Genomic DNA, 55,472 nt, shown 5'->3' with positions numbered 1-55,472 from the left:
ACTCGCCGAAACCGGGAGCGTCCGCGGCGGAACGTTCACCTTCTCGCGGAGCTTCTTCCTGTTCATCGGTCTGTTGCTGGTCGCGCCGCTGCTGGCGCCGGTGCTCTCCGTCGCGCGCCGCCACCGACGGACCGAATCCTCGGTCGCCTACGACCGCGCCCTTGCACTCTCGGCGTTCCTGTTCATCGGGTCGATATACCTCGCGCTGTTGACCTCCGCCCCGGCGGAGCTTCGCGAACCGACACAGAGCCCCGTCGTCGGCTTCTTCTACTCGCTGCCGCCGCTTGCGGGCCTGGCTCCGCCGCTGCTCGCGACGCTGGTGATATATCTGACCCATCGGCTGTTGAAGTAGCGCCGCCGGCCCACGGCCCCACTCCTACCAAGTGATACGTCACACTCGCTCCCGGGTCGAAACGGGCAAGAGCGCACGCGCCGAACGTGTCCCTATGACAGGCATTGAAGGGACGTTCCTGGTCACGAACGCCGACGATGCGTCGGCGACGCTTCGGAACGTCGCGGACTCGCAAGTGCTGACACTGTCGGACAACCCCGGCGTCGAGACCGGCGAGGTTGTGGAGGGAACAGTCGAACCGGAGCCGCCGATGGAGGTCACCTACACCGTCACCGAAGTCGCCGAGCGGCGAACAATTCCTGTGGAGACGGTCGACCTCGCGCCGACGGCGCAGACGACCGAAATCGCGGCCGAACAGGCCCCCGGCGAGCTAACCACGGTCGAGCGCGCCGGTGAGGGCGAGATTCACGTCCTGACGGTCCCGGAAGACGAGACGAGCGAGGCCGCGGCGGATGTCGTTGAGGACGAGGCCACCCTCTCCCGGGCGGCCAGGCTCGGCGTCGACCGCGTCGAGGTCCGGACGGCAGAGGGTGTCGTCAGCGTGCGGTACTTGCCGGACTGAGCGCTCGCGTTCCTTATTCGGTCGGGCCGGCGGCGCTCTGGACCTGCCAGCCGCCGGCGACCCCGCAGGCCTCGCGCTCGGTGTAGACGAACGCGGTGTCTTCGGTCACCGCGGAGCCGCCGTCGACGGATTCGACCCGAAGCGGGAAATCCAGCGTGTCGCCACAGCAGCCGACGCCGACGAACTCCGTCCACACGTCGCCCGGCGCGGCGTTGTCGTGTGTCTTCCGGAGGTACGCGCGGAACGGCGACCCGTCGATTTTGTCGCGACCCCAGCCGCTGAGATCCGCCGGATACGAGAGTTCGACCCTGATTGCGTGCTCGGACATGGGCGGATATACGTGATAGACTGCCATAGATGTACGGCACAACGGATGTCAGCGGCAGTGATTGAGAAGGCTTATTCGGGCCCGTCTCACATCGTTCGGTCATGTTCGAGTTCGAGGTCCCGGAAGTCGATTACACCCAGTACTCGAACCGTCAGTTGGTGGCGGTTCCGCTGGTAGTGCTCGGTCTGGCGCTCGCGGTGCTCGGTGGCTGGTATCTGGTCACCGGTGCGCCGGTGTCTCCGAGCATCGACTTCACGGGCGGTTCGGAACTCACCGTCGAGTCGTCCCTTTCACAGGCGGAGCTCAGGGCCACGTTCGACGAGCCTGTGGTTTCCGTCCAACAGGTCGAGGGTGAGAACCGCTATATCATCACGTTCGACTCGTCGAACCTGGAGCCCATCGAGGAAACCGCGCGGTCGAGCGACCAGATGGAGTTCCTCGGCAGCGGGACGACCTCGCCGATATTCGGCCAGGAGAATCAGCGGCTAGCGGTCGTCGGCATCGGTGTCGCCTTCCTCGGGATGAGTCTCCTCGTCTTTGCGATGTTCCGGACGATTGTGCCGAGTATCGCGGTCGTCCTCTCTGCGTTTTCCGACCTCGTTATCCCGCTTGCGGTGATGAATCTCCTAGGAATCAAGCTCTCTCTGGGGACCGTCGCCGCGTTGCTGATGCTGATCGGTTACAGCGTCGACTCCGATATCCTGTTAAACAACCACGTCCTCCGGCGGTCCGGTGGCTTCTACGAGTCGACGTACCGCGCGATGCGGACCGGTGTGACGATGACGCTGACATCGATGGCGGCGATGGCAGTGATGGCGATCTCGGCGACGCTGTTCGGTATTGAACTGATGGCTTCTATCGGGTTTGTTCTCGTTGTCGGACTGGCGGCTGATCTGATGAACACCTACATGCTCAACGTCACGCTGCTTCGCTGGTACAAGTACGAGGGGGTCAATCGATGAGCACACTCAAGGAAAACTGGCGCGTCGTCGCGCTGGTCGCGCTGTTACTACTCAGCGCTGTCGCGCTGTTCATCCCCGGCGTTCCGCCAGGAACGTCCAGCACCGAAGGAGCCGGGGCCGCCAACCAGTCGACGAACCTCCAGTACGGGATTCAGCTCAGCGGCGGGACACGCATCCAGGCCCCCATCGTCGGCACAACTGCCGAGGGCGTCGATGTCGCACCCGCGGACGAGGCCGATCTCGCCCAGTCCCTGGCGTCACGGCTGGGCGTTGACCCGATCGACGTACGCGTCTCGAACCAGACCGAGACCGTCGAGGTGTTCTCGAACGACGTCTCCGAGTCGGAGGTCGAGTCCGCGCTCGAATCCGAGGGGTACGAGCCGAGCGAGGTCCGGCCCGGGGTGACCCGAGAGACGCGCGAGAACATGGTATCGGTCATCGACGACAAACTACGCGAATCGGCGCTGACAGGGGGCTCCGTGCAGCAAGTCAGTTCGCCGGGCGGCCGGAGTTTCATCAGCGTCACGGCCCCGGACAGAGGGCGTGAGGAACTCATCGGCCTGCTCGAAGAGCGCGGTGTCGTCCGGGTGTACGCCGTCCACGACAACACCGAGAACGGGACCTACGTCCGCGAGGAAGTCCTCTCCCAGGGTGACTTCGCCGGCATCGGGTCGGCACAGCGAAGCGACACACAGGGAACGCACGTCCCGGTGACGGTCAAACAGAGCGTCGCCGAGCGCTACGCGAACGACATGGTCGATGCCGGCTTCGGGAGCGGGTCGACGTGCCGCCGCTCGGACTACGACCACGAGAACCTCCAGAACACACAGGCGGACTGTCTGGTGACGACGCTGAACGGCGAACCGGTGTTCGTCGGCGGCGTTGACCCGGGGCTAGGACAGTCCTACCGGAACGGTGAGTTCGTCAACAACCCGCAGTTCATCATGCAGACCAGCAACATGTCCGAGGCGACAGAGCTGGAACTTGCGCTGAAGGCCGGCCGGTTGCCAGCCCCGCTTGACTTCGACAGCGCGGAGAGCCAGACGCTCTCCTCCGCGCTCGCACAGGAATTCCAGCAGCGCTCCCTCCTGACGGGCATTCTCGCCGTGATCGCGGTGAGCCTGGTCGTGTATCTCCGGTACGGGCGTCCAGAGGTCGCCCTGCCGATGATCGTCACGGCGCTGTCGGAGGTGTTCATCCTCCTCGGGTTCGTCGCCTTCGTCCAGTATCCGCTGAATCTCTCGCATCTGGCCGGGTTCATCGCGGTCATCGGGACGGGGGTGGACGACCTCATCATCATCGCCGACGAAATCCTTCAGCAGGGGAAAGTCGAGACCGGGCGCGTGTTCCAGAGCCGATTCCGCAAGGCGTTCTGGGTCATCGGCGCGGCCGCGGCGACGACCATCGTCGCGATGAGTCCGCTGATGGTCCTCTCGCTGGGCGATCTTTCCGGGTTCGCCATCATCACCATCGTCGGTGTGCTGGTCGGTGTGCTGGTGACGCGCCCGGCCTACGGTGACATCCTCCGGAGCCTCGTGCTGGACGAGGACTGAGCGGTCCCTTCTCGCCTGTTCTGTCAGGGTGTTCCGCTGTGGACTATTTTCATGCTAGCGAATATCAAATTCTTTTAGATTGACTTATTATCAAGCAGGGCCCATTTACACATCCCGTCAGACGCGGGGAGTCATCGGACGACGGGTCTCAGACTGTCCGAGCAGGACGGAACGGGACGCGTTGGGGGCAACAACCGAGCGGTCCGTCACACGACTCCGAGGTGAACGCTCCGAAGGAGAACCGAAACAGCCCACCGCCGGCCCGGCCGGCCGGACCGGTGCGAAGGCCAACTACCGGATGTCACGTAAGTGGCGTTCGGGAACCCAGCATATCGACAAAACCCGGTGCAAGCCCGGGTAAAGCCTGAAAGGGCGAGGCCGGTTGAAGACCGGCTACAGTCGGCACAGTGCTGGAAGAGCCGTACGGGCTGTGGAAAACAGCTCCCGTCCGACTCCACACCGCCTCTGTCGGGCTTTTATCGCTCAAAAGTCTCCCAGCGTCGCCTGTTCTGCCGCCGCCAGCACGTCGTCACACGTCGACCACGACCGGCGGGCACACGCCGGTAACTCGCCGTGGCGGTCGACGTAGTCCGCCAGGAACGCCCGCGTCGTCGGGTCGCTGGGGTAGCCCGACCCCACGTCGCCGTACTCTTCAGCCAGCTCCGTGACGTGTGCGTCGCGGGCGACTTTCGCGACAATCGAGGCCGCACCGACCAGCGGGTCCGTCTCGTCGGCCCCGTGCTCCGCGGTCACGCTTACCTCGGCGTCGACCGAATCGGCGACCCGGCGACCGAACCGCGCCGCGTCGGTGTCGCTCGCGTCGACCGTACCCGGCAGCCCCTCACGGGCCACCGACGAGAGCGCCGCCGCCTGCGCGTCGACGGTCAGCGTGTTCATGTCCGTCCCGTCGGCGTCGATGCGTTCGACCGGAATCTCGGCGACACCGACGGTGTCGGCCGACTCGCGGATTTCGCCGGCCAGTCGCTCGCGTCGCTCCGGCTTGATCTCCTTCGAGTCGCCGACACCATCGGGCAGGGCCGCCGGGTCGGCCCGGACAGCGGCGGCGAACATCGACCCAAGAACCGGTCCTTTCCCGGCCTCGTCGACGCCGAATCGCATGGCTGGCACGTCGACGCCGGTGTAAAAACAGGTTCCGGTTGGACGGCAGTCCAGCGAGCTACTCTTTGAGGAACTCGTCTTTCGCGAACGGTTCGTCCTCGCCCTGCACGTCGATTACGTCGAGCGCCGTCACCACGGCGTCGGTGTCTAGCAGGCCGGCCAGGCTCGGCTCCGTGCGGCCCTCGTCGCTGGAAACGAGTTCCTTCACGTACAAGCCGCCCTCGCCGTGGATGCGGAGTTCGGCCTGACGGTCGTCGGTCAGTTCGCCCTCGGCGTCGTACACCGTCCGCGTCCGGGTGATGTCGGCCCGCCGGTGGGTGACCCGCTGGGGCGTCTCCTGCTCGATGGTCGTCCCGTCCAGTTCCGCCAGCGCGTCCTGCAGGGCGTCGGCGTCGACCGGCTCCCCGAACTCCACGTCCATCCGGTAGGTCTTCGAGGCGTCCAGTTCCTTGACGCGCTCGACCATCTCGTGGGTCGCCAGGTGGAGGTCCGTCACTTCGACCTTCCCGTCGGCGAAAGCGTTGATGTCGGCTTCGAGCTCGTCGGCATCCACGTCGCGCTTGCGGGGTTCCATCACCTCGATGACGAACGGGCGGCCCGAATCGAGCATCCGGGCGTCGACGTCCTCGCGGCCGGCGCCGTGGAACACGGCCTCCTCGCCGTCCATCGCCTCGCAGACGACAGGCGCGGACAGTTGCTCGACGCTCTCGTCGTAGCGGTAGCCGCTGCCGTCACAGCCGTCGCAGGGCTCGCCCTGCCACAGTCCGGTCCCGTTGCAGTCGTTGCAGGGCCACTTCGTCTGGGGAATATCGCGTTCGAGCTTGCGGTAGCGGCCGTAGACGAACGCGGAGTTGACGTGGGTCTCCACCTCATCTGTCGCGAGATCGAGCGTGAACTGGATCGCCGGGCGGCCGAACTCCACCTCCGCGCCGGTCAGGTCGCCGATCCGTTTCCCCACTTCACGGTTGAGCTCGGTCTTCAGTGCCTCGCCGGCGTCCGGTTCGAGGCCCACGTCCTCCCGGAGCAGTTCGTCGTTCTCTTCGAGCAGCGGCGGCACCTTCGTCCCGACCTGGTAGGTATCAAAGTCGTAGCCGCGGACGGCGCTTGCGGCCTGCTCGGCCCACCAGTCGAACCGGTCACACTCGCCCTCACAGACCCAGCAGTCCTCGCTTTCCTCGAAGGGGTCATCCTCTGCGAGCGCAACCGTCACCCGCAGGGCGTGGCCCCGTTCGGCGTTGGCCAGCCCGAAGCTCCGGTCGGCGAAGAGCCGGCCGAGACAGGAATCACACAGCGGCCCGGTCGCAAGCGCCGCACGGGCGTCCTCAAGTATGCTCATTGCCTGAGCCGACGCGGCGACCCCGTAACTGCGTTTCGACCTCTCGGTCACCCGAGTCAGTCGGCCCTGCGACCTTGCTTGCGCTCACTTGCCAGTCACGCCGCCGTCGTCTGTGGTTTTGCCCTTCGACTGCGCTTGGTCGAACAGTTCGCCCGGAATCTCCTCGGCCGAGATGGAGATGGACCGCTGGGGGAACGGAATTCCGATGTCCTCCGCCCGGAACCGCTTGTAGATCGCGCTGTTGAGTTCGTGCGTCGCACGGGCTGTCAGGGCCGGATTGCTGACCCAGCACAGCAGTTCGAAGTTCAGCGCTGAGTCGCCGAATTCCCGGAACCGGACCCTCGGATTCGGGCGGTCCTGAACGAGGTCCTCGGCTCCGGCTAGTTCCAGGAGAATCTCCTCGACCTGGTCGATATCCGTCCCGTAGGCGACGCCGATAGGGACGCGAATCCGGCGCTTGCGTCTCGGCGTCGACTCGTTGATGATGGCGGCGTTGTTGAGCTTCGAGTTCGGGACGGTGACGAGGATGTCGTCGCGGGTACGGATGACCGTCGAGCGCACGGAGATGTCCTCGACGCGGCCGCGTTCGCCGGTTTCGAGAACGACGAAATCGCCGACTGCGTACGTACCGTCGAGATACAGCGACAGCGACCCGAAGAAGTTCGCCAGCGTGTCCCGGGCCGCCAGCCCGACGATGATCCCCATAATCCCCGCCGAGGCCAGCAGCGGCGTCACGTCGATGTCCCATAGAATCAGCAGGAGCAGAACACCGCCGCCCGAGATGAGCGCGCTCCAGACGTTCTGGAGGATGGGGACCATCTGGCGGTCGATGTACGCCGAATCCGTCGCAAGGGCGGACGCCTGACGGCCGATACGCAGCAGCGTCACCATCCAGACGATGACGACCAGCGAGAGCGTCCCGGCTTCCAGCGAGACAGCAATGGCCGGGCGGATGTCGTAAATCTGTGCGCCGGCGTACGCGCCGCCGAGGCCGACCGTGACGTACACGGCAGTGTGAATCCCACGGAAGACGATGTCATCGACATCACCCTCGATGTGGGGCGTGACCTGTCTGAGTAGTCGGTCACCGAGAACACGGATGACCAACGCGAGCACGACCCCGCTACCGACGAGCACCAGAAACCCCTGCCAGGCCGGCAGTCCCGACAGCAGGTCTACCACCCCGCTTCCCAGTTGCATACCCCCGTTTGGACACCGGCGCTATATATACTGCCACGTCGACGGCTCGAACCGAACGGCCTTTGTCCCGCGGCGTCCGCTCCGTGGGTATGAACCCGATTCTCGTCGCCATTCTGCTGGGCTTGCTGCAGGGGGTGCTGGAGTGGATTCCGGTCTCCAGCGAGGGCGGCGTCGCCCTCGCCTCGACGGTGGCTACGGGCGTCTCGCCCGCCGCCGCGACCCGCCTCGCGCTCTTTCTCCACGCCGGGACGGCGGTCGCGGCGACGGCCTACTACCGCACTGAGGTCCGAACCATCCTGCACTCGATCCGGCAACTCTCGCGCCGCCCGTTCGCCGACGAGACGGCAGACCTTTCGTTTATTGTCATCGCCACACTGGCCACCGCCGTCACCGGTCTCCCCGCCTACATGGCCCTCGACGCGGCGGTTTCGGAGCTAGAGGGCGGGCTCTTCCTGGCGCTGGTCGGCGGCCTGCTCGTCGTCACCGGCCTGCTCCAGCGCTTTGCCGCGGCGCTGTCGCTGGGCGAGCGCGAGATTCCGAACTGGATCGACGCCGTGCTGGTGGGCGTACTGCAGGGGCTGGCTATCCTCCCCGGCGTCTCCAGGTCCGGGACGACGGTGAGTGCCCTGCTGCTCCGGGGCCACGAGGGCGAGTCGTCACTTCGGCTCTCGTTTCTGTTGTCGATTCCGGCCGCGCTCGCCGCGAACGCGTTGGTTCTCGTCGATGACGGCGTGCCGGCAATCGAGCCACTACCGGCCGTCGTCGCGCTCGCCGTGAGCGCCCTCGTCGGCTACCTCACTGTCGACGCGCTGGTCCGACTGGTCCGGCAGGTCCCGTTCTGGGCAGTCTGTACGGTGTTCGGTGGGTTCGGGGTCGTCGGCGGCTTGCTCGTCGCGTTGTAGCTCCCGGAAAAGCCGGGTTGGCTTACCCCTCGTACTCGACTTCGGTGCCACTGGCGACCGGCTGGAGAATATACTCGTCAGTGCGGCCGCGCTTGACCGGGGTGAAATCGGCCGTGAATACGGTCCGGGTGTCCGCGCGGATCTCGTACTCTTGGGTGAACTGCAGGGGCGCGTCGCCAGGCGTGTCAACCGTCGCGTCACCGCCTTCTGCGAGCGTTGCGTCGACGCCGGTCACGTCGAGCTGGAGATACTCGTAGGTGTCAACGTCGAGTTCGGTCTCGTCGACGAGAGTGGTGTTGCCGTCCTGTAGCTGGACCAGGTCGGCTTCCTGGGCTTCATCGAACTCGTGGTACTCGCGGGCGTCGCTCGTGTCCGCTGTCGCCGATTCTTCGGTCGCTGTGGCCTCCTCCGAGGCCGGCTTTACCCAGATCCCGGCCATCGTGATGACACACGATTCGAAATCGCCGATGTCGCCTGGCTGGTCGGTCACTCGCGTCGCGAGCGTGCCTGTTTCGGCGTCGCTCCCGGAACAGCCGGCGAGGCCGACCGTGCTCGCTGCCGCGAGTCCGCCGGCGGCTTTCAGATAGTCGCGTCGAGACGTCGTTCCTGACTGCTGTGGATCGCGCATACACTGTTCGACAGCCACCCTGGGGTAAAGGAGCCGGCAGATAGTCAGGCCGAGTTCAGCCGAATTTCGCCCGATTTGCCGGACGTGAACGGTTTCTAGCCCAACACAGACCGATGATATCGTCCGGGACTGGCCCGGCGACGATGGAACTTATTTATCCCTTGGCATCAAATCTGTAATATCAGCGGCTATGAGTGGTGACGAACGCAAGCTAGTCGACACGTCGGGGGACTTCCAGTACGTCGTCCGCGACGGCGACCCAGTGACTGACCCGCAGTGGCGCTCCTGTCGGCTCATCGTCACCAACAAGCGACTTATCCTGGCGACGAACGGTTCGAAACAGCCGATTCCCCACTCCAACATCACCCTTCCGTCGGACCCCGACGACTTAGTCCCCGACGGCGGTACCGGCGGCGCAACCGCGCTAGAGGTGGGCAACAACGTCCTCCTCGTTGACACGCCGAACATGGACGACTTCGAGACGGAGTACGTCCGCGCGACGCTGCAGGGCGAGGTCATCCTCGCGCGACAGCAGGCGGTCGTCGGCGGTGTGGTCCAGGAGGACGCCGAGTGGACCAAGGCACGGTTTCAACTGGACGACGACATCATCCGCCTCCAGTTCCCCGGCGGCAAGAGCATGGCCTTCGAAATCGAGGACGTCGGGACCATCGAAACTGGGACCAGTACCGTGATGGGCCAGGAGCGGGATGTCATCGAGGTCGAACATACCGACGACGAGGACCGCAGCGTCGAAACCCATATCTCGGGGATGGACCACCACACACGGGCGCTGAAGACGCTGTTCACCCGCGTTATCGAGGACCGCGAAGACGATTACGAACTCTCGGAGATGGAGAGTCAGGTGTTGATGGCGCTGTACTCCGGTGTCTCACCGTTCGAGATGTCCGATTTCGTCGGGACGACGCCCGACGAGGTCGAGGAAATTTACCAGAAACTGCTTGAGATCGGTGCGGTTGACGAGGTCCGCGTTCGGACCGAGGTCGCGTTGAACGCGCAGGGGCGGAATATGGCGAGTGAGGCGATGAGTGAGAAGTAGCGAGGGGCGCGAACGTAGCGAGCGGCCCTCGAATAGCGAGCGGGAAACGAAGTGGCCCGCGAGCAGCGATACGTCACGCGCTGCAGAAGGAACGGGGAACGTAGTGACTCGCGAGCAGCGAGCCACCTCATCTCAATCCTCAAAAAACGGTCGGGGACCGATTCTCACTCGGACCAGCAGGGCGGTACCGCCGAACGGCACGTCCGAAGCGACCCACAGCGGCGTTTTCTCGCCAGCGGTGCTCGGCCGGTACAGTGTGGCCCACGGAGTCCGGACTCCGGGGGTCGCTGGTCGTTCACTCACTCAGGTACTCGACGTCCTCGGCCTCCGTCACCGACACTCCGTCTGGTAGATCTGACTCCGGGACCGGCGTCAGGGTGAGGACTTCGTCCGCCTCAGTCTGGACCCACTCCTGTCCTGTCGCTTGGCTCCAGTCGTGTGGTTCCCAGAGCCCCGATTCGAAGCGCATCCAGATGTCGAGACCACTGTAGTACTCTCCCGTTGAACTTTGGTATATCATTGCTGACTCCACACCATCCGCTGCCGTCGAACAAGTCAATGGATCTACATTGTATTATTACTACCGGCGGGATCGAAATTCGCCGGCCCAGAGTATAGCGGGTGCCTGGATCGGCCGGGGAGGACAACGATTCGCGATAGTGTGAGTCAATCGCACGCGGTTGTACCGAACACACGGGAAATCTGTGTCCGATTCGAAAACCGAGACTGGCCTACTGCTGCTGTTGCATCGCCAGCTCGAGCGACCAGAAGAAGCCGTAGTACGCGACGACGCCGGCGGCGAGCGTCAGGTAGTAAGCCCACTGGGGAGCCGACAGCAGGTCGAAGATGACGCTCACGGCGGTCACCCAGGCGATAGCGAACACGAGGTCGACGAACATGCCTCGCTTGTGGTCGCGCACGTGGTCGCGGAGGGTGTCGACGACGCTCATCGGCGGCCTCGCGTCGTCCGTGGCGGTCGTGATCGGTTCAGTCCCATGCTAGTCACTCATCGATGTCTGTCTCGCCGTGGACGTCGACGACGAGCACCGGCAGTCGCGTCCGGCGTAGGACTTTCTCCGTGACGCTGCCGAGGATGACGCGCTTGAGGCCCGAGCGGCCGTGGGACCCCATCACGACGAGGTCGATGTCGTTGTCCTCGACGAACTTCCGTATCGCGCGGGCCGGCTCGCCGGCGGTGATGTGCTCTTCGACTTCGAGGCCGTGTTCGGCGGCGCAGTCGCGGACGTAGCCGGTGGCTTCGTCGGCGTCTTCGTTTATTTCGGTCATCTCCTCCAGGTTCCCCTGGCGGATGCGGTCGACCTGCTCCGTTCCCAGCGAGTAACTGGTGGCGTCGACGTCGACGACGTACAGCGCGTGGACCGTCGCGCCGTACTTCGAGGCGATGTCGACTGCCTGGTCGACCGCGTTTTCGGCGGTTTTGCTGCCGTCTGTCGGAACGAGGATGTTGTCGTACATGGGTTTAGTCGTCTGCGGGGGTGCCGCCGCTGGTGCTGTCACCGACGACGTCTGCGGCGGTTTCCTGTTGCCCCATCGGCTCGGGGCTGTGACACTGTCGAACCATCTTCTTCGTCTCCAGGGGCGGCTCGGGCGTCGCCAGCGAGACGGCGATGGTGACGACGAACACGACCGGCGTCCCGATCAGGGCAGCGCCGATGGGCGGGACGTACTGGGCGTATATCGGGACGAGTGCCCCGCTCTCGCCAGCGGCTGCGCCGAGCGCACCGATGTAGTTCGGCAGGACGCTGTTGATAATCGAGGTGATCCAGATGAGCAGGCCGAGCACCATCCCGGCCAGCGCGCCCTGACGGTTCGTATTCTCCCACCAGAGGCCGAGGAAGAACATCGGGAACAGGACGACGCCGGCCAGCGAGAACGCGTAGGCGACCAGTTCGCCGATGAGCGCCGGTGGGTTGAACGCGGTCACCGTCACCAGCGCGCCCATGCCGATGATCGTCCCACGACCGATGAGCACCTGCTGGCGCTGGGTCGCTTCGGGGTTGATCAGTTCGGTGTAGATGTCGTGTGCGACCGCGGAGGAGGCCGTGATGAACAGCCCGGCAGTCGTCGCGATAGCCGCGGCCATCGCACCGGCCGCGACGAGGCCGACGAACCACGTCGGGAGGTTCGCGAACTGTGCGGCGAGCACGACGATCACGTCACCCTCAGCGCCGGACATGCCGCCTTCCGCGGCGTAGGCGCTCGCGCCGGTCGTCGCCTGGAAGAGGTCGACGCCGAAGGCCGCCATCGCGGGCGAAGCCCAGTAGAGCAGGAGGATGAAGAACAGCCCCCACACGCAGGACCAGCGGGCGACGCGCTCGCTTCTGACCGTGTAGAACCGGACGAGGACGTGCGGAAGGCCGCAGGTCCCGACGATGAGCGAGAACGCCGTCGCGATCCAGATGTAGAATGGTTGGTTCACGAACGGCGCTGAGAACTCGCGGCCGAGGTCGGCCATCAGCGCGCCGTACTCGATCTGCGGGAGTATCGTCGAGTAGCCCTGCGAGAAGCCGACGACGTACACCCCCGCGAGGAATGCGACGATGAGAATCGTGTACTGGACGGCCATGTTCTTCGTCGCGCCCAGCATCCCCGAGAGCGCGAGGTAGCCGACGGTGATAGTCATCATCACGACGATCATCGGGATGATGTCGAGGCCGAAGACGTACTGGCCGACCAGCCCCATGCCGCGGGCCTGGCCGACGGAGTAGACGTACGCGATGAGCAGCGTGGTGAACGCGGCCAGCGCGCGGGCGGTCGGCGAGTTGAACCGGTCGCCGACGAAGTCCGGCGCGGTGTACTTCCCGAACCGCCGCATCTGCGCGGCCAGGAAGATGAGCAGGATGAAGTAGCCGGTCGTCCAGCCGACGATGAACGCCAGGCCGTAAAAGCCCGACAGCGCGACCAGTCCGGCCAGCCCGAGGTACGAGGCGGCGGACATCCAGTTCGCGCCGATGGCCATCCCGTTCTCGATGTTCCCGATGCCGCGGCCGGCCACCCACATCCCCTCGGTGTCGGCCACCTTGAACACGTAGCCGATGACGAGGAACGAGGCCATCATCAGGAAGACGATGATCGCCGGGACGAGTTTGAAGGAGATATCCAGCGCTTCCGCCTGTAACGGGACCGTCACTGCTCGACACCCCCGTCAGCGGCCGTCGCCTCGCCCGTCTCGGGAGCCGTGCTCTCGACGGAATCGGGGTCGATACCGTACTTCTGGTCGAGCCCGTCCCGGTATCGCGTGTACACTATCGCCAGGATGAGCGCACCCGTTGGCGCGCCAAGCGAGACGAGGAAGTAGTGCAGCGGGAAGCCGAGCACAGGCATCTGCACGGTCATCACCTCCGGCGCAAGTGCGGTCAGCGTCACCGGCCCGAACACGACCAGCGCCCAGAGCACGAAACTGCTCCAGATAATCTTCAGGTGGTCGCGCATAAACGGCGTGCTCGGCCGTAACAGGTTCACCTCCCTGTCGAGGTAGTTGATCTCTTCGTGGGCGGGCTCCGTGCCGCCATCTGGTTGGATAGTTGACTCTTCTCGGTCCGCGGGCGTGTCTCTTGACATGGGGTTGAAAGCTTGAAAATTCGTGGTGCTGTTCGCTGTTACCGCTCAGTCACCCTGGACTTTGGTCGCGATATCACTGACGACGTCTGGGTTTCGCAGGGTGCTCGTATCACCCAGTTCCTCGCCGTTGGCGATGTCTTCCAGCAGGCGGCGCATGATTTTCCCGGAGCGGGTCTTCGGCAGTTCGGGCGTGAAGATAACCGCTTCCGGCCGTGCGATTGGCCCGATAGCGTCCTCGACGCCGTCGATGATCGCACTGCGGAGTTCCTCGTCTTCTTCGTAGCCGTCCTCGGTGATGACGTACGCGTACACCGCTTCGCCCTTGATGTCGTGGTCGCCACCGACGACAGCGGCTTCGGCGACACCTTCCACGCCGACGATAGCGCTCTCGATCTCCATCGTCCCGAGACGGTGGCCGGAGACGTTGATCACGTCGTCGACCCGTCCCAGCACGGTGATGTAGCCGTCGTCGTCGATCTTCGCTCCGTCCTCGGGGAAGTACACCCAGTCGTCGGAGTCGTCGCTGTCGGTGTCGGAATACTCGGCCCAGTACTCGTCGATGAACCGTTCGTCGTTCTTGTACAGCGTCCGGAGCATGCCGGGCCACGGCTTGTCGACGGTCAGGTAGCCGGCGCGGCCGGGTTCGACCTCATCGCCCTCGGTGTCGACGATACGTACGTCGTTGCCCGGCAGCGGCGGACCGGCCGACCCGGGTTTCATGTCCTTGACGCCGGGCAGCGTCGTTATCATCATGCCGCCGGTCTCGGTCTGCCACCAGGTGTCGACGACGGGACACTCCTCGCCCCCGATGTGTTTGTAGTACCATTTCCAGGCCCGGGGGTTGATCGGCTCGCCGACCGTGCCCAGCAGGCGCAGACTGGAGAGATCGTGCTGCTCGGGGTACTCTTTGCCCCACTTCATGAACGCGCGGATGGCCGTCGGTGCGGTGTACAGCTGGTCGGCCTCGTACTCTTCGACGATGTCCCAGAGGCGGTCCTTGTCGGGGTAGTCCGGCGTCCCCTCGTACATCATCGTCGTGGTGCCGAGCGCGAGCGGGCCGTAGACGATGTATGAGTGGCCGGTGATCCAGCCGATGTCGGCCGAGCAGAAGTACGTGTCCTCGGGTTTGATGTCCAGCACCGCCTGGGACGTCCAGGCCGCCCAGGCGAGGTAGCCGCCGGTGGAGTGCTTGACGCCCTTCGGCTTCCCGGTCGTTCCGGAGGTGTACATGAGGAACAGCATGTCCTCGGCGTCGCGGTCGACCGGCTCGACCGTCGCGCCCTCGTTGTCGGCGACGACGTCCTCGAAGGCGACCTGGTTGTCGGCGTAGTCGTGGTCGAAGCCGTCGCCGTCCATCAGGCGCTCGGCGACGATTGCGCGCTCGACCTCGTGGTCGACGCCACTCAGCCCCTCGTTGGCCTTGTCGAGGTGGTCGAGCGGGTCGCCGCGACGGTAGTAGCCGTCGCAGGTGACCAGATACTCCGAGTCGGCGGAGTTCATCCGCGTCGCCAGCGCATCCGCGGAGAAGCCGGCGAACACGACGGAGTGTGGCGCGCCGATGCGAGCGCAGGCCAGCATGGCGATGGGCAGCTGCGGGATCATCGGCATGTACATCGTCACGACGTCGTCCTCGCCGACGCCCATCTCCCGCAGGCCGGCCGCGAATTCGTTGACCTTCTGGTGGAGTTCCTCGTAGGTGTAGGTGATGTTGTCTTCCTCGACTGGCTCACCCACCCATTCGATAGCAGCTTCGTCGCCGCGTTCGTCGAGGTGCCGGTCCAGGCAGTTCGCCGACGCGTTCAGTGTGCCGTCGGTGAACCACTCGTAGAACGGCGGGTTCGAGTCGTCGAGGACCTGGTCGTAATCCTCCTCCCAGTCGAGAAGGTCGGCGGCCCCCTCCCAGCACTCCGGCCAGTTCTCGGTAAACTCCTCGTAGATACCCTCGTCCGTGACGTTCGCCTGCTCGACGAACGACTCCGGGGGCTCGAATACCTCCTGCTCTTCGAGCCGCGCTTCTAGTTGGACATCTTCATCTGACATAGTCTATCATCGATATTTCACAGCGGCCATATAAACGGGGGGTCTAACTACGATAACATGAAACAGGGTTTCAGTTGTCGGCGGGCCGTCGCGGCTCCGCTGGCCGGTCGTCGAAAAACGCGGTCAGGACCTTCTGTTGGGCTTTCCTGAGGTGATTGTGCAACGTCGGCGACGAGACATCTAGCGAGTCCGCTAGCTCCTCGGCGGTCGACCCGCGGGGCCACTCGAAGTAGCCGCTGTGGTAGGCCGCTCTGAGGACTGTTTCTTGCCGGTCGGAGAGGGTGTCGGTCAGCCGGTCGCGGAACCCGGTGTCCGTCTCGGCCGGCCGTTCCGTCTCTCGCTTCGCCGCTAACGACGTCTCCGGGTAGGCGTCGGTGACGGCGTTGACCGTCGGTCTGATGTCGGCCTCACTGGGAAGCTCGACGGCGATAGTTGCCACACCGTCAGTGGCCGTCACAGAGCGGATGCGGCCGCCGCTCTCGACCAACTGAAGCGCCGGCGTGTCTGTAACGACGACCTCCAGTAGCACGCCGTCGCTGTGCTCTTCGAGGAGTCTGGCGTCTGTCACCCCGTCGTCGGTGTCCGCATACGAAAGTATCGCGTCGGCCGAGGCGCCTTCGACCATCAGGTAGTACAGCAGCGACTGGCCCGCGACGGGAACGACGCCGGACAGCTCGACCGTACACTGTAACGCCCCGGATACCCCGGCGGTAAAGGTTCGCTCGTCCGCACAGTGGAACTCCAGTTCGGTCACCGTGTCGGCAAGCAGGAGGCGTTTGCGCTCGGCGGCGACCTGTGCGTGGCCGATCTGGACGCCGAGCGCGGACAGCACGGCGCGTTCCGCGTCAGTAAGTTCTTCGCTGGCCCCGACCCCGATGACACCGGACACGGCGTTTTCTCTGACGAGCGGGATCAGAGCGACGGGGCCGGTGCTGTCGTCGATGACACGAACATCGCCCACGTCGAGCGGCGCGGTGACTGACTCGATGTGGGCGTCGATCTGCCGCTCGACAGCTGTCTCTGGAATTTCGGTCGTCGCGCGCGGTGTCAGCCCGTCGCCGGTACGCTCGGCGAGCCAGGCGAACTCGAAGCCCGCCGTCCCGGTCAGGTGGTCACAGACTGCTGTCGCAATTGCTTCGCCGGTTGCGGCAGCCGCAAGCGCCTCGCTGACCGTCATAATCCAGTCGACGGGTCGCTGGGACTCGCTTGAGACCGCCCGCCCGCCGGACCCGTCAACGGCCGTGACGATGGTTTCGCGGTCCGGTTCGTCAAGCAGGGGGTCCAGTCGATCGAGCCGGTCCCAGCCGCCGAGCGCGCAGACGACGTCCGGCGGAACGCCGTCGTCCAGCAGGCTCGCCGCGAACCGCCACCGGAGGTCGCGCGTGGAAATCCCCTGCAGGTGTGGTGCCGCGTCGGCAGCGCGGTCGGCTACCTCGCTGACGAGCATCTGGAGCCGTCGCGCGGAGACGGAAAACAGCGGCTCGTCGTCGTCCGTTCCGGCCGCGTTCGCGTATTTCCGTATGTCGTGTTCGACCGAATCCGGGAGGTACGTCTCGCGGACAACTTCGCTGTCCTCCCGAACGGAAAGCAGGCGATGTCCCTCGAACTCGGTGATATCGGCCAGCCGAACAGCCGTCATCTCCGCCGGACGGAGCCCGACCTCCGCGCCGAGCCGGAGCACGAGATCGGACCGGTGTGTCTCGGCCGCACGCCGAAGCTGCTCGTACCCTCGTTCACCGATGCGGTCCGCTGCGCTGTCCATATATTTCGGAAATTCAGAGAATAACGAAATAAATATTGCGGTCACATCGTGGACATGGACGAGAGATGCACGATAAAACAACCACTAAAGACGCTGTTGCCGCAGGACTATTTCGGAGATACAAAAGAATACGAAACCAGTTACTCTCTTCTCGTGGTCGACTGGATTTCGCCGAGGATTTCGGGGTTCCGTAGCGCGCTGGTGTCGCCCAGGTCCTCGTCGTTGGCCACTGCCGTCAGCAGGCGGCGCATAACCTTGCCCGAGCGCGTCTTCGGGAGGTCGGGCGTGAACACGATCTCCTTGGGGCGGGCGATACCACCGATAGCGTTGACGACGGCCTCTTCGATGGCCGTTCGGAGTTCGCTCTCGGCGTAGCCGTCCTCCGGAGAGGCGAACGCGTACACCGCCGTTCCGGTCGTCTCGTCGTCGGCCCCGACGACGGCGGCTTCGGCGACGCCGGTGACGCCGGCGACCGTTGACTCAAGTTCCTTGGTGCTGAACCGCCGGCCGGCGACGTTGATCGCGTCATCGATCCGACCGAGGAAGGTGATGTAGCCGTCATCGTCGACCGAGACGCTATCTTCGGGATAGTACCGCCACCCATCGGTGTTGTCCGGGACGCTGCCCCAGTCCGTTCCGTCGAGTAGCGCGCGGGGCATTCCCGGCCAGGGGCGCGTCACGACGAGTTCGCCGGCCGTGTTCGGCCCGGCCGCCGCACCCGACCGGTCGACGACGGACGCCTCGATTCCAGGCAGCGGTGTTCCCGCGGCTCCGGGTTTCATCTCGTCGACGCCGGGTAGCGTCGACACAAGTACTGCGCCGGTTTCGGTCTGCCACCAGGTATCGACAATCGGGCACTCGCCGCCCCCGATGTGTTCGCGGTACCACTCCCAGGCCTGGGCGTCCATCGGTTCGCCGACGGTGCCCAACAGGCGAAGGCTGGAGAGGTCGTGCTTGTCGGGGTACTCCTCGCCCCACTTCATGAACGCCCGGACGGCCGTCGGCGCGGTGTAAAAGACGTCGACGGCGTACTTCTCGATGAGTTCCCACAGCCGGTCTTTCTCCGGGTGGTCCGCCGTGCCGTTGTACAGCACCGTCGTGGTGCCGAGCGCGAGAGGGCCGTAGACGATGTATGAGTGGCCGGTGATCCAGCCGATGTCGGCCGAGCACCAGTAGGTGTCCTCGGGCTTGATGTCAAGAACTGACCGGGCGGTCCAGGCGACGTGTGCGAGATATCCGCCGGTTGTGTGGGTGACGGCTTTCGGCTGCCCGGTCGTCCCCGACGTGTAGATGCGAAAGAGCGGGTCGTCCGCCGCCCGCGAGACGGGTTCGACTTCGGCCCCCTCGTGGGCCGCCAGCAGGTCGTGATAGTCGTCGTAGTCGTCGCCTAAATGTACGTCACGGCCCAGTCGGTCGAGCACCACGACCGACACGTCGTGGTCGACGGCGATGCGCGCGTTATCGGCCTTATTCTTTTGTGCGACGGCGCTGCCGCGGCGGTAGTAGCCGTCGCAGGTGATGAGGTACTCCGACTCGGCCCGTTCCATCCGCGTCGCCAGCGCGTCCGCGGAGAACCCGGCGAAGACGACGTTGTGCTGCACGCCCAGCCGTGCACAAGCCAGCATCGCGACCGGGAGTTCGGGCACCATCGGCAGGTACAGCGTCACCACGTCGTCCGGCCCGACGCCGCGTTCGCGCAGCGCCGCGGCGAAGGCGTTGACTTCCCGGTACAGCTCGAGGTAGGTGTAAGTACGGGACTCGCCGAGGTGCCCCTCCCAGACCAGTGCGAGTTGGTTCTTCCGCTCGGGGAGGTGCCGGTCGAGACAATTGTATGCGGCGTTTAATCGGCCACCGGGGAACCATTCAAACGGCGGGCCGTCCGTGCCACGGAATACCGTCTCGAACGGTGTCTCCCAGTCGAGCAACTCGGCGGCGTCGCGCCAGCAATCGGGCCACTCCCGTTCGAAGCGGTCGTAGACAGCCGGGTCAGTCACGTTCGCCTGTTCGACGAACCAGTCCGGCGGTTCGACTGTCTCTCGCCCCGTGTGGGACTGGTCCCGACCCGGTTCGTCACCCCGTGTCATCAATTGACAATACATCGGCGCACTCAAAAATGTCCTCTCTAATTATGTACGATTCCCTGCGAGAGAACCGACGCCAGTGCTGTCGGCTGTTCTCACTTTCGACACTGGCGACGGAACTTATATTGAGTCCTGCGGACAACAGGTGTACGAGAGGCCGGTACGGGGCATGAGCGACACGGAAAAGAAGATCGCCGATACGAAGGGGCAATTCCTCCAGGCAGTCTCACAGGGACAGCGCCTCACCGACGCCGAGTGGCGAAACTGTCGAATCGTCCTCACCACCGAGCGGGTTGCCCTGCTGGGCGACGACAAGCGACAGATTTCACTGACCGATATCGACCGTATCGCCGACCGGTTCGACGTGAACCAGCAGAGCGCCGGCGTCTCCGACTACGTCGCGCTCTACGTCGGCGAGGACGTCATCCTCGTGTCGGCGTCGGACCACGAGACGTTCGAGACCGACTTCTACCGGGCGAGTCTCGACGGCGCAATCGTGCTGGTTCAACACCCTGCACTGAAAGGCGGCGTCGTCCAGTCCGCCGAGTGGACGAAAGGCCGACTCAAAGTGACCGACGAGGCGCTGAAGCTCGCAATGGCCGACGGGCAAGCCGTCGTCGTCGACCGCGCTGACATCGGCGACCTGGCCGTCGAAGAGAAACAGGTCAGCGGTGAGGAGCGGACGGTCATTCAGGTCGAGCACAGCGAGGACGACATCAGCGTCGAAACACATCTCGCTGGCGAGGAGTTCCACGCCACCGTTCTCCGGACGATGCTCGAAGAGAGCGCCGAACAGAACCGCGCCGACCTGGACCTGAGCTCGACGGAGAAACGGGTCATCATGGCGCTACACTCCGGCGTGTCGCCGTTCGATATTCCAAACTTCGTCGGTATCGATGTCGAGAAAACCGAGGAAATCTTCGACCGGCTGATCGAACTCGACGTGATAAGCGTGCTCCGGGAACGAACCGAGGTGAACCTGACGACGAAGGGCCGTCGGGTCGCCGGCGAGCGGATGGGCGAGCAGTAGCGAACGATTCTGCACCGGCCGGTCTTTGATTGAACCGGTAGTCTCGGACGCCCCCATCCGTTCGGTTTCCACGCCACGATCTGGACATGCGTGGAGAGTAGACACCGACCAGTCTCAGTAAGGCCGCCATATTGAAGCCCCTCCTCCGTCTGCAACAGGTATGCACATCGATACGGCTGTGGTCCTCGCTGCGGGAGAGGGGACTCGCCTGCGGCCGTTGACGCGCAACAGGCCAAAACCTATGTTGCCGGCCGCGAACCGTCCGATTCTCGAACACGTCTTCGATGCGCTGGTCGAGGCAGGCATCGAGAAACTGGTCGCCGTCGTCGGCTACAAGCGCGACCGCGTCCAGGATCACTTCGGTCCGACGTACCGTGGCGTTCCGATTTCGTACGTGAGCCAGACGAAACAGCTGGGTAGCGGGCACGCGCTCCTCCAGGCACGGAGCGTCGTCGACGGCCCGGCCCTGGTGATGAACGGTGACCGTCTCGTCGACGCGGCCACTATCGAGGCGGTAGATACCTCCTACGCGGAGACTGGCCACACGAGCATCGCCGTTCTCGAACGACAGGATACCAGTCGGTACGGTGCTGTCGAAGTACAGGACGGTGATATCGTCGACATCGTCGAAAAGCCCCGACACGACGATTTCAGACTCATCAACGGCGGGGTGTACGCCTTCGACGGTGACATTTTCGAGGCTATTGACGAAACGACGCGTCACGCCGGAGAGCTGGCGCTGACCGACACAATCGAACTCCTGCTGGAATCCGCCCGAGTTCGAGCAGTCGAAGTCGACGGGATGTGGGTCGACGCGACGTACCCGTGGGACCTGCTGACCGTCGCCCGCGAGGTGCTAGCGCGGGGTCGGGTCGTCGAATCGGCCCGCGACGAGCAGGTCTGGGTCGACAACTCCGCTCGTGTCCACGACGAGGCGACCCTCCAGTCGCCGGTCGTCATCGGGCCGGACTGCGAGGTCGGACCGGACGCCGTCATCGGCCCAGATGTCGCGCTTGGCCGAAACGTCACTGTTGGGGCCAACAGCGTCATCCAACACTCGGTGCTCGACGCGGACACACGCGTTGACCCGAGCTCGACCCTCGTCGACACCGTCACCGGTCAGGATGTGAACCTGGGCGTCAGCACGGTCGTCCCCGGCGGCCCGGCCGATGTCCAGGTCGGCACGGAAGTGTTCGAGGACCAGCGGCTCGGAGCCGTTATTGCCGACCGCGCCGTCGCGCTCGGTGACGTGAGCTTCGTCTCTGGGTCGCTCGTGGGCCCTAACGCTCGGCTCGCCACCGGCGTGACGGTCGATGGAACCGTCCGCGAGGGCGCGGAGGTGGTCCGCTGATGTGCGGCATCATCGGGTGTGTCGGCCGCGGCGACGAGACGCTCGACACACTCGTTCACGGGCTCTCGAAACTGGAGTACCGCGGGTACGACTCCGCAGGGGTCGCACTGGCCAACGGTCACATCGACCTGTGTAAACACTCCGGCAAAATCGCCGACCTGCGCGAGGCCCTGTCCGACCGGACCCTCTCTGGGTCGGTCGGTATCGGCCACACCCGCTGGAGCACGCACGGCCCGCCGACCGACGAGAACGCTCACCCACACCAGGACTGCACTGGTGATGTCGCAGTCGTCCACAACGGGATCATCGAGAACTATCAGTCCCTGCGGGACGAACTCGTCAGCGCCGGCCACACCTTCACGTCCGACACCGATACCGAGGTCGTGCCCCACCTCATTGAGGACGCGCTGGACGCGGGAGCCGACCCCGAGGACGCCGTCCGCGAGGCAATCAGCCGACTCGAAGGCAGCTACGCCGTCGCCGTCGTGGTCGCCGGCTGTGATTCAGTGTTCGCCGCGCGGAACGACTCGCCGCTCGTCCTGGGTATCGGCGAAGACGCAACGTACCTGGCGAGCGACGTGCCCGCCTTCCGGGATTTCACCGACAAGGTCGTCTATCTCGCTGACGGCGAGTTCGCCCGCCTCAACGGTGACGGGTGGACCGTCACAGACACCGATGGCACCGTCATCGAGAAAGACATCGACACTGTCCAGTGGGACCCCGAAGAGACCGGCAAGAGCGGCTACGACCACTTCATGCTCAAGGAGATCCACGAGCAACCGCGCGCGCTCCGGCAGTGTCTCCGCGGCCGCGTCGACGAACTCGCCGGCACAGTCGACATCGGCGACCTCGGCGATCTCTCCCCGACGGGCGTCCAGTTCGTCGCCTGCGGGACCTCGTACCACGCTGCCCTGCATGGCGCGCAACTGTTCCGCGAAGCGGGTATCCCCGCCCAGGCGTTTCTCGCCAGTGAGTACGCCACTGCCACGCCCCCCATCGGCGACGCGCTCGTCGTCGGGGTCACGCAGAGCGGCGAAACCGCGGACACGCTTTCGGCACTTCGGGCGGCCCGCCGCCGCGGCGCGCGGACGCTGGCCGTGACCAACGTCGTCGGCTCCACTGCGGCCCGTGAGTGCGACCACGCGCTGTACATCCGCGCCGGTCCGGAAATCGGCGTCGCCGCTACCAAGACTTTCGCCTCACAGCTGGCCGCGCTGAACCTGCTCGCGCTCGGAACGTCCACGACCGGCGACGCCCGGCAGGTCATCAGCGCACTCCGCGATCTCCCCGGCCACGTCCAGGCGGTCCTCGACGAATCTGCGGCCCAGGAAATCGCAGAGCTGTACCAGGATGCCAATGCCTACTTCTTCATCGGCCGCGGCTACCAGGAGCCCGTGGCGCTCGAAGGCGCACTGAAGATGAAGGAGATCACCTACAAGCACGCTGAGGGCTTCGCTGCGGGCGAGCTGAAACACGGCCCGCTGGCGCTGGTGACCGAGAACACGCCGGTGTTCGCTATCGTGACTGGCGACGACGAGCGCGCCCGCAAGACGATTGGGAACGTCAAAGAGGTCGAAGCGCGGGACGCCCCGGTGGTTGCGATTACAGACGGACAGAGCGACGTTGAACGCTACGCCGACCACGTACTCGAGATTCCGGAGACCCATCCGCGAGCAGCTGCGGTGCTGGCCAACACGCACCTGCAGCTGGTGTCGTATCACACGGCTGCGCTGCTGGGGCGGAACATCGACAAGCCGCGCAACTTGGCAAAAAGCGTGACAGTCGAGTGAGCAGCACGTAGCTGGCTACTCGCGATGCTCGCAGTTTTCTGGTGGTTCCGGCGGTTCGAGAAGCCTTGCCGCCAGTTCAAGGGTTGTCGAACCCGAGAGTATCTTTCCGATAGATCGCGCAATCGCCGCGAGGCCGGAATTTTTCCAGAACTGCACAACCTGAGGTGTGACAGCGTCGAGCATAGTGAAAAATGGACCGACAGTGTGCGTTTCGCGTAGATCGATGACGATGACCTCCGGCTCCGGTTCTGCCGTGAGCCAGCGGTAGATCCAGGATGCCTTGGTTATCTCGAGTAACCGAGCGCGAACCCAGTTGAGCGTCGAGTGCTCGAAACTCCGTGAAAAATCATCGGAGAGCGACTTGAGCGCCGAGTTCTCGATAGCCGACCGGAGACGCGCTTTCACCACTGTGGCTGTCCCTCCGTTGCTCATCGATAGCCTGAGATAACTGTCGCCCTGATCGTTACGGTTCCCAGATCCAGGGTCACGACGCGTCCCTGCTGGAGTGTCTGCCCTTTGAATGTGACACCGGTCTCGGTCTCTCGAACAGAGAGGTTTGCGGTGAGCGTAACGTCCCGGTTTATCGGATGTGCCCGTTCGTAGATCTCCCCATCCTGTCCTCTGGTGACGACTGTCGCGTTTTCACGCTGGACGGTCGAAACCCGTGCGACTGTTTCACCGCCGAACGACTCCGTCATCCCCGGCGAAACGCTGTCGGCGAGTAACGGAGACACGTTGGACAACTGCAGTCGGACATCGCGAGTTGCGGACTGACCGCGTTGCGTCGTAGTACCGACCCGCGTGAGTCGACCCTTGATGAGGCCAGTGTCCGTCGGGAGTGAGAGGGTTGCTCCCGGCCGGATCGTCGTCTCGCCGAACGCCTGCTGCTCACCGTAGGCTACGCTCTGGAGCGTCACTCCAAGAAAGACGGTCTTCTTATCGGGGTTTCGGGTCCCGTATACTGTTACCGACTCGATAGTAGCTACTTCTCGTCCCTGGACACGGATCGGCTGCCCGGCACTGAGACGCCTGGCGTCGGTCTCCGATAGATTTGCTCTGACTACCACCTCTGTCTCAGTCGTAGTAAGTTCGAAACTGCCACCAACGTCGCGAATCGTCCCTGCGGTAGAGTAGGTCTCAGTGAGGATCTCAAGCTGTCGACCGTATCGCGGTGGTGACCCGTTGTACTGTATGGTTTCTCCCGACTGCGGGGCTGACAATTCGGCTTGCACCACCGCTCGTGTCGACTCACCTTGCGGGGCGAAATAGACATCTGTGACTGTGAGTTCCGAATTCCCTGACGGACTGTAGCTGTCTCCGACCGATATCTGAGAAATAATATAGTCCGGCTGGGGCCCGAGATCGAGTGTCACATTGGTTGTCCCAGCTGTCCCGGCCGACGATGTCGAACCCGAATCGCTGTTATCCGTTAGGACCAGGCTGATTCCGGCGATAAGGATAGTAAGAACAAATACAACGACGAGGGCATCGATGATATTGATAACGCCAAACAGATTCCCCTCGTCATCGATGATACCGGATGACTCCTCCATCGACTCCATACCAGCCCATTTCGCGGCCGGTGTATGGCCTTTTCGCTTGTCGCTATTACCCCAACTGATGCCGTGTTCCCGAACGGGACCAACACGTCAGCGTATTCGGGACCGCTACGAACGACGTTTTGCTGTCGAATGTACTGTCCAGATCACGGCTTGTCGGTTTGCAAACCCTTCTCAAGAGATTCTGTACGCAACAATGACATCAATAATGACGCTCCATACTTGTCTTGAGACCAGTTTCATATCGTAGCTGAACGATTGGTCACGCACGTACTCGAGGTCGTATCGCAGCTTTTCGCCCGGTTCCTTCCCGGTCACGTCATTAACCTGCGCAGGACCGGTCAGACCGGGTTTCACGAACCACCGTTTCTGCCAGTCAACGACGCCGGTCTGGATATCCGAGTCCAGTTCCGGTCGTTCGGGCCGCGGGCCGACGACGCTCATGTCGCCCCGCAGTATCGACCAGAGCTGTGGAATCTCATCCAGGTGCGTCTGTCGCAGCACTCGCCCGACCGATGTCACGCGTGGATCGACCCCACCCGCATCCTCGTCGCTTATCTTCGCGCCGGTCCCGTCTTCCGCGTTCTCGATCATCGACCGGAACTTGTAGATAGAGAATGTCTCGCCGAACACCGCTGTCCGGTCTTGCCGGTACAGTATCGATCCGCCGTCTTCGACTTTTATTGCTGCTACGATCCCGATAATCACCGGCGACAGCGCGACCAGTCCAACTGACGCAAACGCGATGTCGAACGCGCGCTTGAGAATGTAGTCCTGTATGTCCCAGGGCTCGATATCCACGTCGACCAGCGCTCCGACCCCACCGCTGGCGGTCAACACGGAGTCCGTATGGTCTCGGTGGACTTTCGCGTTGACTCCATACTCGTAACAGGCGTCAAGGGCACCGAAGAACTCCGCCCGGTCGGCATGCTCAAACGCCAACACGACAGTATCGACGTCATACTCGACGAGCACGTCCTCGATCCGCGAGAGGCCGCCCAACCGTTCCAGCCCACCGGGGCTGATTCCACCGTCAGCGATGGCTTCGGTCCGTTCGGTCGTCGCCACGACACTCGTCGGACAGAGATAGCCCAAGAGTGTCCCGTCGACCTCACGTGCGACTTCCCCGATCACTTGGAGGTCATCGCCGACGACGATGGTCCGCTCGCCGTTTGACGACGGCCGTTTCCGAATCCACACGAACCACGCTGGCAGTGCGATCAGTAACAACGGGGTCACCAATACGACAGTCAAGCGCGGCAGTCGATACGTGTAGTCGAAGTAGCCGATTGTCGCCAGCACGAGAACTGCCACGAGCACTCGCTTCTGAGCCAGCGCTACGGCGTCGAGAATCCGACGCGGGCGGGGCTTGTACAGCGGGAGAAACACACTGGCGACGACGGCGATTGTGACAAGGAGTTCAAACGTGAACTCCGACCCTGTTGGGGGGTCGGTCGGCAGCCGACTGAATATCGGGACGGTAGTCGCTATCGACTGGAAGGTAGCGTTGTTGACAAGTGCGACGGCAATCGCTGTCAGCACGACGACGCCAGCCACACTTGCGACCCGGTACCGCCAGCCACTGTCCATTATCAGTGTGATTACCGAGTTCCGGGATAAGTCCTGCGTCCGGAGACTCAAATATTGAAACTATTCTCGCAGTTGTGGGCTGTTCTTCGATCAAGAAACCGCATCACCACACAACTCACGTAACCGGAGAAGTCGCTGGCTACTGACCGGTCTGTTCTCTCACTCGCTTGCGGCGATGTTCTCGGCGGCCATCTCCGGATCAATCTCGCCCTGTAGCCGTTTCTCAGCCTGGTCGCGGTCCTCCGGGTAGCCGATATCGTTCCGCCAGCCGTCCATGCGGATTGCGTCGATAGTCCGGCCGGAGTGCAACAGGAGGTCAATCGCGTCGCTGATCTCGTACTCGCCGCGGTTCGAGGGCTGCACCAGATGGCAGGCGTGGAAGATAGCTGGTGTGAACGTGTAGAACCCGGTCATCACCAGGTTCGACGGCGGCTCTTCGGGCTTTTCGACCACTTCGGTTATTTCGCCGTACTTGTTGGTGTCACAGACGCCGTATCGCCCGGCCTCCTCCCAGGGGACTTCCTCGACGAGGAAGGCGGCGTCGGCGCGCTCCTCCTGCTGGCGGTTGACAACGTCCTGGAGATTCGCTTCAAAGATGTTGTCGCCGAGCATCAGCATGAAGTCGTCGTCGACGTGCTCCTCGACGGTCAGGAGTGCGTGTGCGAGGCCGTTCTGCTCGCGCTGGTGGGTGTAGGTGATCGGAACGCCTTCGAACTCGTCCTCGAAGTGGTTAATGATGGCCTGCTTCTTGTAGCCGACGACTACCAGGAGTTCGTCGGCGCCTAGTTCGATCAATTGCTCGAAGCAGTGCGTCAGAATCGGTTTCCCCGCGACTTCTACCATGCCCTTCGGCTTGTCTTCGGTCAGCGGGCGGAGACGGGTCCCCTCACCAGCGGCGAGAACGACAGCTTTCATATGTCCACATTCGTCGGTCACCCGATAAAACTCTTGTCGAAGTATAAGATCCGAATTATAATACCCGCTCCTTGACTACCGTCGCTCGATGAACGTCAGTATTGTCGGGAGCGGATACGTCGGGACGACGGTTGCGGCGTGTCTTGCGGATCTCGGACACGAAGTCGTAACGATCGACATCGATGAGGACATCGTCGACGCAGTCAACGACGGTGAGTCGCCGATACACGAACCGGGGCTCGACGAACTCGTCGCCGAGCACGGCGGCGGCCGACTCCGGGCAAGTACCGACTACGACGAGATTCTCGATACTGAGCTGACGATGCTGGCGCTCCCGACGCCCTCGAACGACGACGGGAGCATCGACCTCCAGTTCATGGAAGCCGGTGCGGCATCCATCGGCGAGGCGCTGGCCGGCGCTGAGAATCCGGCTGACGAGCCGCACCTCGTCGTCACGAAGTCGACTGTCGTCCCGAACACGACCGAGGACCGGCTCGCTCCCCGTATCGCCGACGCCGGTCTCGAACGCGGGACGGACTTCCTCGTCGCGTCCAATCCCGAGTTCCAGCGCGAGGGGACGGCCGTCGCGGATTTCCTGAACCCCGACAAACTCGTCTTCGGGACGGACGACGACCGTGCGACGGCGCTTCTCAACGAACTGTACGAACCGCTTCGCGAGGCCGCTGACGACGACGTGCCGGTCGTCGAAACCGGCATCGCCGAGGCCGAGATGATAAAGTACGCCAACAACACGTTCCTCGCGACGAAGATCAGCCTCATCAACGACATCGGGAACATCTGCAAGGAGTTCGGCGTCGACGCCTACGAGGTGGCCGATGCCATTGGACTCGACGACCGCATCGGCGAACAGTTCCTCCGGAGCGGGGTGGGATGGGGCGGCAGTTGCTTCCCGAAGGACACGGATGCCATCATCGCCGCGGTACGGGAACAGGGCTACGACCCCGCCGTCCTTTCCGCGGCCGTGGAACTGAACGACGCCCAACCCGAGCGCCTCCTCTCTCTACTCGACGACCACGTCGACGTGTCCGGGAAACGCATCGCCGTTCTCGGACTGGCGTTCAAACCCGGGACGGACGATATCCGGAACACGCGAGCGGCTCCGGTCATTGAGGGACTCAAAGAACGCGGTGCAGAAATCGTCGCCTACGACCCAGTGGCGGCCGAGAACATGCGCGAGCACTATCCCGACATCGAGTACGCCGACTCGGCGGCGGCCGCCCTTGAGGGTGCGTCAGGTGCTGTCGTTGTCACTGACTGGGACGAGTTCGCAGCGCTTGACGCTGCGTTCGACGAGATGGCCGCCCCGGTCGTCGTTGACGGACGCCGCATCATCGAGCGGCGCGACGGCATCACCTACGAAGGGTTGACCTGGTAGCGCGGTCAGTTACGCGCCCGTATTCGCCCGTCGAGGAGGGTTACCGTGCCGGCAGCGAGTACCGCCACGACGAGCACAGCCGGGTCCGAAGACACGTACAGGCTCGGCGTCGGTGGCCGCCAGTTCGTGAACGGATACAGCCAGGCGCTCGCTCGCCCGTCGGCGTACACCCGCATCCCATCGAGCAGCAGCGATGTGAGGCCACCGAACGTCACGAGACCGAACACTCGCCCCCAGTGGCGTCGCTCGAACGCGACGGTAATGATACCGGCCAGTAGCAGGATTCCACCGAATGTGGAGAGGGGCCCATAGGCGAACGGTATTCCGAGAAGCGTTTCGACTGTGCTCTCGTCCACTACGATCCTGACTTTTATCAAATCGGGAATTGCTGCACCGCCCATCCCGACGACGACCCAGCGCTGATCGAGCCAGTCGACGCGCCAACTAGCGACCGTGAGGAGGACGTACGGAACGAGAAGGTGGGTCAGCAGGTCAGCCATCGCGTGCCTCCAGCGTCCACGTATTACGGTTGATGCGCCAGTATCGGAAAAACAGCAGCAGGAATCCGAGTGCGCCGATAGCCGAGGCGCCGTACTTGTAGAACTCCGCCCACCGGCTGCTGTTGACGACTTCGACGCGCTCGGCCGCTATCGTCTGATTCGGTTCGAGCGTTCCGTACACCTGGACCACACCACCGGGTTCAACGGCTGCTTCCGTCTCGGTGACCCTGAGCGTTATCGCCGTCCCGCCGCTCTCGGCGCTGATCTCGATCCCGTTTTCGCTGGTATCCGTCACCGTTCCGAACACCATCACCTCTTGTCCGACGTACGAGTCGTACCCGGACGAGAGGTCCGCAGCATCTGGATAGGGTGATCGCTGCTCTTCTGTAACCGCTGCGTGGACGAACAGTCCCCCGAGTGTCAGACACAGCCCAAGCACGATGACGACACGAACCCAGACGCGCACACCCTCTGTTCGTTCGGTGGGTACAATGGTCGTTTCGCTTCAGAGCCACAGCGGTCTCTGAAAATCACTCGACAGTGACGTTGCCGCCGTCGTACACTGTCTGTTCCGGGACTTCGATGGTCGTTTCACTTCCGCCATCGGTCGTCACGGTGTACACCCCGGGGTTTGCGACGGTAACAGTGAACTCACCGTTCTGGTTGGCTGTCGTCTGGCGCTCGTAAGGAATCTCTCTGTCCGAGATTTCGACCGTCGCTGCCACCGAGACGGTCGAATTCGGGGCTGCGGTCCCCTGTATCGTCCCACCGGGGACGACCGCGAACGCTTTGTGGCTCCCGTCTTCGCTCACGAAGAGCGGTCGGTAGTGGGCCAGGCCGTCCACATCCCCGTTCTGGCTTCCGAAGTGCTGGTGTAAGCGGACGTACATCGTGGTCGGTTCTTCGACCTCGATTTCAGTTGTCACGACGTACCCGACTCGTCCGGAAATTCGGTCCTGGGCCTCGTCGGGGTCTGTTGCTGCGAGGAACGGCCCGTACGTCTGGCGAGCGTAGGCGTAGCTCCGTGACTCACCGTTGACGAAGTAGTTGTACACGCGGTTCTGTCCCCAGCGGCTGAGCACGTAGTTCTCGGGGTATTCGAGTCCGTGCTCGGCGGCGTCGGCTTCGATTGCAGTCGCCGCGCCGTACGTCCCGTCCTCGACGAGTACCTGACTCGTTTTCACCGGCACCTGAACCATCCCGAGGGCCCCGAACAACAGAAACAGTACGAACAGCGATGCGACCGCGCGGGTGTCCGGAACGAGCGCGTCTCGCAAGTCCCTATCGCCGGTCGTCAGCACCGGTCGGGCGACATCGACCCACGAGGCGGTCCAGACGAACGCGAGGCCGGCGAACAGCGCGAGAAACGGGGCCAGCTCGCCGACGAAGCGGACCTGAATCACGGCGAGGCCGAACAGCACCCAGGCGTAGCTACTGGCGACGAGCCAGCCGCTCCGGTCGCTCCGAGCGAGATTGACGCCCCACACCATCGCTGGGAGCGCCAGGAACAGCGTCAGGCCGAGCAGGAACAGGAAACCAAAGGCGTCAGCGCTGAACAGCCCGTACGTCTCGGCGATCCCGTCGGAGCGGAACAGCGTATCGAGCCGGTTACTGAACGTTCCCCACTGTTCTGTGAAGCCAAAGCGGAAGACAAGGAGCCCGACGACGCCGAGGCCGATATCGACTGCGGCCAGTTGCCTGGCAGTGCCACCGAAGCCCTTGGCCGCTTCTGCCGTCGCGATGACGACGACGGTGCCCAGCGTCAGTAATGCCGGTGTGCCAGCCACGAGCGCTGTCTGCCAATCGGCGACAGCGTGGACACCGAACGCGAGTATCGCGCCGAGACCGACCCCAGCGAGGACCGGTGCGTTCCTGACCAGCGATGATCGGTCGTTTGACACGTCAAGGAGTGTCTGCCCCAGTATCACCAGACCGACTGGCAGGACAAGCAGTGGCCCCGCTTCCCAGGCGAGCACCTGGCCGGCGATCCCGACCCCGATGCCGACCGCGGCGATCCACGGTTGCGGTCGCCGAAGCGATGCCCGATTCGTGGCCGTCGTTAGCGCGACCACGAGTGCAAGAGCGGTAAGCCCTAACCACGGATAGTCGAAGGCGTGGTGATCCGCGAAACCCAGACTCGTCCGGAAGGCGTGTCCCGGAATAAACGCCAGAAAGAGGACCGACGCGAGACCGATACGTCGGTCGCTGGACACCCGAACCGCAAGCAGATAGAGCAGGACGCCGGTAACGAGTGCCGACACGACAGGATACCACGCGAGAACGTGGCCGATAACCGCTTTGCTCCCGCCGAAGAGGCTGGCCACCCACCAGAGCGTCGCGACCATGAGCGGCTCTCCGTTGGTTAATCCACTTGGAAGAACGGAGAGTACCCCGAGATCGACCGCACTTCCGGCGTTCGCTGCGACCTGTTCGATGTGATATCTGTAGTTGTAGGGGTCGTTACCTGAGAGGACGATGTCGCTGCCGCGGTAGATCGACCCGACGACGTACGTTCGGGCGACGAACACGACGGCCAGGGCGGCGACGAGCAGACCAGTCGCTCGTGCGTCGAAGTCAAAATCCAGGGCACCTCCGACACCCAGACCGTGCTCGCTGTCGCCACCGACCTCGGATTCGCCAGCGAGCGCGGCCCGCACAGCGTCGGGGTCGGCGACGCGGTACTCGTCACCGTCTTTCTCGACGATGCCTGCGGAGACGAGTTCGCCGAACTGCCCCGAATCGATAGGGATGTCATCGAACGTCCAGCCGTCCTGTTCGTCGTCAACGGCCAGAACCGCCTCTGTCGCGGATCTCAGTTCGGGCCGGTCATCGAGTACCGCTGCCGCCCCGGGCGTGTCGCTCATGTATCCCCTCTTCCCGGTCTGGCGAATAAATCCATCGGGACTCGCTGTCTTACGTGTCCGCCGACTCCAGTGCTTCTCGAACCGCGGACTCCACGTCGTGTTCCGGCGTCCACCCCAGCGCGTCGGTCGTTCGGCCGGTGTCGACCGGGAACGAATCGACGAGCGTCTCGTCGTCGCCGCGCGGGTTCTCAACTAGGGCTACGTCGGCATCGATGTCGGCGACTGAAGCGGCGATGTCCCTGACGAGCTTGGCGACGGTGTGGACGCCCGGGTCCTCGTCGCTGGCGATTTCGTACTTCTCGACGCCGGTCTCGCCCCGGTCCAGTTGCTCCAGCAGCCGCTCGCAACTGTCGACGTAGGCCCGGGCCACGTCCTTGACGTGGATGAAGTTCCGGGACTGCGTTCCCGGCTCGTAGACGGTCAGCGTCTCGCCAGCGAGTGCGCGATTCACGAAGAAGTTGATGACGGTTCCCTTCGAGACGGTCTGGCCGTCTATCTCGTGGCTGCCGTAGAGGTTCGATATCATGAACTGGTGGGCGGGGAACGCGCCGTCGGCGTACGTCTCGATATCGCGCTCGTTGAGTAGTTTCGTTCGGCCGTACCAGTTCAGGGGGTCTCGCGGGTGGTCGACTGTAATGGGGAACTCCTGTGGATCGCCGATGACGGCCATCGAGAACGGGAAGATCAACGCCGCGCCGGTCTTGCGACAGAACCAGGCGACGTTGTCGGTTCCCTGGACGTTGACCTCGTAGGCCAAGTCTTGCTTCTCTTCGCAGTCGTCGACGCCGGAAACCGCGGCGAGGTGCATCACGACGTCGGCGCCGTTAAGCGCCGATTCCAGTCGGTCCCGGTGCCGGACGTCGACGTGCTCGATGTCGACGTCGCCGACCGACTGCACAGTCCCGAGATAGTAGTTGTCGATGGCGGTTATCTCCCAGTCGGGATGGGCCTGCTGTAGCTCGTAGATGACGCGGCTGCCGATGTAGCCCGCACCGCCGGTGACGGCGATGTGGGGCGTGTTGTCTGTGGGTTCGTGTTCAGGCATTGGTGGTGAATTTCTCCTCGAGGTCGCGGACACCCTCCCGGAGCGTCCACGATGGTTCGAAGCCGGTCCCGCTCAGTCGGTCGAAGTTGACGTGATACGACGGACCGGGATGCTCGTCTTCGAGGTAGGTCACGTCGACCGGGGCGACCTCGTCGGCGACGATGTCTGCGATTTCCGAAATCCGGTAGTTCGATTCCATCGACCCGACGTTGTACACCGGTTCGTCCCAGGACTCGGGGTCGCACGCCGCCTCCGCGTAGGCACGGGCAGCGTCCCGGACGTGGATGAACGGCCGCCAGTTCGAGCCGTCGCCGTAGACGGTGAGCGGGCGGTCGGTGAGCGCGCGGAACACGAAGTAGTTCACGACGAGGTTGAACCGGATGCCCGGCGAGTGGCCGAAGTTCGTGGCCATCCGCAGCGCGGTACCGGTCATGCCGAACTCCTCGCAGTACTCCCGCAGCAGGGTCTCGGACTGTAGTTTCGTCTCCGCGTAAGGGTTGATGGGATCCGGGTCGACCGTCTCGTCGATGTCGGTGCTGGTCGCGCGGCCGTAGACGTTACACGAGGAGGCGAAGACGACGTGGTCGACGCCGAGTTTGCCGGCCGCGGTCAGGACGTTCTCGGTGCCGTCGTAGTTGATGGCGAACGTCTCGTCGCGGCGTTCGTGGGTGCTCGACGCGCCGGTGATGGCCGCGAGATGGATGACGCGGTCGACGCCGCGCATGGCGCTCTCCACGTCGCCGTACTCGCGGACATCGCCCCGGCGAAACGCGAGCCCGTCCCCAAGCGTCCCCAGCAGCGCTCGCGGCGACCCCGAGGAGAGGTCGTCGAAGACGACGACGTTGTCGACGCGGTCGTCCGCTCGCAGCAGCGGAATCAGCGCGCTGCCGATGTAGCCACAGGCCCCGGTGACCAGCACGTCCATCGTCAGTCCTCGCTCAGGACGCCCGGCAGGAAGCGGTCCTCGTGGGCCTCGATAGTGTCGGCGTAGCGGGTCAGCGTCTCGAAGATATCGTCGACACCGTCCTCGAAGGACTGGGACTGGCCGTCGATGAGGTCGGCGTAGCGGTCGTTCTCGATCTCCATCTTGTGTGTCTCGTCCTCGTCGCGGGGGTTCTCGAAGTGCTCGACGTCGACATCGAGGTCGTACTCGCTGCCCACATCTGCAATCGTCTCGGCGATCTCGACGATGCTGATGGCGCGCGTGACCTGGTTGTACACCGTCAGGCCCTCGGGGCGCTCGTCGGGGTCGGTCAGCGCCACTTCGGCCAGCCCTTCGACAGTATCCTCGAGCGAGATGAACGGCTTGCGCTGTTCGCCCTTGCCGTATACCGTGACGGGGTAGCCCGCGACGGCCTGCGCACAGAAGCGGTGCGTGACCGTGCCGAAGTAGTAATCGAAGTCGAAGCGGGTTTTGAGGCGGTCGTCTTCGCGTGTTTCCTCGGTCTCGGTCCCGTAGACGATGGCCGTTCGCACGTCCGAAATCGGGATGTCGAACTGCGTGTGGGCCAGACGCATGTTCTGTGCGTCGAAGCCCTTCGTCGCGTGATACCAGCTCCCGCCCATGTTGGGGAACGGTACGTCGTCGCGCTCGCCCTGATTCTCCATCGTCGCACCGCCTTCCGGAATCGGGAACTCCGGCGCGCCGTAGACGCCCGTCGTCGTCGTCTCGACGAAGTGGGTGTCAGTGAGGTCGTGTTCCTCGAGCCCCCACAGGAGGTTCCGCGTCGCCTGGAGGTTGTTGTGCTGGGTGTAGTTCGCCCGCTCGCCGTTGATCTGGGAGTACGGCGCGGAGGGCTGGGCGGCGGTGTGGACGACGACCTCGGGTTCGTGGACCGTCAGCAGTTCGTCGACAAAGGATTTCTCGGCGAGGTCGCCCTCGACGAAGGAGAGGTTCGTCAGCCCGTGGACTTCGCGGGCGGCGTCGAGGCGCTCGTCGATGCTGGCCACCGGTGTCGCGCTCGTCGCGCCCACGTCTTCGACCCACTCCCGTCGGCCGAAGTTGTCGACGAGCAGCACTCGGTCGTCCGTTCGGTCCGCGATTCGCAGCGCGGCCGGCCAGCCGACGTAGCCGTCGCCGCCAGTGATGAGGATGGTCATAGTTACTCAGATAGTGAGTAACCGCGATGCGTAATCAATCTTCTGTTCGGTTGCCTGCTAATCTCGTACAGCCTGACCGCTCATCAGACACGTATTCGTCCTCAAAACAGCAATTCCTTCTCTACTGGCCGACATCGAACCGTTCGAAGTACTCTGTGACGTACTGGTTCGCGTCCACCGGTGGTTCCGTGACGACGCAATAGGCGTCATGTTGGTCGTCGAGTGCTATCTCTGCTCCGTCCTCGGGTACGACTCGATACACAACTGGTATCGTGTGCCGGGAGTCGACGCCATCGACGGACGACGCGTCCCAGAAGTGTTCGCTGACGCCGAGCCGTTCCGTCGCAACCGATGTGAGGCCGAGTTCCTCCTCGGCGATGCGCACCGCCGCGTCGTCCAGTCGCTCTCCTTTGTAGAGGCGGCTCCCCGGCCAGAACCACTCGCCTTTGGCTGGTTCGTTCTGTCGCCGTGTGAGCAAGATACCCCCCTCGTACTCGACGACGAGGTCGACACAGGGCTGGGGCATGTTGTCGAGACAGGTGGCGAACGTCTCCGTCGGAATGCGTTCGTCGTGCCGGTCCATACTTCTCGCTTGCGGGCCACCGGTGAAACCGCTCCGCTTCTCGCTGTTTCGCAACCGTTAAAACCGACCCTATCTTCTATCCGATTGCTATCGCACGGGCCGGTGGGGTAGCCTGGTATCCTTCGGCCTTCGGGTGGCCGTAACCGCGATTCGAATTCGCGCCGGCCCATTTTTCAACGACGCTACTGGGAAGCGACAGGATCGCGTCTCCCGTTGATCATCAGCCGTCGCTCCGACCGCGAACGACTTCGTATGCCTGCCCGCGGAACCGAAACCGCCGACTGTTCGTATCGTATCCCAGTACACCGTCCACGGTCCGCTCGTCGGTCTCGACGACGACGCGGCTCACACCGTCGGTCAGGAACGGCAGGGCGTTACGAAGCCCACCCTCGTACGTGGCGAACCGACCGCTTGTCATCACCTGTTCGGCGATGACCCGCTCGCCCGCGCTGTCGGCGCGAGCAAGCGAGAACGTCGCGTCGGGTGGCTGCTCTCCATCGCCGTGGCGTCCGGTCGTCACTGTGACGGTGTCGCCGTCACGTACTGTCGACACGCCGTCGACCGGGGTCACCGCAGCGCGGTCACCGACTAGCGCAACCAGAGCACCGCTCTCGGTCGTCGCCTGCCCGTAGCCGGCGACGATGGCGTACTCGCCGCCGCCGAGATAGCCCTGTGTGAGGCCGTCACAGTTGCAGTCGCCGGTGCTGCACCCGACAGCCGGTCCGTTAAACGCCCGGAGGCCCCACTGCTCCCGGCCGCCCGGCATCAGGATACGGCAGTCGGCGGTGTGACCCGTCGGCGCGATGTGGAACCACTCGCCGTCGACGAGTTTGTAGAGGTTCCAGTGGCCACACCGCAGTCGCTCGTGCCTGTTGTTGACCATCTCGAAGCCGACCTGCGCGTCCAGTTCCGCGGGCTCGGTCCCGGGTCGAACGAAGGCCGTGGTCGCCCTGTCTGCTTCGTGGAACCACTGGACTCCACCGTCGCCGGGAAACGGCGGGAGCGAGCGGCCAGCGAACCGGGAATCGGTTTCCGGGCCGGGACTGCCCGTATCCCAGACGGTAACCGAGAGGGACTCGCCCTGGCCGCGGAACTCGTAGGTCCCGGTCGGCCGCCCGGACTGGTTCGGTTCGCCGACGAGGGCGTACTCCAGTTTGACCCATTCACCGGGATTTAGCCGGTACGTCTCTGGCATCCACGGACCGACATCGTCGACGCACCAGTACCCCTCGTCCGTTCGGCCGAGAGAGGGCACTTCCGCGGCGAGTTCGTTGTTGACCGTAGGTGCGAGATGGAGGCGCGCTTCGTGGTCGTAGCCGCTGGGCTGGCGGCTGTGTGTCCGACCGACTCCCGGAATCCACTCGGTTCTGAACGTGTTCTCGAACTCGTTGCCGTTCTGGAGCCAGCCGCGAAGCGTGGCCGGATGGCTGGCGGTCGCCGTCCGGTCGAACCAGAGCCTGATTCGCGCCCTGTCGTCGGTGTGGAGTCCCGGCGAACTGAGAGCATAGGTCCGCGGTCCAGTTTCTAGTTCGACGACGGTCGTCGGATTCTCGGGTCGGGGCGGGTCGCCGGTGTCTGTCGATGTCTCTGTCCTGCTGTCGTTCGCGTCGGTTGGTGACTGGTCCGGTCGCGGTGCAGGCGTCACGTTGTCAGTCTCGTCAGCTCCCAGGGTATCGAACGAACAGCCGGCGAGTCCGGCCAGCGCACCCGGGACCGATGCGAGGAGGGCACGTCTGCGCATGGGCAGCGATTCGTCGCCCCCGGTAAACCCTTTCTGGACGCTTAGACGGCGTTTGTAGCGTTTTCGGCACTCGACTCCGAGATAGGCTTGGCCCAACTGCGTCTCCCTACCCCGGCTTTCGGATTCGGACTGTCACCCCTCCGCGAACATCTCAACGACGCGGTCCAGATCGGGCGACAGTTCCTGCATCACATCTGTCGTCGTGAGAATACCGACGCCGTCGGCCTGTCCGTCGACCACGAGCCGCTTGATGCCGTGCTCGACCATCGTATCGATGGCTTCCTCCAGCGGGGCACCGGGGTCGATGGTCTTGACGGGGGTCGTCATCAGGTCTCCAACTGGTGTCGTATCCGGGTCAATCCCATCGCGGAGGCCGTCGATAATATCTGTTTTCGTGAGCAACCCCCGCCCGTACTCGGTTTCAACGACGACTGAGCCCACCGCTTCCGTCGCGAGAAGCTTCGAAACGTCCCGGACGGAAAGCTCGCGGTCGACGGTTTTCACTGGCTTCGTCATCACCTGTTGGACAGGTGTGTCAAGTGAATTCATACCACAAGTTAGGAAACGCACATAATAAGCCGTACGACTCCCGCAAGCGGTGCTACGGCTGCCTTACCAGTCAAAGGCTTCGTGAATCGCCAATCCTTCCTCCTGACAGATCGGTCCGACGACGTCGGTCACGCCGTCGAGAATTTCGCCGGAGAGGACAGATTCCTCGTGGTCGCTGAAACCGGTCATCTCGTCGCTACTGACGCTGTATATTACCCGCCCGAGACCAGCGTATCGGAGACCGCCGGCACACATCGGGCACGGCTCGGTGCTCGTGTACATCACCAGTTCCCTACGCTCGTCCGGGCCAAACTCGCGCATCGATCGGTGCGCCAGTTGGAGTTCCGGATGGCGGCGCACATCGGATTCAGTGCGGACGCGGTTCGACGCCTCCATCACAATCTCGTCGTCACGAACGAGCACAGACCCGAACGGCCGGTCGCCGCGGTCGACAGCGGTCCGAGCCAGCTCGAAAGCGCGCTGCATGTGCGTTTCGTGGTCGAACTCGTCGAAATCTGAAACGGGCATAACGGCGTTTCGACCCACAGTCGGAAGTAGGCACGGCGGGGAACACCGCCCCCCGTGACCGCAACGGTGGGCCCCACTCGGCATCTGACTCCTCGTCGGCTGGATGAGAGCCCACGACTTCGCTGTCGATGCACGTAAGTCCCTGACCGGCCTCGCGTCCGTATGCGCCAGTTCGTCATCATCGGCCACGACGCCCCGACGACGCCGGAGTTCTCCCTCGACGATCTGGCCGGCGCTGCCGGCCGGCTCGACGTGCTCTGCCGGTGTGTCACCAGCGCGTTCTTCCTGAGTCATGCTATCCGAGAGGACGTGCGGGTCCACCTGATCCTGGCGGACGAGTACACTGTCACGTTCGAGGGGAGTGACCTCCGCCGGCTGAACCCGGACGAACGGTCCACGGCGGCACTGATCCGCAAGGCTCTGGAAGAGCGCGAGGAAGCTATCGGCCACATCCCGGTCGAAACGTCGCCGGGGGTATCGCTCACGCGACGGGGGTTCGAGGGGACGCTCGACGACGTGGCCCGCCGCGGAACCGTCGTCCAGCTACACGAGGACGGCGACCCCATCGTCGACGTTGCACCGCCGTCGGACCCGGTGTTCGTCCTCTCGGACCATCACGACTTCCGGGACGAGGAAGCGACGCTGCTGGCCGACCGCGTTGACGAGCGCGTCTCGCTCGGGCCGAAGGCCCTCCACGCTGACCACTCGATCACGGTCGCGCACAACTATCTGGACACGGCGGGGTTCGAGCAGTACTGACGGGGCACGGCGGGAGGCTGCCAGAAGGGTTTTCCTCCGCGATTCGCTGAATGGTGTATGGGATTATCGGGCTCGGAGACAGCGACGGGTCGCGCTGTCCGACGTCGACCGACGCGACGAGGTATCGATGACTGACCGGGATGCGGTGTCACGTCGTGCGGTTTTGGAGACGGTCGCCGGGGCCGGCCTCGCGTCCGTCGCCGGCTGTTCGGCGCTCGAAGGCGGGAGCGACGACGCGGCCTCGACAGTTGAGGGCGAGCGGGCTGAAGAACTCGCGCGCCGGTTCGCGCCGACGCTGTATTTCGACCGGGAAGAGCCGTGGTTCCCGACGGACCCGCGGCCCTACACCAGCGAGCAGGGCGGGGAGACGGTCGTCGACGGGTTCGACGCCTTCGACGGGTATCACGAGCGGATGACCGACGGGGAGCCGCCCGACCCGACGGCGTTCTACAACGTCGTCGAGTACGAGAATTCGCCGCTGGCCGTCGTCCAGTTCTGGTTCTACTCGGCGTTCGACCAGTTCACGACGAACTTTCACTGGCACGACTGGGAGGTCCTGCACGTGTTCGTCGACACGGAGACAGGCGACCCGCAGCTGTACGTCGCCAGCTCGCACTCTCGGAAGGTACCCAACAACGAGTTCCTCGACCCCGACCCGGAGATGGTGCCGCGCATCCTCTCGGAACTGGGCTCGCACTCCAGCGCGCTCTCGGTCAACGATGTCCGCGACCGGTTCACCCGGCTGCCGGAGGGCGACCGGTTCGCGGACATCACGAACAGCGCCGTCGAGACCATCGAGGATCTCGCGGAGATCCCCGTCGCCTACGGGCTCCCGCGCGACGAGGGCTCGCGGCTCCCCTATCTCGTCCCTGAGTACGAGGGCGCGCCGCTGCACGAACACGAGCGGCTCCCGTCGGTCAGCCGCGAGGATCTCATCTCGGAGTCGCTCACTGTCCGTTCGTTCGACAGCCTCGCCCAACCGCCCACGGACCTGCCGACGCGGGAGACTGGGCTCGTTTTCCAGCACACCGACCGGGGCGAGGCCGACCCGGACATCGAATACGACCTCGTGCCGAGCAGCGAACTGGAGCACATCGCCGATTTCACCGGCCCGCAGTTGAGCTTCGAGTTCGCCGTCCCCCAGTTCGCCGAGGACGCCGTCTCGGGCCACATCACGACGACGGGTGCGCCCTGGAACCAGCCGCGATACGAGAACCCCGCCGCGGACATCTCCGAGCCCAACCACCGGGCGGCGCTGGCTGAACGATACGACGCCATCGGGGCACCGGCGGAGATACGGACCGTCGTTGCCAGCCTCTCGGAAGCGGTCTCGAACGACGACGCACCGGAAGACGAGGGACTGACGACCGAGGACACTGCCGTCGAGTCCGTCGCCCTGCTAGAGAGCGACCCCGAGGCCGTCCCGACCTTTTCTGGACTAGCCGTGGTCCAGGACGTGCCCGAAGGCGACCACCGGTTCACCGTCAACGGGGCCGGCGTCGCGCCGCACAGCGAGACGGTGTCTGTCCCCGACGCGGAGACGGCCGACGAGCCGACCAGAGCCGGTGTCGACGGGGAACTCCCCCTGGTCGCCCGCGAGAACGCCACTCGCCTCGAAGTCGACCCGTCGGGAGCCGACAGCGACCTCACTGACCTCGCCGTCGAGGACGACTTCGCGGGCCGGCTGTACGACGCCCCGCTCTCGGAACCCGACGCTGTGTACGTCCACGGCGGCGGCGCGTACACGACGGAAGTCCGGGATAGCGACGACGAGATCGGTGCGTTCCGCGTGAACCCGAACCCCGAGGCCGACACTGCGGCACAAATCGAACAGCCCCGCACCGGCAAAGCGTCGCTGGCGTCGTTCCTCGTCGATATCGCCGAGGAGACGCGGCAATCGGTGCTTGACGAGATGGACGACGACGGTGACACCGATGACGACGATGACGACAACCCCGGGAGCAGCGGTGGCTCCGAGAACGCTATCCAGGGCCTCGAACGGGCGCTCGCCGCTGTCGTCGAGGCCGCCAAGCGCGCGACGGAGCGCGCCGAGGCCGGTGACCGCGGGAACGCCGACAAGCAACTCCAGGCCGTCGCCGACCGACTCCAGCGCGTCGCGACCAGAATCGAGGACGCCAGCGACGACCTTTCGGACCCGCTGTCGAATGCAGCCCGGCGGCGGCTCGACCAGGCCCAGCGGCGGGCCGAGCAGGCACGGGCCGCCGACAAACTGTAAACTCCTCCCCGCTCTCAGATCCCGAACCACCGGGCCAATCCGCCAGCGACGAGCACCAGTCCCCCGGCGATGAACGTTCCGGGGACCGGGAGGACGAACAACACGACACCGAGCAGCATGACGATATTCGATATTCTCATTTCATCTACACGTAGCGCACCAAGTCACATCCGTCTGGGGCCTGCATTTGCGTGGACCCGTACCGGTTTTGCCGGTGCAGGCCACACTGCCGGTATGGACGAGGAACTCGTCTGGGAGACGCTCGGTGCCGAAACCGCCTACGCCTGTCCAGGGTTCGATGTTATCCGCGAGGACGTTCGCCTCCCCGATGGGACCGAGGGGGAGTTCGACTACGTGCAGAACGGCGACAGCGTCGTCGTCCTCCCGTTCACTACCGACGGGGACGTGGTGGTCATCGAAGAGTGGCGGCAACCGGTCCGTCGAGTCAACCGCGGCTTACCGGCCGGGACGATGGAGGGCGAGGACGGCGACTCAAAAGCCGCCGCCGCCCGCGAACTCCGCGAGGAGACGGGATACGAGGCCGACACTATAGACCATCTCTACACGGGTGAACCGGCAAACGGCAACACCGACTACGTGTTCCACTACTACGTCGCGCGGGACTGTGAGGCGACGGCCGACCAGGAACTGGACCACAACGAATCGATCCGGGTCGACACTGCCGACTTCGATTCGCTGGTCCAATCGGTGCGTGACGGCACGCTCCGGGACGGCCGTGCCGCTTTGGGTATCATGCACTACGCGCTGTTCGAGCGCTGAACCGACGACAGCTTGAAATCCTGAGAGGTGGTATCATCTAACATATGGCATCGATCGAACTCGGCGAACAGACGGAACGGCGGCTGGATAAACTCCGCGCGGCCGTTCGCCGTCAGACCGGCCACCCGATTTCGCGGGCGGAGTTGCTCGAACGGCTTGTCGAGGACGCCTACGGGTCCCGAAACGAGGTGGTCGATATGTTCCGGATGTCACAGGCGTACGTCGCTGACGAGGAATCCGGGACCGTCCATCGGCCCGAGCGCAAACTGGTGCCCGGCGGGCCTGAGCGGTCCGACGAATAGCGGCGCTGTGCCGGCCGGCGCGTCGCTCTGTCCACTGCTGCCCCCGATTGCGAACGGTTGCGCTCACGGGGGAACACAACCCTTAGGCGCGCTGACCGACGACGACGTGTAATGACGAATTTCGAGGTCCGCCAGTACGACGCTGCGGGCCGGCTGGGCGAGCTGACGGTGCCACGGGCCGGCGTCACCGTCGAGACGCCGACCATCCTGCCGGTGGTCAATCCGCACGTCCAGACGGTCGCGCCGGCGACGCTCGAATCCGAGTTCGGGGCGGAGATACTCATTACGAACAGCTACATCCTGCACGGCTCCGAGGACCTCCGCGAGCCGGTGCTGGAGCAGGGCCTCCACGACCTGCTGGGGTTCGACGGGGCCATCATGACCGACTCGGGGTCCTTCCAGCTCGCCGAGTACGGCGACATCGACGTGACCACCGAGGAGATACTACAGTTCCAGCACGAGATCGGCTCTGACATCGGGACGCCGGTGGACATCCCGACGCCGCCCGATGTGGACCGCGAGCGGGCGACCGAGGAACTCAAGACGACCCAGGAGCGGCTGGAACACGCCGCCACAGTCGACACCGGCGAGATGCTCGTCAGCGCGCCGGTCCAGGGGTCGACCTATCCGGACCTCCGGGAGCGCGCCGCCGCGGACGCCGTCGCCACCGGTCTCGACGTGTTCCCGCTCGGGGCCGTCGTCCCGCTGATGAACGAGTACCGCTACGCCGACCTTGCAGATGTCGTCGCGGCCTGCAAGCGCGGGCTGGGGGAGGTCGGTCCGGTCCACCTGTTCGGCGCTGGCCACCCGATGATGTTCGCGATGGCGGCGGCCCTGGGCTGTGACCTGTTCGATTCTGCGGCGTACGCGCTGTACGCCCGCGACGACCGCTATCTCACGGTGCAGGGGACGGAACTGCTGTCCGAACTGACCTACTTCCCGTGTCACTGCCCGGTCTGTACCGACCACGCGCCGGCGGAACTCGATGCGATGGACGCCGACCAGCGCGAGGAACTGCTCGCCCGGCACAACCTCCACGTCACCTACGGCGAAATCCGGACGGTCAAGCAGGCGATTCGCTCTGGTAACCTCATGGAACTGGTCGACAGTCGCGCCCGCGGTCACCCGGCCATGCTCGACGGCTACCGCGCGCTGCTGGACCACGCCGAACAACTCGAACGCACCGACCCGGTCTCGAAGGACGCCTTCTTCTACACCTCGAATGAAAGCGCGCGTCGGCCCGAAGTCCGACGCCACCAGGACCGGTTGGAGCGGCTCCCGGTCGAGGGCAATGAAGTCCTGCTGACCGAAGGCAGTTCCAGCGCGCGTTACGACGAAACCTGGGGCGTCCTGCCCCCGTTTGGTCCGTATCCGCGCGAACTCGCCGACACCTATCCGTTGACCGCGGAGACCCCGAACCAGACCGACCGAGCGGCCTACGAGGCCGCAGCAGACGGCGTTCGGCGGCTGGTCGAACTCCATCCCGACGTGTCCTTCACGCTGGTCCACGACGACTGGCCGGCGACGGCGCTGGACCGTGTGCCTGACAGCGTCCGCCTGCGTGACCTGCACGCCCGCGACTGACAGCGCGTAATTGTCTCGCCCGTCGGTCAAACCCTCGGCACGTCCACGTTCTCGTCGGCGGCCTCGCGCCAGGACCGGGTCGGCTCCCAGCCCAGCAGTTCCGCGGCTTTGGCCGTCGAGTACGCCGCGGCGTCCCCCTCGACCGTACAGTCCTCGGGGACGGCCCCGTAGTGTTCGCGCATGAGTTCGACCAGCGGCCGACCGAGCGCGTTGTCGGGACCGACGCAGTTGAACGCCTCGTGCCCGTCGATATCGCTCGTGAGCGCGGCTTCAACGAGGTCGACCACGTCCCGCACGTCCACGTAGGACCAGTAGTTGCCCGCGCCAGCCGCGAGGTCGTCGACGTACTCCTCGTCCCGACAGGGGTAGGCCCCGGGGCTCTGTATCCACGAGGGGCGAATCGACGCCACAGAGATGTCGTCCCGGCGGGCGATTGTCTTCCCGATTTCCTCGGTGACGACCTTTGAGAGCCCGTAGTCGTCCTCCGGCCTGCGCGCATGCTGTTCTGTAATTGGGAGTTCGTCCGGCACGGGCGTCTCTTCGGCGAAGAAGAAGCCGTACGCGCCGTCCGAGGAGCCTTGCACCACGTCAGCGCCGACGCGGCCAGCCGCCGAGAGGACGTTGTGCGCCGCGAGCGTGTTGTTCTGAAAGAGGTCTACGCCGGGGTGGGTCCCGGCTACCGGAATCGCCGCCCAGTGGACCACTGCATCTGGGTCGATGGCGGTGAGCGAATCGAACACGCTCCCGGCATCTGTCAGATCAAGCGCTCGGTACCCGACAGCCGGATGGCCCCCATCGTCAGGGAGGTGGCGGTCGAGTACTGTCACGTCGTGCGGTCCGGCGAGTCGGTCGACGATCCAGCGCCCGGAACTGCCCCGGCCGCCGGTCACGACAACATCCATATCTGCTCTGTGGCCGCTGGCATCCAAAATTTGATGGTGTGGCTATCAACGCCGGATGCCCGCTCTACAAATCGAGCCGGAACCGCTCACCGTGCGTGAACGTCGTCCAGCCGAGGATGCGTTCGTCCCGATGCGGTCGGTCGGGGTTGTCAATCGCGGCCTGTTGGGCCGAGACGTACGTCGGGACGTTCTTCACCGGCTGGCCGCTCTGCGTGAGCGCCTCCAGATACGTGTCTTTCTCGTAGTACGAGTAGGCCACCTCGTACAGCGAGGACGCGGCCTCCTGCTTTCTGGCAGGGAAGCCGTCCGTGTTGACGAACCGGTCGGGATCTCCCTCGCCCATCGCTTCCCAGGCCTCCGGGTCAGCCACGTAGGGTGCATGGGCGTCGAGAATCCGCTCGATAGCGCCCCTGTCTCTGTCAAACTTCTGGTACTCGTACAGCGTGGGGCCGTCGAGTTTGTCGGCGTAGAGCCGGCTGAGTTCCGCGGCGGTGACCAGCGCCTTTGCCGCGTACAGCGAATATGCCAGGCTCGACGCGCGAGTGATTTCGTTTTCCAGCAGGCCGTCCTCTCGGAGTTGGTTGAAGCCGTCTTCGCGGTTTCGCCGCATGGCCTCTCGGAACCGGTCCCAGTTCCGGAGGTACACTGAGCCGGCGGCGTGGGTCATCTCCTGCCAGTTGAAGATGTTCTGTTGTCCCATCTCGGTCGGAATACCGTGACCCATATCATCCAGGAACGCCCGGACCCACTCCTGCAGGTCGGCCTCTGTGCCGACGCTGTCGGCGTTCCACGCCTCGTGGCCGCGAACGAGTTCCGCGCCCCACCACATTTTGGGGAGCGTGATGTACTGTTCGATACTGTTCGTTTTCACAGGGGCCATATAGGTCTCCGAGCTCAGGAACCAGTGGTCCAGCAGTTCGATGGCTTTCTCGGCGTACTGGTCCGCGCCGGTGTACTGGTAAGCGAGTCCGAGGTCACGGATCCGATCCCCGGTCCTGATGGCGGCGACGTAGTCCTTGCGTGCCTCGGGGTCCTCGGGACCCTTCGTTTTGAACTCGTGGCCGTCGCCGTTGTCCGTGACGCTTTCCGGAGCCGCTGCCATCGCATCGCGGACATCGTCGATGAAGGCTTCGTAGGCCTCCGTCCACGGGCTGTCACCGTTCTCGACACGGCCCCGTATCGCAGCCAGTGTACCGAGATGGACGAACATTGCGGGCCTGCTTTCCGTGGCTGACTCGGATGCCCGTTCTGTCGGTGTTGGTTCCGTCTCCTGCGACGCGGCCCTCGCGTCCGACTCCCCCGACGAGAGGCCGGTCGAACAGCCCCCCAGCGCTGCGGCCGTCCCAGAAAGGGCGAGCAACACGTCTCGTCGTGTCTGTCGCTGCACGAACAGTCAGTCATCTCCTATCGATTTAGTTAGGAACCAGCTAACCGGTGGATAGCGGTCTGTCTGCGATAATCAGGGACATATAACCGTCGGCCGGGACGACGTACGGCATACGTGAACCATTCTCGGTCGCTACCGATGCTTGCCGGCCCAAAGGCAAGATAGTTGGTCGCGCGTGGCTGACGCCATTGCATGACCGACTACTTCGAGATCCACGAGCGCGACAGCGCCGCGCGAGTGGGTGAGTTGCGCCTCGCCAACTCTGTGGCGACGCCGGCGCTGGTCGACGACGTGGACACAGCGACGCCGGGCGACTGCCGGCACGTCCTCGACGACGCCGGAAGCCGCTGGCCGACGACACAGGACGACCCTGTGGGCGATGACTCACTGCTTACCGTCCTGCCCCACCGCGGACTCCCCGCCGGAACCCCGGACGAAGTCGCCGATGCGTTCGCGGTCGACTATCCCGACGTTGACTTCCCGAGCGCAGCAGTCGTCTCCCCCGATACCGCGACCGACCACGGCAGCGACGCCTACGTGCTCGCCGGCGCGCCCGGCTACGTCGGGCACGCGTCGGCGTTCGTCGATGCCGTCACGACCGTCCGCGAAGCTATCCCCGCCGATACCGCGCTCTACCTGCCCGGCGTCGCTACGCCGCGAAACGTCGCGACGCTCGTCTACGCCGGTGTGGACCTCGTGGACCCCGACCGCGCCGTCATCCGCGGGACTGAGGGTCGGTATCTCACGACCGACGAGGCGTACTTCCTCGAAGACCTCGACGAACTCCCGTGTGCGTGTCCGGCCTGCCAGCAGCCACGCGACGAGTTCAACCGCGAGGACTGTGTCGAGCACAACGTCAACGCGCTCGCCGCGGAACTCCGTCGCGTCCGCCGCCGGATTCGTGACGGTCGCCTCCGGGACTACGTCGAAGGACAGGCCAGACAGGACAACTGGCTCACCGCGACGTTCCGCCGACTCGACCAGGAGTACGGCTACCTCGAACAGCGAACGCCGCTCATCCGGCGAGCCGACCTCTCGGCGGCCAGCGACGACTCGCTGCGTCGCGTCGAAATCCAGCGGTTCGCCGAGCGCGTCACCGACCGTTACGTGCCGCGCTTCGACGACCGTCCGCTCGTGCTGGTCCCGTGTTCGGCACGCAAGCCCTACAGCGATTCCCAGAGCCACAAGCAGTACCACGACGCGATCAAGTGGCGCGCCCACGTCGTCTCGATGACCTCGCCCATCGGCGTCGTGCCACAAGAACTCGAACTCACCTACCCCGCACAGCACTACGACTCCGTGGTCACAGGCAACTGGACCGCCACCGAAATCGAATTCGTCAGCCGCGTGCTCGAACGCTATTTGGAAGGCACCGACTATCCGGAGATTATTGCCCACGTTCCCGGCGAAGGCTACCGCGACATCTGCGAGCGCGTGGCCGATTCGCTGGGTCGGGAGTTCACTTACACGGTCACCGACCACCCGACGACGGCGGATTCGTTGGGGAATCTCGCCGCCGAACTGGAAGGCTGGGACCGGTATCCCAAGCGGGAACGCGAACACAACACCATCCGCGCCGTCGCCGACTACCAGTTCGGCGAGGCTGCCGGCGACGAACTGTTTGACGACCTCTCGACGCAGGGCCGGTATCCGCAACTGCGCGCCGACGACGCCGACGGTGAACAACTGGCGGCGCTGGCCCAGCAGTACGGCGTGCTCTCGCTGACCACCGCCGGGGCGCGCCGCTGGGTCGAGAGCGACGTGCCGACGAAAACCGTCGAAATCGAACCGTTCGTGCCCCACGGCTCGGTGCTTGCGCCGGGGATCACGGACGCCAGCGACGACATCCGCGTCGGTGACGACGTGGTGATTCGGGGTGACGCGGCCTTCGGCGTCGGTCGCGCCCAGATGAGCGGCCCGGAGATGCGATCCTCGACGCGCGGGATCGCCGTCCAGATGCGCCACACCGAGGAACTGTAGCTGGTTTTTTGCCTGCCCACGGAATAGCGTCGGCTGATGGCCGACCCGCTCGAACTGTACCTGCTCGCAGTGGCCGGGATGGTCGTGTTCTTCGCGGCCGCGTACGTCTACTACGAGCTCCGGACCCCGGCTGGTCGCCCGCTCAGGGAGCGCGGTGTCACGCAACGAGGTATCGTGGTCGCCACCGTCGGAACGCTGGGTACGATTATCGTGTTTGGGTTTCTCGGGAATGTCGACATCTCCGCGAACCTCCGTGGTCTCGGATACGCGACTATCGGTATTTCGATTCCGCTCGTACTGGGGTATCTGGGACTCAATATCAGTCACACGCTCGGCCGCCGGTGGCGGCGACTCCATCCGGACAACGACGTACCTACCGGCAGTCTCGAACCCGGCGAGGTGGCCTGTATGGGCGAGGTAACTGGCGCTGCTGTCGATGCCGCCCCTGTTACCGGACGCGAAGCGTGTTGCTGGTCGTGGTCAGTCGAGGTGTTGAACCCCTACGGCGTCGGCAGCAATGGTGACCAGTACGTCACCGTTGACGGCGGTGACGGGGGCGTCGTGTTCACGATAGACGACGGCAGCGGACCGGTACGTATCGACCCCGAGGGGGCGACGATGGACCTCGGTGCCACGCGGACGCGCTCGCTCGAACCCGACGAACAGCCTGCGACGGGGTTTCAGTCGCCAGCGCCGGACGTCGAGCGCAACCACGCCGACAAGTCCCGGACCTACGAGGAATCCATCGTCGCCCCCGGCGACCACGTCGCTATCGCCGGTACGGCAACGACCGACGACGGGCTTGTGATCGGTGGCGAGAGCACCCACGTTGCTATCGGCTCTCTCGGAAACGTTGCTACTCGCTACCGGAACCAGGCAGCGATGTACGGCCTGGGCGGCCTGGTCGGTGTCGGCGTCGGCGTGCGCTGGCTCGCAGCTCTCTACGGCGTGTTCTGACGACCGCGCGACTTATTTGCCGAACGGGAGAACCGCCAGTATGGACTGGTCGAAATCCCGCCGCTACCTGCCCGCTGTCGGGTTTTCGCTGTTATTACTCGTCACCTCGCTTCTCCCGGTTCCCGAAGGGGCGGGCGAGCAGGTCCCCGCACTCCTCGGTTTTACGCTGGATAAGTGGGTTCACGCGGCGAGTTACGGCACACTGGCGGTACTGCTCGCGTGGGGACGACAGGCCCGTGACGTCATCGCAGTTGCAGCACTCGTGACCGTCTCCGTCTGCTACGGGGCGGGAGTCGAACTGCTACAGGGGCTCGTCCCGTCACGCGGTGTGAGCGGTACTGACTTCGTGGCCAACGCTGTCGGGGCCGTTCTGGCCGGGCTGGCGTGGATCGCGGCCCACCGCTCCAGCATACTTTCGGACCGAACCGACCCACAATCCCGGCAGTAACGAAGCGGCTTTACGCACTCATCGGCTACCTCGCCCCAATGAGCAAGCCCAGTCCCGAAGTCTACGAGGAGGGCAAGGGCATGGACGCCCACAACTCCGTGATGCGTGACATCCGGTCGCGTAACGACTCGACCTACGACCCTCGTGAGCCGACCCGCGTGTGGCTCGACGAGGACAACACCCCCGACGGCGTCTACCAGAGCCTGACCATCATCCTGAACACCGGCGGCTGTCGGTGGGCGCGCGCCGGCGGCTGTACGATGTGTGGCTACGTCGCCGAGAGCGTCGAGGGCGGCAGCGTCGCCCACGAGGACCTGATGGCCCAGATCCAGCACTGTCTGGACCACGAGGCCGAAAACAGCGACGACAAAAGCGGTCTCATCAAGATCTACACGTCCGGGAGCTTCCTCGACGAGCGGGAAGTTCCGGCGGAGACACGGCAGGCCATCGCCGAAACCTTCGCCGACCGCGAACGCATCGTCGTCGAGTCGCTGCCGGACTTCGTCGACGAGGAGACGGTCGGTGACTTCGTCGACGTGGGCCTGGAGACCGACGTGGCGGTGGGCTTAGAGACCGCAACTGACAGGGTCCGACACGACTGCGTGAACAAGTACTTCGACTTCGCCGACTTCGAGGACGCTTCCGAAGCGGCCCAGGCGGCCGGCGCCGGCGTCAAGGCGTATTTGCTGATGAAGCCGCCGTTCCTCGCCGAGTCCGAGGCCGTCGAGGACATGAAGCGGTCGGTTCGGCGCTGTGCGGCCGTCGACGGCTGTCACACCGTCTCGATGAACCCCTGCAACGTCCAGCGCTACACGATGGTCGAGGAGCTGTACCACGACGGCGGCTATCGGCCGCCGTGGCTCTGGTCGGTCGCTGACGTGCTGGAATCCACGGCTGACGAGGACGTCATCGTCGTCTCCGACCCCGTCGGCCACGGCAGCGACCGCGGCCCGCACAACTGCGGCGAGTGCGACGACAAGGTCCAGCGCGCCATCAAGGACTTCGACCTCCGGCAGGACCCGTCGGTGTTCGAGCAGGTGAGTTGCGAGTGCGAAGCGACGTGGGACGCCGTCATCGAACGCGAGCGCAGTTACTCCCTCCCGCTCGCTCGATAGCTCGGAGCCATCCGGCGACCCGACAGAAACCATGTGACAGCCTGTCGACCAACGCTTATCCGTCTTTCGCGCCTAAGCTTGTTCGATATGACCCCGAACGGTGACCAGGATAGGCGCAGTTTCAATACACGCGGAACGGTCACGGAGTGTGACCTGTGCGGTGAACAGCGGCAGTGTATCGACGGCGACGGGATGGTCGCATGCACCGCTTGCCAGTCCGACCTGTTGCCGTCCGGTTGGGGTCTCTGATACGGACGGCTGTACCACGACCGCCCGAACCCAGGCGGTAACTGTGGAACTGACGCACGGCAGTCCGCACATCGCTGCTGACGACTGGTTTTCAACGCTCACGACAGCTTTCTGACCCCGGCTATTCGATAGCCGGGATGACGCCGACGGTCGCGGTCGCTTTGAACGAGGCGACGAGTTCCGCGCCCGCGGTGATGTCGAGCTTGTCGAGGCTCGTGTCAGTCACCAGCGCGGACAGCGTCGTATCCGGGTCGATAGCCAGCGAGACCAGCGCGATAGACGCGCCCTCCTCTATGTGCTCGACGGTGCCGGCAAACTGGTTCCGTGCGCTCGTCCCTGCCGGTTCGGGCGCTTCCGGCGGGGCGTTCAGCGTCACCGTGTCTGCGCGGATACCGACTTCGACCGCGTCGCCGGCGTCGGCGTCGGTATCGACGATGGCCCGGACCGTCCCCGGCGGCGTCTCGACGGTCGCCAGTTCGCCGTCGCGGTCGACGACAGTCCCCCGGAGGACCGTCTCTTCCGCCGTCGCCACCCCGTCGAACTCGGCCTGGAGGCGCTGAAAACGGGCCAGCAGTTGCTCGGCGGTGTCCGTGAGTTCGCTGCCGCCGCCGCCGCTGCCGCCCCGACTGCGGTCGACCAGCGGGCCGAACGCGTCCTCCAGTTCGACGATCCGCCGCTGTGCGTGGGCGTACGACCGGCCGAGCGCGTCGGCGGCGCTGTTCAACGACCCGTGGGCGGCGACTGCCTGCAGGAGCGTTCGGTCACGTGCGGTCAGCGCCACGTCGCCCTGCCCCAGTTGCACTTCGACGTCCGCGGTCGCGTCCATACCGTCGGATCGGCGGGCGGTTACAAAGAGATTGGTGCCGGGGCTCAGTCAGTACACCAACTCACCCGAGATGAACTGCTGGGTGCGGTTGTCCGATGGGTTCTCGAAAATCACCTCTGTCGGGGCGATTTCCGTGATGCACTCGTCGAGCAACACTGCGACCCGGTCCGCGACCCGCTCCGCTTGGTGCATGTCGTGGGTCGCCACGACGACGCCGATTCCCCGGTCCCGGGCCTCGGAAATCGCGTCCTCGATAACCGCCGTATTTCGCGGATCCAGATCGGATGTCGGCTCGTCGAGGAGCAGTACGTCGGGGTCGTAGGCCAGCGCACGGGCGAACGATACCCGCTGTGCCTCGCCGCCCGAGAGGGACTCCGCACGCTGGTCCATCTTGTCCGTTAGTCCGACGATATCGAGGGATTCACGAACGGCGTCGGCGGTTCCGTTCGACCGCAGGACCGAGCGGAGTTCGCTCTGGAGTCGGTCCGTCCACGACCGGCGGATGCGGAGCCCGTATTCGACGTTGCGGGCGACTGGCGCGTCGAACAAGCTCGCTTCCTGAAACACCATCCCGACGCGACGCCGAAGCGAGAGCCGTTCGTTTTCGTCGGCGGCCCACACATCCGTTCCGTCGAAGGTGACTGTCCCGTCGTCGGGTTCCAGCGAGAGTGCGAGCGTCCGGAGCAGCGTCGTCTTGCCGACGCCTGACGGGCCGATGATGGCGACGACCTCCCCCGTTTCGACGTCCATCGAGAGGTTCCGAAATACGCAGTCGTTCCCGTACCACTGTGACACACCAGTTGCCTGTAGCATTAGCGTTGTACCTCCTGATCGCCTAACCGGACGACGACGGCGTTTACTGTCAACACGAGCGCGACCAGCACCGCGCCGAGTACCATCGCGGTCTCGTACTGCCCTTGCCGGGCTTCGAGTTGAATCGCGGTCGTCAGCGTCCGCGTCTTCGAAACCCCGTCCGCACTCGTGATGTTGCCACCGACGATGAGCACGGATCCGACCTCGCTGATAGCGCGGCCGAACCCCGCCAGAATCGCCGTTGCGATGCCATACCGCGCTTCCTTGAGCACGACCAGCGACACGTCGAGACGCGTTCCACCGAGGACGTGGGCAGCGTCGCGGACACCCTCGTCAACGCTGGTGATGGCCGCGAGGCTGATAGCCGTGATCGGCGGCGTCGCGAGGACGAACTGCGACATGATCATCGCCTCCTTGGTAAATATCAGTTCCAGCGACCCCAGTGGTCCCTGATTGGAGACGGTGAACAGCACCAAGAGACCGACGACTACACTGGGAAACCCCATCCCCGTGTTGATAACAGACTTCACGAACTGCTTGCCAGGGAAGTCGGAAAACCCCATCACGACAGCGACCGGGATGCTGAACAGCGTGCTCAGCGTCACGGCGATGACGCTCACGTAGAGCGAGACGTAGATGATACTGGACACGTACCCCTCCCTGAACGGAAGGTCGACGACGGCCGGCAGCAGGTGTCCAACTGATTCGAACGGCACGCCTACTCGTCGTCCGAGTCGCTACTCCAGCCTTCCGGAACGTACTGCTGGAAGTTCGGGTCCTCGGAGACGGCCTCGGGGAAGAACAGTTGTTCCCCGTTGACCTGATAGCTCGAAATGGCGTCCTGCGCACCGGGGCTGGTAATCCACCCGATGTAGGCCATCGCCAGATCGTAGTTGGCGTTGTCGTGCACGCCGGGGTTCACCGCCATGATTCCGTAGGGGTTCGCGAGGATTTCCGGACCGTCCTCGATGGGGCCCTGCACCAGAATAGTGAGGTCGATCTCCGAGCGCTGTGAGATGAACGTCCCGCGGTCCGAGAGCGTGTAGGCGTCCTGCTGATTGGCGACGTTCAGCGCCTCGCCCATCCCGGTCCCGGTCTCCTGGTACCAGTCGCCGCCCGGCTCGGTACCGGCGGCCTCCCAGAGGTTGAGTTCCTTGGTGTGGGTGCCGGAGTTGTCCCCGCGCGAGATGAACGGTGATCCCGACTCGGCGATGGTGGAGAGCGCTTCGGTGGCCGAACTCATCCCCTGAATCCCCGCTGGGTCGCTCTCCGGGCCGACGATGACGAAGTCGTTGAACATCAGGTCGCGGCGGTTGATGCCGTACCCGTTGCGCATGAACTCGTCTTCGAGGCCGCGGGCGTGGACCATCACCACGTCGGAGTCGCCGTTGCGGGCCGATTCGAGGGCCGCACCGGTCCCCTGTGCGACCGCGTCGACGGACACGCCATACATGTCCTCGAAGTTAGGATGGATCTCGTCAAGCAGCCCTGTGTCGTAGGTACTCGTCGTCGTCGTGAGTGTGAGGGTTTCGCCGGCCACTCCCGCTTGACCCCCGCTTTCCCCGTCAGACTGATCGCTGCTTCCACCGATCTGTGCACACCCAGCAGTGCTCGCTATCGCTCCCGTACCTATCGCGGTGAGGAACTGTCGGCGTTGTATCGGCATGGATACACCGACGAACTCACATCAAATATAATTTACGTAGTCTGAACATCACTACAGTAGCAATTGAAACGATGTACACACTGATTGTGCTGCTATCGTGCGATCAGGTGTACCGAGGTTTTCAGTGGCTACTATAGTCCAACCAGAGTGTGGCGTAGCGATAGCGCTCTGTCAGAGTTCGGCACAAGTGATGGTAGCAGACAATTCTATGATGGAACGCCCTCATCGACAGACTCCACGGGGACCGAGCGGTGCACACTCCCACGATAGACGGCCCATGTCCAGCGATTTCACTTACACTCCGGTAAGCGTGTGTTTATACGGCTTGACCCACAAAGTTGGCTTAGGGACCGCCGGACTATGTCACACGCTCCGCTGGTCCCTCCCCTTTGATACGACACTGAAAAGCGGCGCTACTCGGCGAAGCCCTTGAGCACGCCCTGGCCGTCGGTCCGGCCCAGGT

At 64.3% G+C, this 55,472-nt stretch carries 54 protein-coding genes, 1 tRNA gene and 1 pseudogene (2 of these 56 only partly in view); 20 read left to right on the top strand and 36 right to left on the bottom strand.

What is annotated here, in order from left to right; genetic code table 11:
- A protein-coding gene (locus ACOZ4H_RS16175; protein WP_424330241.1) for a hypothetical protein crosses the window boundary here: on the top strand, positions 1-352 show its 3' portion. It extends 197 nt beyond the left edge of the window; only the last 352 of its 549 coding nucleotides appear in the window; the start codon falls outside the window, past its left edge; its stop codon occupies positions 350-352.
- A 94-nt stretch (positions 353-446) separates the two neighbouring features.
- The gene (locus ACOZ4H_RS16170; RefSeq protein ID WP_424330240.1) at positions 447-914 is read left to right on the top strand and encodes a DUF5812 family protein; all 468 of its coding nucleotides are present in this window, start codon (positions 447-449) and stop codon (positions 912-914) included.
- 13 nt (positions 915-927) lie between these two features.
- Here the strand turns inward: ACOZ4H_RS16170 and ACOZ4H_RS16165 are convergent, their stop codons facing one another.
- On the bottom strand, positions 928-1,242 hold the full coding sequence (locus ACOZ4H_RS16165) for a hypothetical protein (RefSeq protein ID WP_424330239.1): 315 nt from the start codon (positions 1,240-1,242) through the stop codon (positions 928-930).
- Between the two features lie 101 nt (positions 1,243-1,343).
- On the opposite strand from ACOZ4H_RS16165, the gene secF reads away from it, so the two are divergent.
- Both secF and ACOZ4H_RS16155 read left to right on the top strand, forming a co-directional pair.
- Positions 1,344-2,204: a protein translocase subunit SecF gene (gene secF / locus ACOZ4H_RS16160; RefSeq protein WP_424330238.1), complete on the top strand. Its 861-nt coding sequence runs from the start codon at positions 1,344-1,346 to the stop codon at positions 2,202-2,204.
- A complete protein-coding gene (locus ACOZ4H_RS16155; RefSeq protein ID WP_424330237.1) occupies positions 2,201-3,757 on the top strand; it encodes a preprotein translocase subunit SecD in 1,557 nt (518 codons plus the stop codon). Before secF ends, ACOZ4H_RS16155 begins: the two co-directional genes overlap by 4 nt.
- 483 nt (positions 3,758-4,240) lie before the next feature.
- Here the strand turns inward: ACOZ4H_RS16155 and rnhB are convergent, their stop codons facing one another.
- The 3 genes from rnhB to ACOZ4H_RS16140 form a co-directional block, all read right to left on the bottom strand.
- Positions 4,241-4,876, bottom strand: a complete 636-nt coding sequence (rnhB, locus tag ACOZ4H_RS16150; protein ID WP_424330236.1) for a ribonuclease HII — start codon at positions 4,874-4,876, stop codon at positions 4,241-4,243.
- A 58-nt stretch (positions 4,877-4,934) separates the two neighbouring features.
- On the bottom strand, positions 4,935-6,212 hold the full coding sequence (locus ACOZ4H_RS16145) for a tRNA pseudouridine(54/55) synthase Pus10 (RefSeq protein WP_424330235.1): 1,278 nt from the start codon (positions 6,210-6,212) through the stop codon (positions 4,935-4,937).
- 84 nt (positions 6,213-6,296) lie between these two features.
- Entirely contained in the window at positions 6,297-7,412 is a 1,116-nt protein-coding gene (locus tag ACOZ4H_RS16140; RefSeq protein WP_424330234.1) for a mechanosensitive ion channel family protein, read from the bottom strand.
- An 89-nt stretch (positions 7,413-7,501) separates the two neighbouring features.
- Here ACOZ4H_RS16140 and ACOZ4H_RS16135 point away from each other — a divergent pair, with 89 nt between their 5' ends.
- A complete protein-coding gene (locus ACOZ4H_RS16135; RefSeq protein ID WP_424330233.1) occupies positions 7,502-8,314 on the top strand; it encodes an undecaprenyl-diphosphate phosphatase in 813 nt (270 codons plus the stop codon).
- A gap of 22 nt (positions 8,315-8,336) precedes the next feature.
- Here ACOZ4H_RS16135 and ACOZ4H_RS16130 read toward each other — a convergent pair whose 3' ends face one another.
- Positions 8,337-8,942 (bottom strand): DUF4382 domain-containing protein, encoded by a 606-nt coding sequence (locus tag ACOZ4H_RS16130; protein ID WP_424330232.1) that lies wholly within the window; start codon positions 8,940-8,942, stop codon positions 8,337-8,339.
- Between the two features lie 190 nt (positions 8,943-9,132).
- Between ACOZ4H_RS16130 and ACOZ4H_RS16125 the strand changes: the two genes are divergently transcribed.
- Positions 9,133-9,999 (top strand): CheF family chemotaxis protein, encoded by an 867-nt coding sequence (locus ACOZ4H_RS16125; RefSeq protein ID WP_424330231.1) that lies wholly within the window; start codon positions 9,133-9,135, stop codon positions 9,997-9,999.
- A gap of 295 nt (positions 10,000-10,294) precedes the next feature.
- Here ACOZ4H_RS16125 and ACOZ4H_RS16120 read toward each other — a convergent pair whose 3' ends face one another.
- The 8 genes from ACOZ4H_RS16120 to acs (ACOZ4H_RS16085) form a co-directional block, all read right to left on the bottom strand.
- Positions 10,295-10,519, bottom strand: coding sequence for a hypothetical protein (locus ACOZ4H_RS16120; RefSeq protein WP_424330230.1), 225 nt, complete (start codon positions 10,517-10,519; stop codon positions 10,295-10,297).
- 211 nt (positions 10,520-10,730) lie between these two features.
- On the bottom strand, positions 10,731-10,949 hold the full coding sequence (locus ACOZ4H_RS16115; protein ID WP_312621093.1) for a hypothetical protein: 219 nt from the start codon (positions 10,947-10,949) through the stop codon (positions 10,731-10,733).
- A gap of 52 nt (positions 10,950-11,001) precedes the next feature.
- The gene (locus ACOZ4H_RS16110; RefSeq protein ID WP_424330229.1) at positions 11,002-11,475 is read right to left on the bottom strand and encodes a universal stress protein; all 474 of its coding nucleotides are present in this window, start codon (positions 11,473-11,475) and stop codon (positions 11,002-11,004) included.
- A gap of 4 nt (positions 11,476-11,479) precedes the next feature.
- The gene (locus ACOZ4H_RS16105; protein ID WP_424330228.1) at positions 11,480-13,150 is read right to left on the bottom strand and encodes a sodium:solute symporter family transporter; all 1,671 of its coding nucleotides are present in this window, start codon (positions 13,148-13,150) and stop codon (positions 11,480-11,482) included.
- Positions 13,147-13,581 (bottom strand): DUF4212 domain-containing protein, encoded by a 435-nt coding sequence (locus tag ACOZ4H_RS16100; protein WP_424330227.1) that lies wholly within the window; start codon positions 13,579-13,581, stop codon positions 13,147-13,149. Before ACOZ4H_RS16100 ends, ACOZ4H_RS16105 begins: the two co-directional genes overlap by 4 nt.
- Before the next feature lie 45 nt (positions 13,582-13,626).
- Positions 13,627-15,621 carry an acetate--CoA ligase gene (gene acs / locus ACOZ4H_RS16095; RefSeq protein WP_424330226.1) on the bottom strand — a complete coding sequence of 665 codons (1,995 nt, stop codon included), beginning with the start codon at positions 15,619-15,621 and terminating at the stop codon, positions 13,627-13,629.
- Positions 15,622-15,691: 70 nt separating this feature from the next.
- Entirely contained in the window at positions 15,692-17,383 is a 1,692-nt protein-coding gene (locus tag ACOZ4H_RS16090) for a bacterio-opsin activator domain-containing protein (protein WP_424330225.1), read from the bottom strand.
- A 140-nt stretch (positions 17,384-17,523) separates the two neighbouring features.
- Complete coding sequence (acs, locus tag ACOZ4H_RS16085; RefSeq protein ID WP_424330224.1) at positions 17,524-19,467, bottom strand: acetate--CoA ligase; 1,944 nt, start codon at positions 19,465-19,467, stop codon at positions 17,524-17,526.
- Between the two features lie 166 nt (positions 19,468-19,633).
- Between acs (ACOZ4H_RS16085) and ACOZ4H_RS16080 the strand changes: the two genes are divergently transcribed.
- The 3 genes from ACOZ4H_RS16080 to glmS all read left to right on the top strand — a co-directional run bounded on the left by ACOZ4H_RS16080 (position 19,634) and on the right by glmS (position 23,635).
- Positions 19,634-20,494 carry a CheF family chemotaxis protein gene (locus ACOZ4H_RS16080; protein ID WP_424330223.1) on the top strand — a complete coding sequence of 287 codons (861 nt, stop codon included), beginning with the start codon at positions 19,634-19,636 and terminating at the stop codon, positions 20,492-20,494.
- Positions 20,495-20,654: 160 nt separating this feature from the next.
- Positions 20,655-21,845, top strand: coding sequence for a bifunctional sugar-1-phosphate nucleotidylyltransferase/acetyltransferase (glmU, locus tag ACOZ4H_RS16075; protein WP_424330222.1), 1,191 nt, complete (start codon positions 20,655-20,657; stop codon positions 21,843-21,845).
- Positions 21,845-23,635 (top strand): glutamine--fructose-6-phosphate transaminase (isomerizing), encoded by a 1,791-nt coding sequence (gene glmS, locus ACOZ4H_RS16070; RefSeq protein WP_424330221.1) that lies wholly within the window; start codon positions 21,845-21,847, stop codon positions 23,633-23,635. Before glmU ends, glmS begins: the two co-directional genes overlap by 1 nt.
- Positions 23,636-23,650: 15 nt before the next feature.
- On the opposite strand, the gene ACOZ4H_RS16065 is transcribed toward glmS, so the two are convergent.
- From ACOZ4H_RS16065 to aglF, 5 genes and pseudogenes are all read right to left on the bottom strand, one after another.
- Positions 23,651-24,067, bottom strand: a complete 417-nt coding sequence (locus ACOZ4H_RS16065; protein WP_424330220.1) for a hypothetical protein — start codon at positions 24,065-24,067, stop codon at positions 23,651-23,653.
- Entirely contained in the window at positions 24,064-24,702 is a 639-nt protein-coding gene (locus tag ACOZ4H_RS16060) for a DUF4330 family protein (protein WP_424330384.1), read from the bottom strand. The genes ACOZ4H_RS16065 and ACOZ4H_RS16060 overlap by 4 nt, the downstream gene beginning before the upstream one ends.
- Positions 24,703-24,900: 198 nt before the next feature.
- A pseudogene (locus tag ACOZ4H_RS16055) lies at positions 24,901-25,188 on the bottom strand (DUF4330 family protein); the annotation flags it as partial.
- A 180-nt stretch (positions 25,189-25,368) separates the two neighbouring features.
- Positions 25,369-26,784: a sugar transferase gene (locus ACOZ4H_RS16050; protein WP_424330219.1), complete on the bottom strand. Its 1,416-nt coding sequence runs from the start codon at positions 26,782-26,784 to the stop codon at positions 25,369-25,371.
- A gap of 159 nt (positions 26,785-26,943) precedes the next feature.
- A complete protein-coding gene (gene aglF, locus ACOZ4H_RS16045; RefSeq protein ID WP_424330218.1) occupies positions 26,944-27,699 on the bottom strand; it encodes a UTP--glucose-1-phosphate uridylyltransferase AglF in 756 nt (251 codons plus the stop codon).
- 88 nt (positions 27,700-27,787) lie between these two features.
- On the opposite strand from aglF, the gene aglM reads away from it, so the two are divergent.
- Positions 27,788-29,095 (top strand): UDP-glucose 6-dehydrogenase AglM, encoded by a 1,308-nt coding sequence (gene aglM, locus ACOZ4H_RS16040; protein WP_424330217.1) that lies wholly within the window; start codon positions 27,788-27,790, stop codon positions 29,093-29,095.
- A gap of 5 nt (positions 29,096-29,100) precedes the next feature.
- Here aglM and ACOZ4H_RS16035 read toward each other — a convergent pair whose 3' ends face one another.
- The 7 genes from ACOZ4H_RS16035 to ACOZ4H_RS16005 form a co-directional block, all read right to left on the bottom strand.
- Positions 29,101-29,595 (bottom strand): hypothetical protein, encoded by a 495-nt coding sequence (locus ACOZ4H_RS16035; protein WP_424330216.1) that lies wholly within the window; start codon positions 29,593-29,595, stop codon positions 29,101-29,103.
- Positions 29,588-30,061 (bottom strand): hypothetical protein, encoded by a 474-nt coding sequence (locus ACOZ4H_RS16030; RefSeq protein ID WP_424330215.1) that lies wholly within the window; start codon positions 30,059-30,061, stop codon positions 29,588-29,590. Before ACOZ4H_RS16030 ends, ACOZ4H_RS16035 begins: the two co-directional genes overlap by 8 nt.
- A 64-nt stretch (positions 30,062-30,125) precedes the next feature.
- A complete protein-coding gene (locus tag ACOZ4H_RS16025; protein WP_424330214.1) occupies positions 30,126-32,459 on the bottom strand; it encodes an STT3 domain-containing protein in 2,334 nt (777 codons plus the stop codon).
- Between the two features lie 49 nt (positions 32,460-32,508).
- Entirely contained in the window at positions 32,509-33,504 is a 996-nt protein-coding gene (locus ACOZ4H_RS16020; protein ID WP_424330213.1) for an NAD-dependent epimerase/dehydratase family protein, read from the bottom strand.
- The gene (locus ACOZ4H_RS16015; RefSeq protein WP_424330212.1) at positions 33,497-34,429 is read right to left on the bottom strand and encodes an NAD-dependent epimerase/dehydratase family protein; all 933 of its coding nucleotides are present in this window, start codon (positions 34,427-34,429) and stop codon (positions 33,497-33,499) included. Before ACOZ4H_RS16015 ends, ACOZ4H_RS16020 begins: the two co-directional genes overlap by 8 nt.
- Positions 34,430-34,431: 2 nt before the next feature.
- Positions 34,432-35,604: an NAD-dependent epimerase/dehydratase family protein gene (locus ACOZ4H_RS16010; RefSeq protein ID WP_424330211.1), complete on the bottom strand. Its 1,173-nt coding sequence runs from the start codon at positions 35,602-35,604 to the stop codon at positions 34,432-34,434.
- A gap of 121 nt (positions 35,605-35,725) precedes the next feature.
- Positions 35,726-36,187: a GDP-mannose mannosyl hydrolase gene (locus ACOZ4H_RS16005; protein ID WP_424330210.1), complete on the bottom strand. Its 462-nt coding sequence runs from the start codon at positions 36,185-36,187 to the stop codon at positions 35,726-35,728.
- 96 nt (positions 36,188-36,283) lie between these two features.
- Here ACOZ4H_RS16005 and ACOZ4H_RS16000 point away from each other — a divergent pair.
- Positions 36,284-36,356: transfer RNA gene (locus ACOZ4H_RS16000), tRNA-Pro, on the top strand.
- 51 nt (positions 36,357-36,407) lie between these two features.
- On the opposite strand, the gene ACOZ4H_RS15995 is transcribed toward ACOZ4H_RS16000, so the two are convergent.
- From ACOZ4H_RS15995 to ACOZ4H_RS15985, 3 genes are all read right to left on the bottom strand, one after another.
- Positions 36,408-37,928: a hypothetical protein gene (locus ACOZ4H_RS15995; protein WP_424330209.1), complete on the bottom strand. Its 1,521-nt coding sequence runs from the start codon at positions 37,926-37,928 to the stop codon at positions 36,408-36,410.
- Between the two features lie 132 nt (positions 37,929-38,060).
- Entirely contained in the window at positions 38,061-38,477 is a 417-nt protein-coding gene (locus tag ACOZ4H_RS15990; RefSeq protein WP_424330208.1) for a cyclic nucleotide-binding/CBS domain-containing protein, read from the bottom strand.
- A 63-nt stretch (positions 38,478-38,540) separates the two neighbouring features.
- Positions 38,541-39,005, bottom strand: a complete 465-nt coding sequence (locus tag ACOZ4H_RS15985; RefSeq protein ID WP_424330207.1) for a nucleoside deaminase — start codon at positions 39,003-39,005, stop codon at positions 38,541-38,543.
- A gap of 162 nt (positions 39,006-39,167) precedes the next feature.
- Here ACOZ4H_RS15985 and trmY point away from each other — a divergent pair, with 162 nt between their 5' ends.
- Together trmY and ACOZ4H_RS15975 are read left to right on the top strand one after the other, a co-directional pair.
- Positions 39,168-39,764 (top strand): tRNA (pseudouridine(54)-N(1))-methyltransferase TrmY, encoded by a 597-nt coding sequence (trmY, locus tag ACOZ4H_RS15980; protein ID WP_424330206.1) that lies wholly within the window; start codon positions 39,168-39,170, stop codon positions 39,762-39,764.
- Between the two features lie 127 nt (positions 39,765-39,891).
- Positions 39,892-42,000: a hypothetical protein gene (locus ACOZ4H_RS15975; protein ID WP_424330205.1), complete on the top strand. Its 2,109-nt coding sequence runs from the start codon at positions 39,892-39,894 to the stop codon at positions 41,998-42,000.
- A gap of 14 nt (positions 42,001-42,014) precedes the next feature.
- On the opposite strand, the gene ACOZ4H_RS15970 is transcribed toward ACOZ4H_RS15975, so the two are convergent.
- A complete protein-coding gene (locus ACOZ4H_RS15970; protein WP_424330204.1) occupies positions 42,015-42,140 on the bottom strand; it encodes a hypothetical protein in 126 nt (41 codons plus the stop codon).
- A 94-nt stretch (positions 42,141-42,234) separates the two neighbouring features.
- Between ACOZ4H_RS15970 and ACOZ4H_RS15965 the strand changes: the two genes are divergently transcribed.
- From ACOZ4H_RS15965 to tgtA, 3 genes are all read left to right on the top strand, one after another.
- Positions 42,235-42,780 carry an NUDIX hydrolase gene (locus ACOZ4H_RS15965; protein ID WP_424330203.1) on the top strand — a complete coding sequence of 182 codons (546 nt, stop codon included), beginning with the start codon at positions 42,235-42,237 and terminating at the stop codon, positions 42,778-42,780.
- Positions 42,781-42,824: 44 nt separating this feature from the next.
- Entirely contained in the window at positions 42,825-43,082 is a 258-nt protein-coding gene (locus tag ACOZ4H_RS15960) for a hypothetical protein (RefSeq protein WP_424330202.1), read from the top strand.
- A 111-nt stretch (positions 43,083-43,193) separates the two neighbouring features.
- Positions 43,194-44,666, top strand: coding sequence for a tRNA guanosine(15) transglycosylase TgtA (gene tgtA, locus ACOZ4H_RS15955; protein ID WP_424330201.1), 1,473 nt, complete (start codon positions 43,194-43,196; stop codon positions 44,664-44,666).
- Positions 44,667-44,692: 26 nt separating this feature from the next.
- Here the strand turns inward: tgtA and ACOZ4H_RS15950 are convergent, their stop codons facing one another.
- Positions 44,693-45,568: an NAD-dependent epimerase/dehydratase family protein gene (locus tag ACOZ4H_RS15950; protein WP_424330200.1), complete on the bottom strand. Its 876-nt coding sequence runs from the start codon at positions 45,566-45,568 to the stop codon at positions 44,693-44,695.
- Between the two features lie 64 nt (positions 45,569-45,632).
- The gene (locus ACOZ4H_RS15945; RefSeq protein WP_424330383.1) at positions 45,633-46,778 is read right to left on the bottom strand and encodes an alginate lyase family protein; all 1,146 of its coding nucleotides are present in this window, start codon (positions 46,776-46,778) and stop codon (positions 45,633-45,635) included.
- 369 nt (positions 46,779-47,147) lie between these two features.
- Here ACOZ4H_RS15945 and arcS point away from each other — a divergent pair, with 369 nt between their 5' ends.
- Genes arcS through ACOZ4H_RS15925 form a run of 4 tightly spaced genes read left to right on the top strand, consistent with a single transcriptional unit; the run spans position 47,148 to position 51,455 of the window.
- Complete coding sequence (gene arcS, locus ACOZ4H_RS15940) at positions 47,148-48,935, top strand: archaeosine synthase subunit alpha (protein WP_424330199.1); 1,788 nt, start codon at positions 47,148-47,150, stop codon at positions 48,933-48,935.
- A 36-nt stretch (positions 48,936-48,971) separates the two neighbouring features.
- The gene (locus ACOZ4H_RS15935; protein ID WP_424330198.1) at positions 48,972-49,892 is read left to right on the top strand and encodes a hypothetical protein; all 921 of its coding nucleotides are present in this window, start codon (positions 48,972-48,974) and stop codon (positions 49,890-49,892) included.
- Positions 49,893-49,932: 40 nt separating this feature from the next.
- Positions 49,933-50,340 carry a VanZ family protein gene (locus ACOZ4H_RS15930; protein ID WP_424330197.1) on the top strand — a complete coding sequence of 136 codons (408 nt, stop codon included), beginning with the start codon at positions 49,933-49,935 and terminating at the stop codon, positions 50,338-50,340.
- A gap of 38 nt (positions 50,341-50,378) precedes the next feature.
- Positions 50,379-51,455, top strand: a complete 1,077-nt coding sequence (locus tag ACOZ4H_RS15925; RefSeq protein WP_424330196.1) for an archaeosine biosynthesis radical SAM protein RaSEA — start codon at positions 50,379-50,381, stop codon at positions 51,453-51,455.
- 370 nt (positions 51,456-51,825) lie between these two features.
- Here ACOZ4H_RS15925 and ACOZ4H_RS15920 read toward each other — a convergent pair whose 3' ends face one another.
- The 5 genes from ACOZ4H_RS15920 to purQ form a co-directional block, all read right to left on the bottom strand.
- Positions 51,826-52,530 (bottom strand): TOBE domain-containing protein, encoded by a 705-nt coding sequence (locus tag ACOZ4H_RS15920; RefSeq protein ID WP_424330195.1) that lies wholly within the window; start codon positions 52,528-52,530, stop codon positions 51,826-51,828.
- Between the two features lie 48 nt (positions 52,531-52,578).
- Positions 52,579-53,343, bottom strand: a complete 765-nt coding sequence (locus ACOZ4H_RS15915; RefSeq protein WP_424330194.1) for a phosphate ABC transporter ATP-binding protein — start codon at positions 53,341-53,343, stop codon at positions 52,579-52,581.
- Positions 53,343-54,059: an ABC transporter permease gene (locus tag ACOZ4H_RS15910; protein ID WP_424330193.1), complete on the bottom strand. Its 717-nt coding sequence runs from the start codon at positions 54,057-54,059 to the stop codon at positions 53,343-53,345. The genes ACOZ4H_RS15915 and ACOZ4H_RS15910 overlap by 1 nt, the downstream gene beginning before the upstream one ends.
- A 2-nt stretch (positions 54,060-54,061) precedes the next feature.
- A complete protein-coding gene (locus ACOZ4H_RS15905; RefSeq protein WP_424330192.1) occupies positions 54,062-55,009 on the bottom strand; it encodes a substrate-binding domain-containing protein in 948 nt (315 codons plus the stop codon).
- Positions 55,010-55,422: 413 nt separating this feature from the next.
- Positions 55,423-55,472, bottom strand: the 3' portion of a protein-coding gene (purQ, locus tag ACOZ4H_RS15900; RefSeq protein ID WP_424330191.1) for a phosphoribosylformylglycinamidine synthase I. Its footprint extends 628 nt past the window's final position; 50 of the gene's 678 nt are visible here — the last part of the coding sequence; the start codon falls outside the window, past its right edge; it ends in the stop codon at positions 55,423-55,425.

It is taken from the genome of Haloarcula amylolytica (assembly GCF_049705545.1).
In the GTDB taxonomy this organism is placed as follows: domain Archaea; phylum Halobacteriota; class Halobacteria; order Halobacteriales; family Haloarculaceae; genus Haloarcula; species Haloarcula amylolytica_B.
This window is presented reverse-complemented; position numbering and strand designations above follow the sequence as displayed.

What these genes read in the sequence shown, in the direction of transcription:
- ACOZ4H_RS16080 (WP_424330223.1), top strand. Translation starts at nt 19,634, where the DNA reads ATGAGCGACACGGAAAAGAAGATCGCCGATACGAAGGGGCAATTCCTC.
- ACOZ4H_RS15920 (WP_424330195.1), bottom strand. Translation starts at nt 52,530, where the DNA reads ATGGACGCGACCGCGGACGTCGAAGTGCAACTGGGGCAGGGCGACGTG.
- aglF (WP_424330218.1), bottom strand. Translation starts at nt 27,699, where the DNA reads ATGAAAGCTGTCGTTCTCGCCGCTGGTGAGGGGACCCGTCTCCGCCCG.
- rnhB (WP_424330236.1), bottom strand. Translation starts at nt 4,876, where the DNA reads ATGCGATTCGGCGTCGACGAGGCCGGGAAAGGACCGGTTCTTGGGTCG.
- ACOZ4H_RS16015 (WP_424330212.1), bottom strand. Translation starts at nt 34,429, where the DNA reads ATGGACGTGCTGGTCACCGGGGCCTGTGGCTACATCGGCAGCGCGCTG.
- ACOZ4H_RS15995 (WP_424330209.1), bottom strand. Translation starts at nt 37,928, where the DNA reads ATGCGCAGACGTGCCCTCCTCGCATCGGTCCCGGGTGCGCTGGCCGGA.
- ACOZ4H_RS15990 (WP_424330208.1), bottom strand. Translation starts at nt 38,477, where the DNA reads ATGAATTCACTTGACACACCTGTCCAACAGGTGATGACGAAGCCAGTG.
- ACOZ4H_RS16170 (WP_424330240.1), top strand. Translation starts at nt 447, where the DNA reads ATGACAGGCATTGAAGGGACGTTCCTGGTCACGAACGCCGACGATGCG.
- tgtA (WP_424330201.1), top strand. Translation starts at nt 43,194, where the DNA reads ATGACGAATTTCGAGGTCCGCCAGTACGACGCTGCGGGCCGGCTGGGC.
- trmY (WP_424330206.1), top strand. Translation starts at nt 39,168, where the DNA reads ATGCGCCAGTTCGTCATCATCGGCCACGACGCCCCGACGACGCCGGAG.
- ACOZ4H_RS15960 (WP_424330202.1), top strand. Translation starts at nt 42,825, where the DNA reads ATGGCATCGATCGAACTCGGCGAACAGACGGAACGGCGGCTGGATAAA.
- acs (WP_424330224.1), bottom strand. Translation starts at nt 19,467, where the DNA reads ATGACACGGGGTGACGAACCGGGTCGGGACCAGTCCCACACGGGGCGA.
- ACOZ4H_RS15915 (WP_424330194.1), bottom strand. Translation starts at nt 53,343, where the DNA reads ATGCTACAGGCAACTGGTGTGTCACAGTGGTACGGGAACGACTGCGTA.
- ACOZ4H_RS16115 (WP_312621093.1), bottom strand. Translation starts at nt 10,949, where the DNA reads ATGAGCGTCGTCGACACCCTCCGCGACCACGTGCGCGACCACAAGCGA.
- ACOZ4H_RS16135 (WP_424330233.1), top strand. Translation starts at nt 7,502, where the DNA reads ATGAACCCGATTCTCGTCGCCATTCTGCTGGGCTTGCTGCAGGGGGTG.
- ACOZ4H_RS16065 (WP_424330220.1), bottom strand. Translation starts at nt 24,067, where the DNA reads ATGAGCAACGGAGGGACAGCCACAGTGGTGAAAGCGCGTCTCCGGTCG.
- ACOZ4H_RS16130 (WP_424330232.1), bottom strand. Translation starts at nt 8,942, where the DNA reads ATGCGCGATCCACAGCAGTCAGGAACGACGTCTCGACGCGACTATCTG.
- ACOZ4H_RS15965 (WP_424330203.1), top strand. Translation starts at nt 42,235, where the DNA reads ATGGACGAGGAACTCGTCTGGGAGACGCTCGGTGCCGAAACCGCCTAC.
- ACOZ4H_RS15985 (WP_424330207.1), bottom strand. Translation starts at nt 39,005, where the DNA reads ATGCCCGTTTCAGATTTCGACGAGTTCGACCACGAAACGCACATGCAG.
- secF (WP_424330238.1), top strand. Translation starts at nt 1,344, where the DNA reads ATGTTCGAGTTCGAGGTCCCGGAAGTCGATTACACCCAGTACTCGAAC.
- ACOZ4H_RS16020 (WP_424330213.1), bottom strand. Translation starts at nt 33,504, where the DNA reads ATGCCTGAACACGAACCCACAGACAACACGCCCCACATCGCCGTCACC.
- ACOZ4H_RS15935 (WP_424330198.1), top strand. Translation starts at nt 48,972, where the DNA reads ATGGCCGACCCGCTCGAACTGTACCTGCTCGCAGTGGCCGGGATGGTC.
- ACOZ4H_RS15975 (WP_424330205.1), top strand. Translation starts at nt 39,892, where the DNA reads ATGACTGACCGGGATGCGGTGTCACGTCGTGCGGTTTTGGAGACGGTC.
- ACOZ4H_RS16140 (WP_424330234.1), bottom strand. Translation starts at nt 7,412, where the DNA reads ATGCAACTGGGAAGCGGGGTGGTAGACCTGCTGTCGGGACTGCCGGCC.
- aglM (WP_424330217.1), top strand. Translation starts at nt 27,788, where the DNA reads ATGAACGTCAGTATTGTCGGGAGCGGATACGTCGGGACGACGGTTGCG.
- ACOZ4H_RS15925 (WP_424330196.1), top strand. Translation starts at nt 50,379, where the DNA reads ATGAGCAAGCCCAGTCCCGAAGTCTACGAGGAGGGCAAGGGCATGGAC.
- ACOZ4H_RS15945 (WP_424330383.1), bottom strand. Translation starts at nt 46,778, where the DNA reads ATGTTCGTCCATCTCGGTACACTGGCTGCGATACGGGGCCGTGTCGAG.
- acs (WP_424330226.1), bottom strand. Translation starts at nt 15,621, where the DNA reads ATGTCAGATGAAGATGTCCAACTAGAAGCGCGGCTCGAAGAGCAGGAG.
- glmS (WP_424330221.1), top strand. Translation starts at nt 21,845, where the DNA reads ATGTGCGGCATCATCGGGTGTGTCGGCCGCGGCGACGAGACGCTCGAC.
- ACOZ4H_RS16145 (WP_424330235.1), bottom strand. Translation starts at nt 6,212, where the DNA reads ATGAGCATACTTGAGGACGCCCGTGCGGCGCTTGCGACCGGGCCGCTG.
- ACOZ4H_RS16165 (WP_424330239.1), bottom strand. Translation starts at nt 1,242, where the DNA reads ATGTCCGAGCACGCAATCAGGGTCGAACTCTCGTATCCGGCGGATCTC.
- ACOZ4H_RS16100 (WP_424330227.1), bottom strand. Translation starts at nt 13,581, where the DNA reads ATGTCAAGAGACACGCCCGCGGACCGAGAAGAGTCAACTATCCAACCA.
- ACOZ4H_RS15930 (WP_424330197.1), top strand. Translation starts at nt 49,933, where the DNA reads ATGGACTGGTCGAAATCCCGCCGCTACCTGCCCGCTGTCGGGTTTTCG.
- ACOZ4H_RS16035 (WP_424330216.1), bottom strand. Translation starts at nt 29,595, where the DNA reads ATGGCTGACCTGCTGACCCACCTTCTCGTTCCGTACGTCCTCCTCACG.
- ACOZ4H_RS16120 (WP_424330230.1), bottom strand. Translation starts at nt 10,519, where the DNA reads ATGATATACCAAAGTTCAACGGGAGAGTACTACAGTGGTCTCGACATC.
- ACOZ4H_RS16110 (WP_424330229.1), bottom strand. Translation starts at nt 11,475, where the DNA reads ATGTACGACAACATCCTCGTTCCGACAGACGGCAGCAAAACCGCCGAA.
- ACOZ4H_RS15950 (WP_424330200.1), bottom strand. Translation starts at nt 45,568, where the DNA reads ATGGATGTTGTCGTGACCGGCGGCCGGGGCAGTTCCGGGCGCTGGATC.
- ACOZ4H_RS15970 (WP_424330204.1), bottom strand. Translation starts at nt 42,140, where the DNA reads ATGAGAATATCGAATATCGTCATGCTGCTCGGTGTCGTGTTGTTCGTC.
- arcS (WP_424330199.1), top strand. Translation starts at nt 47,148, where the DNA reads ATGACCGACTACTTCGAGATCCACGAGCGCGACAGCGCCGCGCGAGTG.
- ACOZ4H_RS16090 (WP_424330225.1), bottom strand. Translation starts at nt 17,383, where the DNA reads ATGGACAGCGCAGCGGACCGCATCGGTGAACGAGGGTACGAGCAGCTT.
- ACOZ4H_RS16050 (WP_424330219.1), bottom strand. Translation starts at nt 26,784, where the DNA reads ATGGACAGTGGCTGGCGGTACCGGGTCGCAAGTGTGGCTGGCGTCGTC.
- ACOZ4H_RS15905 (WP_424330192.1), bottom strand. Translation starts at nt 55,009, where the DNA reads ATGCCGATACAACGCCGACAGTTCCTCACCGCGATAGGTACGGGAGCG.
- ACOZ4H_RS16025 (WP_424330214.1), bottom strand. Translation starts at nt 32,459, where the DNA reads ATGAGCGACACGCCCGGGGCGGCAGCGGTACTCGATGACCGGCCCGAA.
- ACOZ4H_RS16005 (WP_424330210.1), bottom strand. Translation starts at nt 36,187, where the DNA reads ATGGACCGGCACGACGAACGCATTCCGACGGAGACGTTCGCCACCTGT.
- ACOZ4H_RS16125 (WP_424330231.1), top strand. Translation starts at nt 9,133, where the DNA reads ATGAGTGGTGACGAACGCAAGCTAGTCGACACGTCGGGGGACTTCCAG.
- ACOZ4H_RS16155 (WP_424330237.1), top strand. Translation starts at nt 2,201, where the DNA reads ATGAGCACACTCAAGGAAAACTGGCGCGTCGTCGCGCTGGTCGCGCTG.
- ACOZ4H_RS16010 (WP_424330211.1), bottom strand. Translation starts at nt 35,604, where the DNA reads ATGACCATCCTCATCACTGGCGGCGACGGCTACGTCGGCTGGCCGGCC.
- glmU (WP_424330222.1), top strand. Translation starts at nt 20,655, where the DNA reads ATGCACATCGATACGGCTGTGGTCCTCGCTGCGGGAGAGGGGACTCGC.